The sequence below is a fragment of the Achromobacter sp. LC458 genome (assembly GCF_001005835.2).
Classification (GTDB): Bacteria; Pseudomonadota; Gammaproteobacteria; order Burkholderiales; family Burkholderiaceae_B; genus Achromobacter; species Achromobacter spanius_B.
On the sequence record NZ_LBHW02000032.1, the window covers coordinates 1 to 56809 of the forward strand.

Below are 56809 nucleotides of genomic sequence, written 5' to 3' on the forward strand. Positions count from 1 at the left end.
CCCCAGCCCCCGCGCCGGCAGCGCCAGATGTATAAAAGCGCCAGCCCCGGGGAAAGACCGCCCCCAGCAGGGGCAGCAGCACCGCCGAGCCACCAAACATCGCCGCAGCGCCAATCTCATCCACCACCGCCCCCGCCAACGCCACGCCCGCCGCCTGCCCCATGAACAGGCACGACGCAAACCACGCCACCGCCGTGCCACGCGCGGAAGGCACCATCTGCGTCGCGTTGGTTTGCAACGTGGCATGCAGCAGGTAATAGCCAAAGCCCGCCAGCACGCTGGCAAGCAGGCTCCACATCCAGACCGGACCCAGCAGGTACGACAGGAAGGCGACGCCCAGCACCAGACCGCCCGCAACCGCCAGGCCGCGTTCGCCCAGACGCTTGAGTATGCGGCCGGCCACGACCGTGTAGATCAGCCCGCCCACCGCGTACACCGCCACCAGCGCGCCGGCGGCCGTCAACGAAATGTTGAATCGTTCGTGCAGGTAAGACGGCGCGAATGCCAGCGCGCCAAAGACCAGCAGGCCCTCAACGAACACCGTGGCCAACACAATGCGCGCCCACGGCGTGCCCAGCACCAGCCGCGCCTGCCCGATAAAACCCTGACGAACGGCGTTGGGGTCCACCTGCGCAAAGCCCGCCGCGCGCTGGCGCCGCACCTCCAGGTGCAGCAGCACGCCCACGATCAGGTAGCCCACCACCAGGGCCGCGAAGGCCCAGCGCCAGCCCACGGTGTCCGCGAAAATGCCGCCGGCCAACTGGCCCGCGGACATGCCCAGGATGGTGCCGGTCAAAAAGCGGGCCAGCGTCGCCTGGCGACGCTCGTAGGGTACGTTGTCGCCAATCCAGGCCATCGACAACGGCACGATGCCCGCCCCCGCCGCGCCGGACAGCGCGCGGCAAAGCACCAGCACATCCAGGGATTCGGCCATGATGGCGCCCGCGCTGCCCAGCGCACAGGCCACGGTGGCCACGCTGACCACGCGGTACTTGCCGTAGCGGTCGCCCACGGGACCGAAGAACATCTGCAACACGCCGTAGGCCACCGCAAACGCCGTCACGGCGCGCGCGGCCTGGCCGGTAGTCGTGCCGAATTCCGCCGCCAGCTGCGGCAGCATGGGATCACAGATGCGAAAGGCGCTGGCGCTGACAAAGGCGGCCAGGGCAAGCAGTGCGATGGCGCGTGCTTCAGAGGACATGGCGGGCATGGGGAACCGGCGGCTAGGCAAAAGTCGAAGCCCGCACCTTACCGCAGCCCGGCCATCTTGGCGCGGTGGGCGAACGCAGTGTCCGCCCCGCGCAACGGTGCGTCAGGCGCGGCCTTGTTCTGGCGCAGCGCCCGCACGCGCCCTCCCCGCGCAACGCTCAATACGGCAGGCGATAGCCCTGCGGCATGCGGCGCGCGGTGACGACCTGGCCGCCGCTCTTGAGTTCGCGCAGCGTCAATTTGGCGTGCTCGACTTTTTCGACGCGATAGCGGTTCAGGTAAATGGGGTCGTTGGCATCCACGGGCTCGCCGGCGGACTTGGTCGTCTGCATCGTGTAGACGTTGTCGGCCACCGTCCAGCAACCGGTCTCGCGCAGGGCCGGGCGCGACTTGCGCCCGATCTTGAGCAAAGACTCATAGGCCATCGAGCCATCGGCGGACAACACGATCAGCGATTGCAATTCGCCGCTGACATCGCGCGGGCGCGTGTTCGACAGCCAGGTACCAATCATGGGGTCGCCGCTTTTGGCCGGCACACAGGCCACCGCCTTGGGCGGGTCCGCGGGCTGCGCCTCGGTGATGACGGCGGGCTTCCTGGCGACGCACCCGGCCAGGATAAGAACGGCGCAGGCGATGCCGGCCGAACGCAAATACACACTGCTCATGACTTCCTCAACACGTCTGTCGACGCGCCGCGCCGATCACACCGGCACGTCCCTCGCGCAGCAAACATCACGCACTCTAAAGAGCCGCTGGGGAAGAATCAACGACGATCCGCGCGGTGTGCAATTGCGCAACAGTCGGCGTCGCAAAGCCCCTGGTTTAGCCATGGAACGCGCACGAATGCGTTGGTTTCAAGCGACACCGCGCGCGTGTCCACGGCTTCTCTTTCCACGCTCTCTATATATAGAGGGCGCTGCGATCGGCCTGGGTCACAACGGCAGCCGCTGTTCGTGCTTGATCTCGCGCAGCGCCACGATGGTGCGCGTCTGGCGAATGCCCGGCATGTTGAACAGGAAGCGATGCAGGAAACGGTCGTAGGCCTCGGGGCTTTCCACCAGGATTTTCAACAGGAAGTCCGAATCGCCGGTGACCGCGTAGCACTCCAGGATTTCGGGCGCGTCGCGCACCGAGCGTTCGAAGTGTTCAACCGTGTTCGACGAATGCCGCTCCAGGCTGATCTGCGCAAACATGCAGCCCAAGCCCACCTTGCTGCGGTCCACCTGCGCGCTATAGCCCTGGATCACCCCGCTGGCTTCCATCGCCTTGACCCGCCGCCACACCGGCGCGGCCGATAGCCCTACCTTGTCGGACAGCTGCTGCGCCGAAGCCCGGCCGTCCTCCTGCAAGGCCTTGAGGATGCCGATATCGGTCTTGTCCATCGCTTTGTCTCCTGGTTTTTGTCGAACACGAAATGTTCATTGCGAATTATAGGGATAGCACGATCCAAAAACGCAATAAATCGGATGCCTCGCGAACCTATCATGGTGCGAAATACCAGGAGCATTCACTATGGACGGCACTCCCGCCCCCGAACCCCAGCTGGACCTTGATTACCAGCTTGCCGACAACCTTACGCGGGAGTCCGGCCGCATCTTCCTGACGGGAACGCAGGCGCTGGTGCGAATCATGCTGACGCAGGCACGGGTCGACCGTGAACGCGGGCTGAACACGGCGGGCTTTGTGTCGGGCTACCGCGGATCGCCATTGGGCGGTGTGGACATGGCCATGTGGAAGGCGAAGAAGGCGCTGGACGCCAGCAAGATCTCGTTCCTGCCCGGCATCAACGAAGACATGGCCGCCACCGCCGTCATGGGGACGCAGCAGGCCGGCGTACGCGCCGACCGCAACGTCGATGGCGTATTCGCCATGTGGTACGGCAAAGGCCCGGGCGTGGACCGCGCGGGCGATGCGCTGCATCACGGCAATGCGGCCGGCGCATCGCGCAACGGCGGCGTGCTGGTGGTGGTGGGCGATGACCACACCGCCGTGTCGTCCTCGATTCCGCACGCCAGCGAAGCGTCGTTGATCGGCTGGCAAATGCCGATCGTGCATCCGACCTCGATCGACGAGTACGAGACCTTTGCGCTATGGGGCTGGGCGCTGTCGCGCTATTCCGGCACGTGGGTCGCATTCAAGGCGGTGTCCGAAACCATCGAAAGCGGGCACTCGTTCACCCCCGCCGCCGTGCAGCACTACGACATGCCGTCCAACCCCGACATGCCGCCCGAGTCGCTGGAGTATTCCGCGCGCGACTTCCTGTCGCTGGCCGTGGAAGCGCGCATGAATCTGCGCATGAAAGCGGTGGCCGCCTTCGCGCGCCGCCACAGCATTGACCGCCTGACCTGTCCGGCGCCGCGCGCCACCGTGGGCATCGTCACCGTCGGCAAGGCGCATCTGGACACCATGGAAGCGCTGGCGCGCCTGGGCGTGGACACCGTCACCGCCAACGCGCCCGTGCGCATCTACAAGCCGGGCCTGACCTGGCCGATGGACGGTGAACGGCTGCTGGAGTTTGCACGCGGGCTGTCGCACATCCTGGTGATCGAAGAGAAAGGCGCCGTGGTCGAAAGCCAGATCAAGGATCTGCTGTTCAACCTGCCGGACCGCCCGACCGTCATCGGCAAGAAAGGCCTGGACGGCGAAACGGTGGTGCCGTCGGCGGGCCAATTGCGCCCGTCGCTGCTGGCGCGGCCGCTGGCGGCGTGGCTGTCGCGCAGCGCCGGCCTGCCGCTGGGCACGGACCTGGCCGCGTTCGATTGCCAGTCGGCGCTGTCGAACGACGCCGACGGCATGCGCCGCCGGCCGTATTTTTGTTCGGGCTGTCCGCACAGCACGTCGACCAAGGTGCCCGAGGGCAGCCAGGCCTTGTCCGGCGTGGGCTGTCACTACATGGCTGCGTGGATGGACCGCGACACGGGCGGGCTGACGCAGATGGGCGGCGAAGGCGTGGACTGGATCGGGCTGTCGCGCTACACCAAGATGCCACACATCTTCCAGAACATGGGCGAAGGCACCTACTACCACTCGGGCTATCTGGCGATTCGCCAGGCGGTGGCCGCGCGCGCCAACATCACCTACAAGATCCTGTTCAACGACGCGGTTGCGATGACGGGCGGGCAACCCGTGGACGGCCCGATCTCGGTGCCGCAGATCTGCCAGCAACTGCGCGGCGAGAACGTGGCGCGCATCGTCGTCACCAGCGACGAGCCTGAAAAATACCAAGGCGTGGACCTGGGACCCAACATCAAGGTGCACCACCGCCGCGAGCTGGATGCGTTGCAGCGCGAGCTGCGCGAGATTGCCGGCGTGACCGTGCTGATCCATGACCAGACGTGCGCCGCCGAAAAGCGCCGCCGCCGCAAGAAGAACCAGTTCCCCGACCCGGCGCGCCGCATGCTGATCAACAGCGCGGTGTGCGAAGGCTGCGGCGACTGCGGCGTGCAATCGAACTGCCTGTCGGTGGTGCCGCTGGAAACGCCGTACGGCCGCAAGCGCGCGATCGACCAGTCCAGCTGCAACAAGGACTATTCCTGCGCCGAAGGTTTCTGCCCCAGCTTCGTGTCGGTCATGGGTGGCAAGCCGCGCAAGAGCGCCGCGCCCAAGACCGATCAGGAACGCCTGCAACGCCTGATCGAGCAATTGCCGCAACCCGCCACGCCGTCGCTGGACCGGCCCTACCGGCTGCTGGTCGCCGGCATGGGCGGCACGGGCGTCATCACCATCGGCGCCATCGTGTCGATGGCCGCGCACCTGGAAGGCCTGTCGGCGGCGGTGCTGGACCTGACCGGCCTGGCGCAAAAGGGCGGCACCGTTGTCAGCCATATTCGCCTGGCGCCTGCCGGCGCGCCGGCGGGTCCGGTCCGACTGGACTGGCAGCAGGCCGATGCCGCCATCCTGTGCGACCCGGTCGCCTCGGTCGCGCCGGATTCGCTGGGCGCGCTGCGCCGCGGGCACACGCAGGTCACCGTCAACACCTATGTGGCGCCCGTGTCCGAGTTCACGCGGGACCCTGACGCCGCCATGCGCCCCGAGGCGTTGCTGGCCAAGATTCGCCACGCCGCCGGCGATGCCAACACGGCCGCCATCGACGCGCACGAAGCCGCGCTGGCATTGTTCGGCGACAGCATCCTGTCGAACATGTTCATGCTGGGCTATGCCTGGCAGCGCGGCGGCGTGCCGTTGTCGCAGGCGTCGATCAACCGCGCCATCGAACTGAACGGCGTGGCCGTAGCCGCGAACCGCGCGGCATTCGACAGCGGCCGGCTGGCTGCGCATCAGCCCGACGCGCTGGAAAGCGCGCTGCGTCCGCGTGCCCAGGTGGTACAGCTGCACGTGCCGGAAACCTTCGAACGCGCCCTGGCCCGCCGCATTGCGGACCTGACCGCGTATCAAGACGCCCGCTACGCACGCGTCTACCAGGACGTGGTCGAAGCAGTTGCCGCGCGCGAACGCGAATTGGCGCCGGATGCCAAGTCGCCCCGACTGGCGATGGCAGTGGCGCGCGGCCTGTTCAAGCTGATGGCCTACAAGGACGAATACGAAGTGGCGCGGCTCTACACCGGCGAGGCATTCCAGGCGCAGCTGAAGGGTCAGTTCGAAGGCGACTACAGCCTGCGCTTTCACATGGCCCCGCCGATCTTCGCCCGCAAGGATCCGCGCACCGGTGTGCCGCGCAAGATGACGCTGGGGCCGCGCACCATGTCGGCACTGAAATTGCTGACACGGTTGAAAGGACTGCGCGGCACCTGGTTCGACCCGTTCGGCCACACCGCCGAACGCAAGATGGAGCGGGCGCTTGTCACCGAGTACCGCCAGACCATAGACCAGCTTCTTGTAGGGTTGACCCGCGACAACATCGCGCAAGCAGCTACAATCGCCGGCCTTGCAGAAACCATCCGCGGCTACGGCCACGTGAAGTCTGCGAACGTCGAGAAGTACCGGACGCAATTGGGTCGATTGATGCAGAGCTATATGGCACCGGCCCCGCGCGACATACCCCTGCGGAGAACCGCATAAACAGTCGCTCTGAGCGGTGCAGTCCTGGGCGCGCCTTACTGGGCGCGCCCAGTGCATTTAGTAACAATCTTTTGTGAGCTTCGTCATATCTTCTTCTTGTTCCAGTAGGTCTCGATCACTAGAATTAGTGTCCAACGAGGGGTGCTACACTACATGTTGTGGTCGCCTAAGCGCTGATTCTCGTCGGCCACGCCTTTTGGACTAAGCCGTCCAAGCCGTTCCGACCCCCTCAAAAGATCCACATTCGTACCCGACATGACCGCCGTCATGTCGCTATCTACGCGTTTTCGCACAGGAGCTTCCATGCAGACTTCGATCGCCTCTGTGACCCGGCCTTCGGCCGTGCCGCCCTCGCAAACCGATTCCCCTGCCGACGCCAATGGCGGGCAATGGGCCAGCTACAACATCATTCGCCGCAATGGCTCGGTGGTCGGGTTTGAACCCAGCAAGATCGCCATCGCCATGACCAAGGCCTTTCTGGCCGTCAACGGCGGCCAGGGCGCCGCGTCCGCGCGTGTGCGCGAACTGGTCGAAAACCTGACCAGCCAGGCCGTGAACGCCCTGGTGCGCAACCGCCCCAACGGCGGCACCTTCCATATTGAAGACATCCAGGACCAGGTCGAACTGGCGCTGATGCGCTCGGGCCAACATGACGTTGCCCGCGCCTACGTCCTGTATCGCGAGAAGCGCACGCAAGAGCGCGCCGCCGCCGCTGCCGCCGAAGGCCAGGAAAAGGCCGCCGCCGCTCCTGAAGAACACGTGCTGAACGTCACCGACGCCGGTGTGCGCCGTCCGCTGGACCTGGCTGAGTTGCGCGCGACCATCGTCGCCGCCGGCGAAGGCCTGGACGAATTCATCGATAGCGAAGCCATCCTGAAGGAAACGGTCAAGAACCTGTACGACGGCATCCCCGTCGACGAAGTGTTCAAGTCCGCCATCCTGTCCGCGCGCGCGCTGGTCGAAAAAGACCCGGCCTACAGCCAAGTCACCGCTCGCCTCTTGCTGCACACGATCCGCAAGGAAGTGCTGGGCGAAGAAGTCTCGCAAGACGGCATGATCGCGCGTTACGCCGAATACTTCCCCACGTTCATCGCACGCGGCATCGAAGGCGGCCTGCTGTCGCCCGAACTGGCCAACTATGACCTGACCCGCCTGGGCAAGGCCTTGAACGCCAAGCGCGATCTGCAATTCGGCTACCTGGGCCTGCAGACGCTGTACGACCGCTACTTCCTGCACATCCGTGGCACCCGCATCGAACTGCCGCAGGTGTTCTTCATGCGCGTGGCCATGGGCCTGGCGCTGCGCGAAGCCGACCGCGAAACGCGCGCCATCGAGTTCTACGAGATCCTGTCCTCGTTCGACTTCATGAGCTCGACGCCGACGCTGTTCAACTCGGGCACGCTGCACTCGCAGCTGTCGTCGTGCTATCTCACGACCGTCTCCGATGACCTGGAAGGCATCTACGACGCCATCAAGGAAAACGCGCTGCTGGCCAAGTACGCCGGCGGCCTGGGCAACGACTGGACCCCGGTGCGCGCGCTGCGCAGCCACATCAAGGGCACCAACGGCGAAAGCCAGGGCGTGGTTCCGTTCCTGAAGGTCGTCAACGACACCGCCGTCGCGGTGAACCAGGGCGGCAAGCGCAAGGGCGCGGTGTGCACGTACCTGGAATCGTGGCACCTGGACATCGAAGAATTCCTGGAACTGCGCAAGAACACCGGCGACGAACGCCGCCGCACGCACGACATGAACACGGCGAACTGGATTCCCGATCTGTTCATGAAGCGCGTCATGGAAGGCGGTGAATGGACGCTGTTCTCGCCGTCCGACTGCCCCGACCTGCACGACAAGGTCGGCCGCGCGTTTGAAGAAGCGTATGTCGGCTACGAAAAGCGCGTCGCCAGCGGCGAGCTCAAGCTGTACAAGAAGATGCCGGCGCTGACGTTGTGGCGCAAGATGCTGTCGATGCTGTTCGAAACCGGCCACCCGTGGATCACGTTCAAGGATCCGTGCAACATCCGTTCGCCGCAGCAACACGTGGGCGTCGTCCACAGCTCGAACCTGTGCACCGAGATCACGCTGAACACCAACGAATCCGAAATCGCGGTGTGCAACCTGGGTTCGGTGAACCTGGTCGCGCACATGAAGCCGGCTGCCGGCGGCGGATTCGAACTGGATCACGACAAGATCAAGCGCACGGTCAGCATCGCGATGCGCATGCTCGACAACGTTATCGACATCAACTACTACGCCGTCGAGAAGGCCCGCAATTCCAACGCGCGCCATCGTCCGGTGGGCATGGGCATCATGGGTTTCCAAGACTGCCTGCAAATGATGCGCGTGCCTTACGCATCGCAAGCCGCCGTTGAATTCGCTGATCGTTCGATGGAAGCCGTTTGCTATCACGCGTACTTCGCGTCGAGCCTGCTCGCCGAAGAACGTGGTCGCTATCAATCGTATGAAGGTTCGTTGTGGTCGCGTGGCATCTTGCCGCAAGACACGTTGAAGATGCTGCGTGATGAACGCGGTGGTCATGTTGAAGTTGATGAATCGAGCACGCTCGATTGGGATACGTTGCGCGCGCGCATCAAACAACACGGCATGCGCAACTCCAATTGCGTGGCAATTGCCCCAACCGCGACTATTTCCAATATCATTGGTGTATCTGCGTGCATCGAACCTACTTTCCAGAACTTGTACGTCAAATCGAATCTCTCCGGCGAGTTCACGGTCGTTAACGATTACCTCGTGCGTGACCTGAAGAAACTCGGTCTCTGGGACGAAGTCATGGTCGCCGACCTCAAGTACTTCGACGGCAGCCTGTCCCGCATCGATCGCGTACCTTCCGAACTCCGCGAACTCTACGCCACCGCGTTCGAAGTCGAACCGAGCTGGCTGGTTGAATGCGCGTCGCGCCGTCAGAAGTGGATCGATCAAGCTCAGTCGCTGAACATCTACATGTCGGGCGCATCGGGCAAGAAGCTGGATGACACCTACAAGCTGGCATGGCTGCGTGGCCTGAAGACCACGTACTACCTGCGTACCCTGGGCGCCACCAGCGCCGAGAAGTCCACGGGCCGCGGCGGCGAACTGAACGCCGTCACCGCTGGTGGTCAATCCACGGCCGCGGCCGTGGGCGCCGCACCTGTTTTGCCGGAACCCGAAGTTCTCGGGGCGGTTTGCACCATGCGGCCGGGCGACCCCGGCTTCGAAGAGTGCGAAGCCTGCCAATAACCGCCTCCGGAGAATTGAAATGATTAATTGGGAAGACGACACCACCGCCACGCAACCTGCTTCCCCCGCCCCTGCGGGCGGCCAGCAGGCTGCGCCCGAAGTCCGGGCGGCGACGGGTGTATTCGGCGACACCGCCATGCCCACGCCTGCCGCGCCTGAACACGCGGCGGGTCTGGCTGCCAGCGGTGCCGCTACCGCGCAGCGCGTGAAGGTTGCCGACAAGCGCATCATCAACGGCGAAACCGACGTCAATCAACTTGTGCCGTTCAAGTACAAGTGGGCGTGGGAAAAGTATTTGGCCACGTGCGCCAACCACTGGATGCCGCAAGAGATCAACATGTCGCGCGACATCGCGCTTTGGAAGAACCCCAACGGGCTCACCGAAGACGAACGCCGCATCGTCAAGCGCAACCTGGGTTTCTTCGTCACGGCCGACTCGCTGGCCGCGAACAACATCGTGTTGGGCACCTACCGCCACATCACGGCTCCCGAATGCCGCCAGTTCCTGCTGCGCCAGGCATTCGAGGAAGCGATCCACACGCACGCTTATCAATACATCGTCGAAAGCCTGGACCTGGACGAAGCCGAGATCTTCAACGCTTATAACGAAGTTCCGTCCATCCGCGCCAAAGACCAGTTCCTGATCCCGTTCATCGACGCGATCGCGGACCCCAACTTCAAGACGGGCACGCCCGAAGCCGACCAGACGCTGCTGAAGTCGCTGATCGTTTTCGCTTGCTTGATGGAAGGCCTGTTCTTCTACGTTGGCTTCACGCAGATCCTGGCGCTTGGCCGCCAGAACAAGATGACCGGCGCCGCCGAACAGTACATGTACATCCTTCGCGATGAATCCATGCACTGCAACTTCGGCATCGACCTGATCAACACCGTCAAACTGGAAAATCCGCATCTGTGGACGCCGGCCTTCCGCGAAGAAATTCGAGAACTCTTCCGCAAAGCGGTCGAACTCGAATACGCTTACGCCGAAGACACGATGCCGCGCGGCGTGTTGGGCTTGAACGCACCTATGTTCAAATCCTACCTGCGCTTCATCGCCAACCGTCGTTGCCAGCAAATCGGTATCGAACCGCTGTACCCGCAGGAAGAAAATCCCTTCCCCTGGATGGCGGAAATGATCGATCTTAAAAAGGAACGCAACTTTTTTGAAACTCGCGTGATCGAATACCAAACCGGTGGCACGCTGAGCTGGGAGTAAAGCAGTACGTCATCAGGCCCGGCGCGGGCACGCTCTGCGAATGCAGAGCGTCGCGTTCGCGACAGGCTTGATGACGCGCTTCCTGGTCAGGGTGTTTTCGAACACGTAGAACAAGCGGTCGGCGGCCTGTGATCAGGCTGCGACCGGCGCCATTTGAAATGGCTCGCGCCAAAGGAGCGGGGGCCATATCAAATGGCTGTGCCGAATTCATTAGCGCAAACCGTAGTAGCTGTTGCTCGCACAGAACAGCGGCATGCGCCGATGAATAGCCCGGGCACGGTTCGCCTTGTTGGCGAGTCGGGGCACGGGTTTAAGTTCTGGGACCCCTGAACCTAAGGAGCATGACCATGGCAACAGCCAAGAAAGCCGTAAAGAAAGCAGCGGCGAAGAAGCCCGCCGCCAAGAAGGCAGTCGCTAAGAAGGCCGCACCGGCCAAGAAAGCCGCTGTCAAGAAGGTAGCAGTCAAGAAAGTCGCCGCCGCCAAGAAGCCGGCAGTGAAGAAGGTTGCCGCCAAGAAGCCGGCAGCCAAGAAGGTCGTCGCCAAGAAAGCGGTAGCCAAGAAGGCCGTCGCTAAAAAGGCCGTCGCCAAGAAGGCGCCTGCCGCCAAGAAAGCGGTAGCCAAGAAAGCCGTCGCCAAGAAGGCCGTTGCCAAGAAGGCAGTTGCCAAAAAGGCCGTAGCCAAGAAAGCGGTAGCCAAGAAGGCCGTCGCCAAAAAGGCCGTTGCCAAGAAGGCGCCTGCCGCCAAGAAAGCGGTAGCCAAGAAGGCCGTCGCCAAGAAGGCAGTTGCAAAGAAGGCCGTTGCCAAGAAGGCTCCCGCCGCCAAGAAGGCCGTTGCCAAGAAAGCAGTAGCCAAGAAGGCCCCCGCTGCCAAAAAGGCTCCTGCCGCAAAGAAGGCGCCTGCTGCAAAGAAGGCTCCTGCTGCCGCCAAGCCGGCTGCTGCTGCCAAGCCCGCCGCTGCCAAGAAGCCTGCTGCCAAGAAGGCCGCTCCCAAGAAGCCCGCAACGCCGCCCTCCACGGCTGCTGCCCCGGGCGCAAAGACCGCGCTGAATCCCGCCGCGTCGTGGCCCTTTCCCACGGGTGGCCGTCCTTAATTCGGACGGTTCGAAGCAATAGCTTCACTAGAGCCGCCTGGCCTTGGCCGGGCGGCTTTTTTGCGCCTGCGCCATCCGCCAAATGCGGCGGCAATATGTGCGCGCAGCGTGCGACAATTGACTCCTCTTTTTTTGGGTGATCGCGTCCATGCTCGGTGAAATCTTCCGCTTCCTCCTCGAAATCGTGTTCACGCTGTTTGGCGCGGCATTGATTGCCCGCGCCTGGATGCACGCGATCCGCCTCCACGCTTTCAACCCCCTGGCGCGCACGATCTACCAAGCCACGAACTGGCTGGTGCTGCCGCTGCGCAAGGTCATCCCGGCAGGCAACAAGATCGACTGGACCAGCCTGGTTGCCGCCTGGCTGGCCGCGCTGTTCTATATCGTGCTGATCTGGCTGGTGGCGCTGGGCGCACTGATTCCCGCCGCGCTGCTGCCGGCCGCCATGGGTTCGGCGCTGATCATGGCCATCAAGTGGGCCTTGAACCTGGTGGTGTGGCTGACGCTGATCCAGGCCGTGCTGTCCTGGGTCAACCCGACGGCGCCGATGATGCCGCTGTTGCAGGCGCTGACCGCGCCCATGCTGGACCCCATCCGCCGCATCCTGCCGCGCACCAGCATCGACTTTTCGCCGTTGGTGCTGCTGATCGTGGCGCAGATCCTGCTGATGGTGCTGGCCAACCTAAGCCAGCGCATGATGGGCCTGTAGTAAACCAGGACACGGGGCATTGCGCCCCGTTCCTGTTTTCCTGTCAGCGCGCTAGGCCGGAATGCCGGCGTAGATCTCGACCAGCTTCTTGCGGTCGATCTTGTGGTTGTTGGACATGGGCAGCGCCGGGCAGGCCACCAGTTCCGACGGCACCATGTACGGCGGCAGCCGCTGGGACAGCCGCTCTTTCCAGCCGGCCAGCGCGTCGGGCGCCAGAAAGCGCGCATCGGGCTCTTGGGCCACACCCGCCACGAAACCAATCAAGCGCACCGCCGTGCCATCGGGCCGGCGCAGCACCGCGCACGCCCCGCCCTCAACGCCCGGCAGGCCATGCAATGCCTCGTCGATCTCGGCCAGCTCGATGCGATAGCCGTTCAGCTTGATCTGGTCGTCCATGCGGCCACGGCAAAACAGCAGCCCACCTTCTTGCATCAGCCCCAGGTCGCCGGTGCGAAACGCGCGGCGGCCATCTTCATAGGTGTAGAGCTTGGCTTCGTTCAGATCGGGCCGATTCAGGTAGCCGCGCATCACGTGGTCGCCCACGATGCAGATCTCGCCTTCGTCCACGATCAATACGCTATCGGGTTTGGCATGGCCCACGGGCAGCGGATCGTGCGCGGCCAGCACCGCGTCGGTGACTTCGATCCAGGTGGTTGCCACCGTGGCTTCCGTGGGGCCGTACGTGTTCAGGATGACGGCATCGGGAAAGCGTAGGCGCAGCTTCTTGGCCAGCGCGGCGGGCAAGGGCTCGCCGCAAAACAGGAACGTGCGCAGCGCCGGCAAGGTCGCGGGGGAAAAGTCGCGGTTGGCCAACTGCTGGTGTGCGAACGACGGGGTCGACACCCACACCGTCACGCCATGCTCTGCCAGGCGCGGCATCCACGTGCCGGCCGCCGCGATCTGCTCGCGTGCGTTCAACACACAGGCGCCGCCCGAGGCCAGCGTGGCAAACACTTCATACATCGACAGGTCAAAGCTGAACGGCGCCTGGTTCATGAACACCGGCGCGTCACCCAGGCCAAAGCTGCCCAGCATCCAGTCGCCCAGCAGGCCGACGCTTTCGCGGCCGATCTGCACGCCCTTGGGGTCGCCCGTGCTGCCAGAGGTAAACATCACATAGGCCAGGCCGCGTTCAGCCAGCATCGCGCCTTCGCCACGCGTGAAGGTATCGGACGCCGCATCATAGACAGCCGCGGCGCGCACGATCTCGACGATGCGGCGCAGGCGGTCGGCCGGGTAGATGGTGTCAACAGGCACGAACGGCGCACCGATCAGCAGTGCGCCCACCATGGCGACGAAGAACGACGCTTCTTTGTGGCCGTAGATGGCCACCGGCACATCGGGGGCCACGCCCTGCTCGCGCGCCACGTCCGCCCAGGCCTGGGCTTCGTCGCGCAACTGCGACCAGCTTAGCGAGCGGTCGGCGGCGGCAATGGCCAGGGCGTCGGGCGAGAGGTCCGTATCCACGAACTGGAACGATTTCAGATCGAAACGCATGCCGAAACTCCCGGCGTCAGATGGGGCTGCGACCGCTGAACACGTACAGCGCCAGCGCAGCCAGGATCAAGGTAAGCACGCGGCCCAGGAAGCGCATCACCGGATGCGCCAGCGTGGCCTGCAACGCGGGGCGGGTGCGCGATGCGTTGATCAGCAGGTTGTGACCCACCGAATACGCGCCGAACATCAGCCCGCTGACGATGTAGTGCAGCGACAGGCCGTTCCACACGCCCATGGCCAGCAGCGTGGCGAAGATGCCGATGTTCTGCGCCGCCATGCGATGGCGTCCGAAGAACTTGGTCTTGCTCAGCGCCTTGTAGATCGGCATGAACACCACGTCGCGCAGCCACTCGGACAGGCTGATGTGCCAACGGCGCCAGAAATCCTGCGGGTTCAGCGTGGCCAGCGGATTGCGGAAGTTGATCGGCAAGGTGAAGCCGAACAGCATGCCGATGCCGATTGCCATCGTCGAATAGCCGGCGAAGTCGAAGAACAGATACGCGCTGTACAGCGACGCGTTCAACGCCACGCCCGTGAACGAATAATCGTGCGCGTCCAGCGTGGCCAGGCCATAGCGCCAGATCAGCTCGGCCAGGCCGAACTTCTGGATCACGCCCACCATGATCAGTTCCAGACCGATCAGCCACGTGTTCAGGTTCACGCCTTCATAGCCGCGCTTCAGGTCGGCCTGGAAATTGCGCCAGCGGTACATCGGGCCGGCCAGCAGCGTCAGCGGGAAGAACAGGTAGATGAAGTAGTCCAGCGGCGACACGCGTTCGTTGCGCTGTGCGAACAGCAGCACATCGATGGCGCGGAAAGTCGCGAACGACAGGCCCAGCATGGCGCCCAGATGCGACACGCCCGTCTTGACCAGCAGCAGCGGCGTCATGGTGATGATGACGGCCAGCCACGTCGGAATGTAGTTGCGGCGTACCGCCCACAAGGCGCTGCCCGAGATGGCAAGCAGCGCGATGGGCTGATACGGCCGCGCCCAGAAGACCGCCATCCATACGCCCAGGCAGATCACGCCGATGATGTGGCGATAACCGATGCGCAGCGGCATGCCGAACGACCGATACGCCAACAGGCCCAGGCCGCCGCACAGGGCGCCGCCAAAAAAGCTCAAGCTTGCGAACAATTCCATGGCGCGCTCAGAACTGTTGGTATTGGAATTCGACCTTGATCGGTCCGCCGCTGCCCGTGGTGGGCTGAGCCTGAAGCACGAATACGAGGATGACCCCGATGTACAGGCACAAATGCCAGAAGAAGCGGCGCCCGGCGCCGTCCTTGCGAAAAAATTTCATCGGGAAAAGTACTCCGCAATACCTTGGTCCGCCAAGGCCCAGCCTAGCTCGGCCAGATGCATGTCATCGCGCACCATGCCCGGTTCGAACGGGATGCTGTAAAGGTCCAGGCAGCCCATCTGATAGCGCTGGCACATGCCGGTGATGGCGGCCACCACCGGGTCGAACCGTTCGACGTCCAGGATCAGCTTGGGGTTGAACGGCTGAATGACGAAGTACGCCTTGACCTTGCGCTTTTGCAGCAGGGCCATCACGCGCGACAGATCTCCGAGCTCGGTGCGGGTGATCGGGTCGACGTCGGCGAACTCGTTGCGCGCTGGCGAATACAGCGGCGCCAGGTACTGCTTGTAGTAATCGTCGCGCACGTCGTAGGGGTTGTTGCCGCCCAGCTGCCGCTCGACTTCGCGCGCTTCATGCGTCAGCCGGCCCCACTGCCCTTCGTTCAGGCGCGCGGCGGATGGCCAGGACACGAAGCGGTGCGCGGGCACCGACAGCTTGGTGCGCGGACGGTCGGGCGCCGGCTCTTTGCGGGCATGCCACCACAGCGACAGCTTGTCTTTCAGTTCAGCTACCTGGCCATTGGCGATCAGCCAGAGCAGCCCCCAGTTGGCGTTGTCGCTGATCCAGTTCTGCATCTGCTCGCGCGTGCTGGGCTGATCCCACAGGCGGTCCCAGACGGGGCCCGTCACGTGTTCGGCAAAGGCGCTGCGCGGCAGTTGGCCACCCGAGGCAAACCAGGCCGGCGACACCATGATGACCAACCGCGTGTTGGGCGTCAGGGAATCGGCCACGGACTCCAGCACGCTGACGATGCCGTAGGACTGGAACATGGCGTGGCCGTACGCCAGCGTCGGCACCTTCAGTTCTTCAGGGAAGAAGCGGTAAGGCACGAAGCGCAGGTCGTGGCTGGACAATTCGGACGAACCCAGCACGACCAGCGTCCCGTCGCTCAGGGCGTTGCCCAGGCGATTCAGGTTGACGTGTTGAGTGCCCCAGTCCGGCCCGAGATTAGGCAGGTAGTTGCTCTTGTCGGTAGCGGCGGCCGAGGGCGAAGCCGCGGGTGTCACGATGCGGCTGAGCACATCGTCCGCGCCCCAGTACACCCCTATCGCCAGTGCTACTGCCGTCGCGGCGGCCGCGACATGGGACAAGAACCGGGTGTTATGCAGTATGGGCAGCGACATAGCCGGCAAGCGTACGGACCGACTGCAGGTGTTCCGCGATTTCAGGAGCCGGGATGCTGCAACCGTACTCGGATTCGACAGCCAGCGTGATGTCCACGGCGGCAAGGGAATCAACCAGACCCGTGGCGATCAGCTGCGTATCGGGGGTGACTTTCTTCATGACGATCGACTCGACGATCTCGCCGATCTTGGTGTGGAGTTCTTGCTCGGTATGCATAGATATTGCAGTTGCCTTGTCGGCAAAACATCCCCGCCCCTGGGATTCAGGTGACGAGAATACAGAAAAAAGCTGAAGCTCAACTGACGGGATTCAGCGATCCAGAACGATGTCGGGGAGCACGCAGGGACGCCCACAGGGACGCACTTGGTTACATCACCGCGAAAGGTTGACATCGATCGCAGGCGCAATCATTGCACTTTGGCCGTCGAATCGCCATGAAACTTTTGGGCTAAATCGCGAGAAAAGGCAGGGAAACGTAACGCCTGCGGGTAAATCCCGGGGTTCTCGTTGCGGCGGAGCGACACTTTCAGGCAAAAAAGGCCCCGATAATCGGGGCCTTCATACGCGTCGGCGCGCATCGAAAAAGCCCGCTTGCGCGGGCTTCGGGAATTACATCGGGGTGACGCGGGTGGGGCCTGCGCCGCTGATCACCTGGACGCGTTGGCCCACGCTGATCGGCACGTCGGCTTCTTGCGCCACGACACGGGTTTCGCCGTTGTCCAGGCGCACGGTGACTTCATAGCCGGAGTTGGTTCCAACGCGGTTTTCGACCGCGTTGCCCGCCAGCGCGCCAAGAATGGCCCCGCCAACCGTGGCGATGGTGCGGCCCGTGCCGCCGCCAACCGCGTTGCCGGCCACACCACCCAGCGCACCGCCGGCCAACATGCCGACACCGCTGGACTTGTCATTCTGGATCACGATCGGGCGCACGCCCGTGACCGTGCCCGTACGGACGATCTGCTCACGCTGGGCTTGGTCGTAGCTATATACCCCGCTGGACGCGCTGCGATTCGCGCAGCCGCCAAGCACAGCCATCGACGTCACGACGGCCGCGATGGCCAGCCACCGGCCAGTACGCGGGGTCACCAGGGAAAGAGATTTACTTTGATTCATTTGGACTCCTCGATCGGGCACTGCCGACGAAAACTGATCATACCCCGCGCACTACCCCGGGCAGGCGCGGTTGCAACACACTGAAACTCACGGCCAAAGCCAGCAATCACCTTGTGACAGCGCGATATTCGCGCCGTCGCATCGGTGATTTTCAACGTCCGTTCGACCGCGCAATCGCGCGGCGGTTCCCGTGTCTCGAAGTCCGGATAAAACGATCAAGCCGGCAAGTGGATGCCGTAGGTGGCGTGCAGCACCGCGTCGATATCGGCGCGCGACGGCGCGTGATTTTGCGGTCCGCGCGAGGCGATCTTGATGGCGCCCATGACGTTGCCCAGGCGGCAGCTGTCTTCCCAGTTCCAGCCGCTGGTCAGGCCGTAAAGCAGGCCGCCGCGCTGCGCGTCGCCGCAACCGGTCGGGTCGACCACTTGCGTGGCGCGCACCGGCGCGATCTGGATCGTCTTGCCGCCGGTCAAGAGCGTGGCGCCTTCGGCTCCGCGCGTCACGACCACGGCTTCCAACGTGGCGGCAATGTCCGCCATGCCGCGGCCCGTGCGCTGTTCGACAACGCCGGCTTCGTAGTCATTCACGGTCAGGGCGCGCGCCATCTTCAGCATGCGTTCCAGGTCGGCGCCGTCGAACAGCGGCATCGCCTGGCCCAGGTCAAAGATGAAGGGGATGCCACGCGCGTGCAGGCGTTCGGCGTGCGCGAACATGCCTTCCTTGGCGTCCGGGGCAACGATGGCCCAGGCCGCTTGCGCATCGCTCAGGTCGTTGTCGGCCGAGAACGACATGGCGCCCGGGTGGAAAGCGGTGATCTGGTTATCGTCCAGGTCGGTGGTGATGAAGCACTGCGCGGTGAACGTATCGGGAATCACCTTGACGCGGGCGATGTCGATGCCCAGGGCCGACAGGCGTTCCAGGTATTCACCGGCGTCTTCGCCCACGGTGGCCACGGGCAGCGGCTTGCCGCCCAGCAGATTCATGTTGTAGGCGATGTTGCCCGAGCAACCGCCATATTCCTTGCGCATGCTGGGCACCAGGAACGACACGCTCAACGACTGGATGCGGTCGGCAAGAATGTGCTCTTTGAAGCGGCCTTCGAACACGGCGATCGTGTCGAACGCCATCGAACCGCAAACCAGGACGGGGGTTGCCATGCGTGTCATCCTTTAAGGAAAGAACTTATCAAGTTGGTAGCCATTGACCTGAACACCAGTCACTTCAATGGGCACGGAAATCTTTAGCTCGCCCGCCGGCGCGAACGGCCCGCGCAGTTGCTCGGGCGTCAGGTAGTCTTCGGGCCGCAACACGCGGCGCACCACGACCGTGTCGGACAGATCCGTCAGGTCCAGCACCAGCGCCGGCCAATGCTGCGGCTTGTCGTAGCGGTTGCGCAGCACCAGGTTCAGCACCAGCCGGCTGCGACCGTCGTCGATGGCGGCCGCGCCCGTGGGCGGTTGCAATGACGACGAGGAAATCGCGATGCGCTCCAAGCGCCGCGCGTAGCCCACCGTGCAGCCCAGCGGCTTGCACGCGGCTTCTAGCACCGGGCGCACGGCGGGCACGGAATTGGCGATGTCGGTGCGGTAAACGTATAGCAGTTGCAGGCCCAGCGCGATCAGGCCCACCAAGCACGCGTAGCCCCACAATTTGCGCAGCAGGCCACGGCGTTCGGTACGATCCTGGTCCAGGAACTCGGGCGGGGCGCGGCCCACATCGGTGGCGCTGGAATATCGCGTGCGCGCATCGCCCAGCACGGGCTCGATGTCGTCGTCAAAGCCGGGGCCGTCGTCGTCGGCGCGGTAGGCGTCGTGACGGCTCAGGGCGTGGTCGGCGACGTAAGGCTGGCGAACGTCGTGGTGGCGCGGGGTGCGATCGCGGGAGACGTTGCGGTGATCGACGCGCGGGTCATCGTGGTGGCCTATGCGGTGATCGTCGTGGTCGTGATCGCGGTCTTGGTCGCGGTCGCGGTCGTGATCGTGGTCGCGGTCGTGATCCCGATCGTCGATTCGATGATCGTCTCGGTCGTCTTCGTCGGCCCGGTCCTGCCAGTTGAACACCGGTTCGTTGCCACGCGGCGTGGCGATGATGGGTTCGGGGCGATACGTCTGGACGCGGCCATGCCGGTCGTCGCGCATTTCATCGTCCAGGTCCCGGGCCAACGGGCCTTCGTCGTCAAACTCGTCTTCCGGCAGCTTATCGTCGGGCTCGACGTGGCGGCGTATCGCGTCACGCCCGCGCAGCACGGCGGGCGCAGCGGCAGGCGCCACGGCGACCGGAATTATCGGCTCAGCTCGGCCCGGCGGCGGCGTCATCGGGGCGTACGCAGGCGTGGCGGGGGCTGGCGGCACTGCCGGAGCAGGCCTTGGTGCGGCAGGCCTTGGTGCGGCAGGCGCCGGCGCGGCGGTCGGGGCATGCGGATGCGAGGCCGGTTCGTCTTCCCAGGGCGGAACCTGGCGGGGCTCTACCGAGGGCCGCGAGAGGACCGGCGCGGCGGCGGCTGCGGCGGGGGCCGGCGTCGCGGGACGCGCGGCTGGCGGCACGGGCGGCAGCGCCTTCGCGTCGGCGCCGGGCAAGAGGCAGGCGCGGCCGTCGAAAACCGTCGAGCAGGCGCCGCAGCGCACCAGGCCGTTACGGACGCGCAGCTGGTCCGGCACCACCTTGAACGTGGTGCCGCATTGCGGGCAGCGGGTGGTCAAAGCCATGTGATGCGATCCTGCCTAAGCGGTGCTCAGGCCTTCTGGCCGTGCAGGCAAACCCAGCCGTCGCGGGCGCGCCAGACCGACATCGCCATCCAGGGCGCGTAGGCGGCAGCCACTTCCTCGGCCTGGCGTTCCAGCACGCCGGACAGCACCAGATGCCCGCCCTCTGCCACGCGGCCGGCCAGCATCGGCGCCAGCACTTTCAGCGGATTGGACAGGATGTTGGCCACGACCACCTCGAAGGTGCCGTCGGCCAGCGCGTCGGGCAGCATGGCTTGCAGTGCTACGTGGTTGACCTCGGCGTTGTAGGCCGTGCTTTGCACGGCCTGCGCGTCGATGTCCACGGCCAAGGTCGGGCCTGCGCCAAGCTTGCGCGCGGCAATGGCCAGAATCCCCGAGCCGCAGCCGTAGTCCAGCACGGTCGCGCCGGCGGGCAATTCGGCTTCCAGCCAGGCCAGGCACAGGTGCGTGGTGGGATGGCTGCCCGTGCCGAACGCCAAGCCCGGGTCCAGCTCGATATGGATGGCGCCCTCTTCGGCAGTGGCCGGGTCCAGCCCGGGCACATCGGGATTGTCGCGGTGCCAGCTGGGCACGATCCACAGGCGTTCGGCAATGTGGATGGGGCCAAACTGCGATTGCGTCAGGCGCACCCAGTCGGCGTCCGGCACGTCGCGCAGCGTCCAGCCGGCAAACAGCGTCGGGTCCAGCTCACCGGCCGACGCGGCTTCTTCCATGATCTGCGTGGGATCGGCGCCATCGGGCAGCAAGGCCACGACGCGGTTGCGGTCCCAGGCTTGCACGTCGGGCTCGGTGCCCGGTTCGCCAAACAAGGGGCGTTCGTCATCGGTGCCGAAATCGGCGTCTTCCACGGACACCGACAGCACGCCCGCTTCGAGCAACGCGTCCGACAGGGCTTCGGCCTGAGCCTCCAGGCAATGGAGCACGAGTTCACGCATGATTATTCTTCCATCTGGCCATCGGGCCGCGGCTCGCGCCGCGGCCCGATAGACCATAAAACGTAAAAAGGGGCCGTGAGGCCCCGGGTCGTCGGTCAGGGACGCTGAGCCAACTTGTTTTCCAGATAGTGGATGCTGGTGCCGCCTTCGATGAAGCGGGCATCTTGCAGCAATTCACGATGCAGCGGGATGTTGGTCGAAATGCCTTCCACCACCATTTCCGACAGCGCGATGCGCATGCGCGCCAATGCCTGGTCACGCGTATCGCCATACGTGATGACCTTGGCGATCATCGAATCGTAGTTAGGCGGCACGAAGTAGCTGTTGTAGGCGTGCGAATCAATCCGAACGCCAGGGCCGCCCGGCGTGTGCCAGTTGGTGATGCGGCCGGGGCTGGGCACGAAACGGAACGGATCTTCGGCGTTGATGCGGCATTCGATGGCATGGCCCTTGAAGGCGATGTCGCGTTGGCGCAGCGTGAACTTCTCGCCAGCGGCGATCAGGATCTGCTGCTGCACCAGGTCGATGCCGGTGATCAGTTCAGTGACCGGGTGTTCGACCTGGATGCGGGTGTTCATTTCGATGAAATAGAACTCGCCGTTTTCAAACAGGAACTCGAACGTGCCCGCGCCGCGATAGCCCATCTTGCGGCAAGCGTCGGCGCAGCGGTCGCCGATGCGCTCGATGGCGCGACGGGCGATGCCGGGAGCCGGCGCTTCTTCGATGACCTTCTGGTGGCGGCGCTGCATGGAGCAGTCGCGCTCACCCAGCCAGACGGCGTTGCGGCCACCATCGGCCAGCACCTGGATTTCCACATGGCGAGGGTTCTCAAGGAACTTCTCCATATAGACTTCCGGGTTGTTGAACGCGGCGCCCGCTTCCGAACGCGTCATGGTGACGGCGTTCAACAGCGCGGCCTCGGTGTACACCACGCGCATGCCACGGCCACCGCCGCCGCCTGCTGCCTTGATGATGACCGGGTAGCCCACTTCGCGCGCAATGCGGATGATTTCCTGCGGATCTTCGGGCAACGCGCCTTCAGAACCGGGCACCACCGGCACACCCGCTTCGATCATGGCGCGCTTGGCGCTGACCTTGTCGCCCATCAGGCGAATGGTGTCGGGACGCGGGCCGATGAAGACGAAGCCGCTCTTTTCGACGCGATCGGCGAAGTCGGCATTTTCGGACAAGAACCCGTAACCCGGGTGGATTGCCTCGGAATCCGTCACTTCGGCGGCCGAAATGATGGCCGGCATGTTCAGGTAGCTGTCACGCGACGGCGCGGGCCCGATGCACACGGATTCATCGGCCAGGCGCACGTACTTGGCCTCGCGGTCAGCCTCGGAGTGCACGACCACGGTTTTGATGCCCAGCTCACGGCAAGCGCGCTGAATGCGCAGGGCGATTTCGCCCCGATTGGCGATCAGGATTTTTTCGAACATTTTCAGCTATCAGCCAATGACGAACAGGGGTTGACCGTACTCGACGGGCTCACCGTTTTCGACCAGGATTTCTTTGATGACGCCGGACTTGTCGGCTTCGATTTCATTGAGCAGCTTCATGGCTTCAATGATGCACAGCGGATCGCCTTCCTTGACGGTGGCGCCCACGTCGATGAACGGGGCGGCGCCCGGGTTCGGCGAACGGTAGAACGTGCCGACCATCGGCGCCTTGACGACGTGGCCCTGGATGACCGGGGCGGCTTCGGCGGCCGGCGCGGCGGGCGCGGCGGCTTGTGCGACGGGCGCGGCTTGCGCGCCGGCTTCGGGCTGGTGGTAAGCCACCGGCTGCAAGGTTTGCGAGAACTTGACGATGCGTACCTTGCCTTCGCCTTCGGTGATTTCCAGCTCGGCGATACCCGATTCAGCCACCAGGTCGATCAGGGTTTTGAGTTTTCGAAGGTCCATAGAAGCTGCTTCCCGAGATAGTGTCGGCGGCGTCCCAGCGTGGGGTCCGCGCCGTATAAGATGTAAAAGCCGTGAGTTTGGTGCGAGATCAGTGCCGCACTGCGTAACGCAGAGCCGCCTCGTAGCCGTCCGCGCCCAGGCCGGAGATAAGGCCTACCGCCAAGTCGGACAGATAAGAGTGATGCCTGAAGGGCTCTCGCTTATACAGATTGGACAAATGTACTTCAATAAATGGGATCGCGACCCCAGCCAGCGCATCGCGGATAGCGACGCTGGTGTGCGTATAAGCCGCCGCGTTGATGATGATGAAGTCTGTGCCGTCTTGCCGGGCCGCTTGAATGCGGTCAACCAGCGCGCCTTCGTGATTGCCTTGCCAAGCAGCCAGCTTGGCGCCCAATTCCCCTGCAAGCAGCTCCAGGTGCTCATTGATCTGAGGCAGCGTCAAACTGCCGTAGATATGAGGTTCCCGGGTGCCAAGCAGGTTTAGATTCGGACCATGCAATACCAGTATGTTTTGCGCCATGCGCTTGCCAATGAGTGGATTGCCAACGGTGGAATTGTTGGCAAAACAGCCGATAAACCAGCTTTTTACGCCAATTCCTACTATTTGTCCAACAGACTTATGCCTTCAAACCGGATAAGGTTTGGTTCAGGTCGTCGGGTTGGATTTCGCCCAGTATCTTCCGGTTAATTGCGCCATCAGCGTTGAACACGATGGTAAAAGGCAAGCCGCCGCTGGGGTTGCCCAGCTTGCGCAAGGTATCGATCGCACCTGCCCCGATGACCCACAAGGGGTACGAAACTTGCACTTTCTCGACAAATTTTTGCATGTTCGCTGCGGAATCAACGCCGATGCCGACAAAGCGGACATTCGGGTATTTTTTCTGCAAGGCATCCAATTCCGGCATCTCGCGCACACACGGCGCGCACCACGTTGCCCAGAAATTAACCACCATCGGCTGGCCCTTCCAGTTGGCCAGCGACTGCGTCGCGCCATGCAAATCGGGCATCTGCAACTGCATCAAGGCGGCAACCGGGTCGCCGGCCTCAGTGGGCGGTGCAGACGTGCGGGACTTCTGCCCCAACAGGGTATAGCCCCCGGCGACCGTGGCGGCCACGGCCACGCCGGCGGATAGAAGTAGGCGTCGATTCATGGCGCGATCATAACCGCTGCCGGTATTTTGCGCGCTGCCGCGCCGGCATGGCCGGTGGCCGCTATATATACAATGCCGGACAGGAGAGTTTTCAATGCACCTGCACATTCTTGGCATCTGCGGTACGTTCATGGGCGGCTTGGCGCTGATCGCGCGGGCCGCCGGCCACAAGGTCACTGGTTGCGATGCGGGCGTATACCCGCCGATGAGCACGCAGCTGTCCGAGCAAGGCATCGACCTGATCGAAGGCTTTGGCGCGGACCAGATGGCGCTGGCCCCCGACCTGTACGTGATCGGCAACGTCGTCAGCCGCGGCAACCCCCTGATGGAAGCCATTCTGGAATCCGGCGCGCGCTACGTGTCCGGCCCGCAATGGCTGGGCGACAACATCCTGCCGGGCGCGCACGTGCTGGCGGTGGCGGGCACGCATGGCAAAACCACGACCAGCTCGATGCTGGCCTGGATACTGGAAGCCGCCGGCCTTGCCCCCAACTTCCTGATCGGCGGCGTGGCGGCGGACCTGCATGTATCCGCCCGCTATGACCCCACGCGCCGCCCCTTCGTGATCGAAGCGGACGAATACGACACGGCGTTCTTCGACAAACGGTCCAAGTTTGTCCATTACCGCCCGCGCACCGCCATCCTGAACAACCTGGAATACGACCACGCCGACATCTTCCCGGATCTGGCGGCCATCGAAACGCAATTCCACCATCTGGTGCGCACCATTCCCGCGTCCGGCCGCATCGTACGGCCCGCCCATTGCGACGCACTGGACCGCGTGATTGCGCGCGGTTGCTGGTCCGAAACGGTCACGTTCGGCGCGGATGGCGCCTGGCAGGCATCCCCACCCGATGATGACGGCGCCTTCACGGTGATACGCAGCGGGGTCGACATCGGCACCGTGCGCTGGAACCTGACCGGCGAGCACAACCGCATGAACGCGCTGGCCGCGCTGGCCGCCGCCGAGCACGCGGGCGTGTCGGCCCCGGAAGGCATCGCCGCGCTGACGCGTTTTGCGGGCGTGAAGCGCCGCATGGAACTGCGCGGCACCGTGGACGGCGTCAAGGTCTATGACGATTTTGCGCACCACCCCACCGCCATCGCCACCACCGTCCAAGGGCTGCGCCGCCAAGTCGGGTCGGCCCGTATCCTGGCGGTGCTGGAGCCGCGCTCCAACACGATGAAGCTGGGCACCATGGCCGCCCGCCTGCCCGACGCGCTGGCCGACGCCGACCTGGTGTTCTGCTTTGGCGCCCACAGCGGCAAACATGCGCTGGGCTGGAATCCGGCCGAGGTCCTGGCGCCGCTGGGCGACCGAGCTTCCAGTTACGATGACATCGACGCGCTGGTCGCGGCCGTGACCGCCGCCGCCCGCCCCGGCGACCAGGTGCTGGTCATGAGCAACGGCGGATTTGGCGGCGTCCATGGCAAGCTGCTGGACGCGCTGCGGGCACGCCGCTGACCCCTCTTTATTGGACGAGCACGAAATGATTCTCTACCTGCACGGTTTTCGTTCCTCGCCCAGTTCCACCAAAGCCCGGCAGATGGCCGATGCCATGGCCGGGCTTGGCCTGGCCGCACAGTGGGCCTGCCCCCAACTGCCCGCCAGCCCCCGGCAAGCCATTGCGCTGGCGATGGACATTGCGCAGCGCCAAGTGCAAGGCGCGGACAGCCCCCGGGCGCTGACCGTGGTGGGCTCGTCGCTGGGCGGTTTCTACGCCACCTGGCTGGCAGAACAACTGGATTGCAAGGCGGTGCTGCTGAACCCGGCCGTCGAGGCCGCGCGCGACCTGGCCACCCAGGTCGGCGAGCACCACATGTATCATTCCGACGCGCCGTTCGTCTTTTTGCCTGAATATGTAGACGAACTGGCCGCCATCCACGTCCCCCGCATTACCCATCCCGACCGGTACTTCCTGCTGGCGGCCACGGGCGACGAGGTCCTGGATTGGCGTGAAATGCGCGATCGCTACGCGGGTTGCCGGCAGCGTATCGTCGAAGGCAGCGACCACGGTTTGTCCGACTTCGAACGTTGGATGCCCGAGGTGCTTGAATTCGCCCTTGGCGGCAAGCAGGTTAGCCCTCAATAATCAGTACCAGACATCAACACTCTATTTCGCTGCGCAAGGCGGTGCGTACGCGCCGCCCAGGAAGATCCCCACCATGTATGTGTTTTACGAAGATGACGGCAGCTTCAAGGCCGGCAACATCCTGTCCGAAACCGACGCCAGCTTGCAGGTGGAGTCAGAGTCGGGCAAGCGCAGCAAGATCAAGCGCGCCAATACCCTGTTCAATTTCGCGTCGCCCGAACCGGCGGCGCTGATGAGCCAGGCGGCCGCGGCCGCCGACGAACTGGATCTGCAATTCCTGTGGGAATGCGCGCCGCAAGAAGAGTTCGACACGCCCACGCTGGCCGCCGACTACTTCGGCCACGCCCCCACGCCGGTGGAACATGCCGCGCTGCTGATGCGCCTGCACAGTGCGCCCGCGTACTTTCACCGCCGTGGCAAGGGCCGTTACCGCCCTGCCCCGCCGGACATCCTGGCCGCTGCGCTGGCGGCGCTGGAAAAGAAGCAGCGCCAGGCCGAGCAGCAACAGGAATGGGTCGACGAGATGGCCGCCGGCCGCCTGCCCGAACCCATTGCCCAGGTTGCCGAAACGCTGCTGATCCGCCCGGACAAGAATTCGCAGCAATGGAAGGCGCTGGACGCCGCCTGCGCCAAGCTAGGCAAAAGCCCCGACCGCCTGCTGCTGGAACTGGGCGCATGGCCGCACGCGCTGGCGTTGCACAAGCGCCGCTTCCTGGCCGTCAACTTCCCGCGCGGCCTGGAATTTCCGGAACTGGAACTGCCGCCCATCGACCGCGAACTGCCGTTGTCCGATGCCGAGATCTATTCGGTGGACGACGTCACCACGACCGAGATCGACGACGCGCTGTCCGTCACGACGTTGCCCGACGGCCGCCTGCGCGTGGGCGTGCACGTGGCCGCCCCCGGCCTGACCGTGACCCGCGACAGCGAATTCGACAAGCTGGCGCGCGCCCGCCTGTCCACGGTGTACATGCCGGGCGACAAGATCCCGATGCAGCCGGACAACGTCATCAAGGCGTTCTCGCTGGATGCCGGGCGCGAAGTGCCGGTGCTGTCGCTGTATGTGGTGGCCGACCCGGAAACGGGCGAGATCATCGAATCCGACACGCGCCTGGAACGGGTGGTGGTGCGTGAAAACCTGCGCCACAACATGCTGGACGCGCAAGTCACCGAGGCCAGCCTGGCCGACCCGTCGGCCGACATTCCCTACGGCCATTGGCTGCGTCCGCTGTGGAAGCTGGCGCAGGCGCTGTCGGCGCAACGCGAAAACGTGCGCGGCAAGCCCGAAAACAATTCCCGCGTGGAATACAGCTTCTACCTGGACGGCAACCCCGACGACCCGGACACGCCGGTGCGCCTGGTGCCGCGTCAGCGCAACGCGCCGCTGGACCGCATGGTGGCCGAATACATGATCCTGGCCAACAACCTGTGGGGCGGCTTGCTGCACCAACACGGCGTGCCGGGCATTTATCGGTCGCAACAGGCAGGCCGCGTGCGCATGAGCACGCAGGCCTTGCCGCACGAAGCTATCGGCGTGCCGCAGTATGCGTGGAGCACGTCGCCGCTGCGCCGCTATGTCGACCTGGTCAATCAGTGGCAACTGATCGCCGCGGTGGAACACGGCGTGTCGGCGCGTCTGGTGGCGCCGTTCAAGCCGCGCGACGCCGACCTGTTCGCCATCATCGGCGCGTTCGATGCGCAGTACGCGGCCTGGGCCGAATTCCAAAGCGCCATGGAACGCTACTGGTGCCTGCGCTGGTTGAAGCAGAACGGCATCACCCGCACGGTGGCGCACGTGCTGCGCGATGATCTGGTGCGATTTGCCAACGCGCCGCTGGTGACGCGCGTGGGCGGCATGCCCGAACTGGAACGCGGCACGCCGGTTGAAATCGACATCCTGGGCATGGATGAACTGGCGCTGGAACTGGACTGCCGGTATGTCGGCCAGCTGGCTCCCGAGCCCGCAAGCACGTAGGATGCATCCAGCGCGACAGCGCAACGTAACAAAAGCATAAAAAACGTCCCTGCCGCGGGCAGCCCCTCCCGCCATTGCGCAAGAGGGGTTGCCCGCGGCAGAGGACCATAACAAGACGGAGACGCAACATGCGCATTTTGCTGGTCGAGGACAACCTTGATCTGGGCGATGCGGTGGAGAGCAAGCTGCGGTCGGCCGGCCACAGCGTGCAATGGGTGCGCGACGGCGTCGCGGCCTTGCGCTGGGGCCTGGACGAAACCTGGGACGCCCTGGTGCTGGACATCAACCTGCCCGGCAAGGATGGCTTCTCGGTCATCCGTGAATTGCGCGCCGCCGGGCTGGAAGCGCCGGTGCTGGTCATGACCGCGCGCGCTGAAATCGAAGACAAGATCGACATGCTGGACCTGGGCGCGGACGACTATCTGGTCAAGCCCTTCGACCTGCGTGAACTTGAAGCGCGGCTGCGCGCGCTGATGCGCAGGCCAGCCGGGCAAACCAGCAGCACCACCTCCTACGGCAATCTAAGCCTGGACCTGGCCGGGCGCAGCGTGACGCTGGCGGGCACCCCGCTGGAACTGGGCCGGCGCGAATTCCGCCTGCTTGAGATCCTGGTGGGCCGCATTGGCCAGACCGTGGCGAAAGAGCGGCTGATGAACCAGCTGTTCGATCTGGACGACGGCTCGCTGAACGCGCTGGAACTGTTGATCTCGCGGCTGCGCAAGAAGCTGGCGGGCGCGTCGATCGACATCATCACCGTGCGCGGCGTCGGCTATCAGGCCCGCAGCCATGAACATCCCTGAAAGCGCCTCGATCCGGCGCCGCGTCTTCACCTTGGGCGCGGCGCTGCTGGCCTGCGCGCTGATCGGGCTGGTTTTTTTCCTGCGGGGTTATGCCCAGCGCGCCGCCGAGCAGGCGTTCGACCGCCTGCTTGCCGCGTCGGCGCTGACCATTGCCGGGTCCGTGCAGATCGATGACGAAGGCGTCACCGTCGAGCCGCCAGTGTCGTCGCTGGCCATGCTGTCGGGCGGCGAACGGGTCTTTTACGAAGCGCGCACCTCCAATGGGCACCTCATCACCGGCTATGGCGACCTGGCGCCCAAGCTGCCGCTGGCGCAAGCCGCCACGCCGGTGTTCGCCTACGTCACCTACCACGACGAGCCGGTGCGCGTGGCGACCGTGGGGCGGCTGGTGTCGGCCAGCCAGCATGCCGGCTGGGTCACGGTGCGGGTGGCCGAGACCCTGGGGTCGCGGGATGAACTGGCCGACGAAATACTGGGGCGTGGCGTCCTGCCGCTGGTGGTGGTGTCGTTGGTGGCGCTGGGCCTGTTGTGGTTTGGCGTGCAGCGCGCGTTTGCGCCGCTGGCCGTGCTGGAACGCGACCTGCGCACCCGCGCCCCCGAGGACCTGACGCCCGTGACCACGCCCGTACCGCGCGAAGTGCGCCGCCTGGTCGTAGCGCTGAACGCCTTCATGCAACGCCTGTCCATCATCATGGACACGCTGAACACGCTGGTGGCCGACGCCACGCATCAGGTCCGCACGCCACTGGCCTCGCTGCGCGCGCAAGCCGAAGTGGCGCTGGACGAGACCGACCCCAAGCGGCTGCGCGAACGCATCGTACGCATTCACCAGAACGCCACGCATGCCAGCCAGCTGATCAACCAGCTGCTGATGGACGCCACCATCACGCACCGGCTGGGCAAGGGGCCACCGGAATCCGTGGGCGTGGCCGAGACCATCAACGAAACGCGCCGACGCATCGGCCCGGTGGAAGCCGAGCGCCTGCGCATCGAAATCGCGCCGGAAGTGCGCCGCGCGCGACTGGCCGGTGACCGGGTGGCCTTGCGCGAGATGCTGCGCAACCTGGTGGACAACGCCTTGCGCTATGCGCCCGACGGCACGGTGGACATCCAGGCCACGCCGGTAGCCGGTTTCCGCGTGGCGTTGACGGTGTCCGATCGCGGGCCGGGCATTTCGGACGACGAAAAAGAAGCCGTGCAGCAGCGCTTTACGCGCGGACGGGCTGGCGAGTCGCAGCCGGGATCTGGCCTGGGGCTGGCCATCGTGCGTTCGGTGGCGACGGCGCACGGGGGGTCGCTATGGCTGCATGATCGGCCGGGCGGCGGCCTGTCCGCGCGCGTCATCCTGCCGCTGCAACAACAGCCGGCCGGACGCCACGTGGCGGCGTGGCTGGGCGCGGTGTGCACGGCGGCGATGCTGCTGGTGTCCGCCCCGCAGGATGCGCGCGCGGCCGATCTGGACGAAATCGTCACGCGCTACCCCGCGCCGCAGCCCACGTCGCGCACGCTGGTCATCGCCGGGCCCACGGACACGCCCGTCGTCGCGCCGCTGATCCAGGGCTTTCAATCGTTGCGGCCCGACGTGTCGGTGGTGTATCGCGAAATCAGCAGCCGCGACCTGTACGAAGCGACCGTGGACGGGCGCCTGAAAAACGTAGACGTGCTGATGAGTTCGGCGTCGGACTTGCAGATCCGGCTGGCCAACGACGGCTATGCGCAGGCGTACTCGTCGCCCTACGCGTCCAAGCTGCCATCGTGGGCGGTCTGGCGCAACGAGGTCTACGGCTTCACGTTCGAACCGGCCGTCATCGTCTACAACCCCAAGCGCTTTACCGAGGCCACCGTGCCGCGCTCGCGGCAGGACATCTTGCGCCTGCTGGAACGCGAGCAAGCCAGCCTGCAAGGCCGTGTCGGCACCTACGACATCGCCGCCAGCAGCCTGGGCTATCTGCTGGCAGAGCAAGACGAACTGGTGTCGTCCAACTTCTGGGGGCTGGCCAACGCGATGGGGCAAGTGGGCGTGCGGCTGTCGCCCACCAGCGCGCAGATTCTGGACGCCATCGAGAACGACGAACTGGACCTGGCCTACAACATCCTGGGTTCATACGCCCTGTCGCGCCAGGCCGCCGGCAGCAAGATCGGCGTGGTGTTTCCGCAGGACTATGTGCTGGTGCTGGCGCGGTCGGTGCTGATCTCGCGGCGCGCGCCCAGCCCCGATCTGGCGCGCGCACTGGTGGACTGGCTGCTGTCTCCGGCCGGCCAGCAGGTGGCGTCCAGCCACGCGGCGCTGGGTTCCATCATGGAAGACACGCCGGGCCGCTGGACCTCCGAGGCCGTGCTGGCGCGCTCGCAAGGCATCGTTCAGCCGGTGGTGTTAAGCCCGGCATTGCTGGTGGGGCTGGACCAGCGACGGCATTCGCGCTTCGTGCAGAACTGGGTGCGGCTGGTGACGGACACGCCCAAGCGGCCGTAGGCGGGGCGCGGCAAGACCAGGGATTACCCCTAGCCGCTTATCGCCCCCATGACAGGACGACGACAGACGCCGCCTCCTAAGATGGCCGCAGGCTGGACCCAGATCCCGCTATAGACCAATTCCAATCGGAGACGAACACATGCTTGCCAAGTCCCAACTGGCGGCCGCCTGCGCCGCAGCTTTCGCCATCGCCACCGGCAGCGCCTTCGCGCAGGCCGTGCCGGCGGGTTACCCGGCCGACTATCAAAAGATCCTGGACGGCGCCAAGAAGGAAGGCAAGGTCGTCATCTATTCGACCACCGACACCAAGGCCGCCGGCCCCATCATCAAGGGCTTCGAAGCGCTGTATCCGGACGTCAAGGTCGAATACAACGACATGAACAGCACCGAGCTCTACAACCGCTACATCAGCGAGCAGGCGGCGGGCGGCGGTAGCGGCGACATCGTCTGGAGCTCGTCAATGGATTCGGCCCTGAAGCTGGCCACCGACTACGCGCTGCAATACAAGTCGCCCGAAGCCGGCAAGCTGCCGGCCTGGGCCGTCTGGAAGGATTCGGCCTACGGCACGACCTACGAGCCGGCCGTGTTCATCTACAACAAGCGCCTGATCCCCGCCGCCGAAGTGCCCACCACGCACGGCGCGCTGGCCAAGCTGATTGCCAGCCAGCCCGACAAGTTCAAGAACAAGGTCACCACCTACGACATCGAAAAGTCGGCCGTGGGCTTCATGCTGGCCGTGCAGGACAAGGCCAACGACCCCAAGTATTTCGACACGCTGAAAGACATCGCCAAGGGCGGCCTGGTCGTGCAATCGTCCACCGGCACCATGATGGAACGCGTGTCCTCGGGTGAAAACCTGATCGGCTACAACATCCTGGGTTCGTACGCCGAAACCCGCGCCAAGTCCGACCCGTCGCTGGGCGTGGCCTACCCGACCGACTACGCGCTGGTGCTGTCGCGCGTGGCGTTCATCAGCAAGAAAGCCAAGAACCGCAACGCCGCCAAGCTGTGGATGGATTACCTGCTGTCCAGGAAGGGCCAGGAAATCATGGCCAACCAGGCCGACCTGGCCTCGGTGCGCGATGACATCGACGGCGACAACGATGTGGACGGCATGACCAAGAAGCTGGGCGCCTCGCTCAAGCCGATTCCGGTCAACGAAACGCTGCTGGACTACCTTGAGCAGACCAAGCGCCTTCAGTTCATCAAGGACTGGCGCGCCGCGGCCGGCAAGTAAGGCCGCGCGGGTCCGGGGCGCGGCGCGCCCGCCCCGGCGCCCCATACGCGTAGCGGACGGCAGCTTGCCGCCCGCCTGACCGCCCCCCGGGCGGGCCTGCCCCTACCCGGGCGGCGCGACCGTCGCGTCACTTTGAATACAGGATTTCCCCATGCAGTCATTGCGCAGAAAATGGCAGTCCCTGCCGCGCGGCGTGGTGGTGTTGATTACGGCCCTGGCCATCTATGTGCCGTTGTCGTTCATCATCGTCCAAAGCTTTCTATCCGCGCCCTTCTTTGCCCCGTCCAAGGTTTTCAGCCTGGACGCGTTCCGCTTCATCTTCGCGGACCCGGATTTCTACAAGGCGCTGAAAAGCGGCTTCATCCTGGCCTTCGGGCTGGCCATCATCGCCATTCCGCTAGGCGGCATGCTGGCCTTCCTGATGATCCGCACCGACCTGCCCGGCCGCCGCTGGATCGAACCGCTGATCCTGGTGCCGGTGTTCGTCTCGCCCATGGTGCTGGGCTTTGGCTACGTCGTGGCCGCCGGCCCGGTGGGCTTTTTCTCGATCTGGGCGCAGAATATCCTGGGCTTCGTGCCCTGGAACGTCTATTCGCTGACCAGCATCGTCATCATCGCCGGCCTGACGCACGTGCCCCACGCGTACCTGTATATCTCGTCGGCGCTGCGCAGCATGGGCTCCGACGTGGAAGAAGCGGCTCGCGTGGCCGGCGCGTCGCCGCTGCGCGTGATGGTGTCGGTCAGCCTGCCGATGGTGCGCCCGGCCATGCTGTACGCCACCGTGCTGCTGTTCTTCCTGGGTCTGGAAGTGTTCGGCCTGGTGCTGGTGCTGGGTGACCCCGAAGGCAACCTGGTGCTGGCCACGTACCTGTACAAGCTGACCAACAAGCTGGGCATTCCGTCGTATCACCTGATGGCCGCCGTGGCCGTGATCCTGATCTGCATGACGATTCCGCTGGTGATGCTGCAACGCCGTTTGATGCGTACCGCGAATCGCTTCGTCACCGTCAAGGGCAAAGCCTCGCGCGCTCGTCCGCTGCCGTTGGGCAAGTGGCGCTGGGCGGCGGGCGCGGTCGTGGCGTTCTGGCTGGTGGTCACCATCATCGTGCCGCTGCTGGGCGTGCTGCTGCGCGCGTTCGTGTCCAACTGGGGCATGGGCGTGTCGCTGTTCGACGTGCTGTCGCTGGACGCCTTCCGTACGGTCTTCGCACAGCCCAACCTGATCCGCGCCATTGTGAACTCGGTCGCCATCGGGGTGTTCGGCGGCGCGCTGGCGGTGATGTGCTACATGTTCGTGGGCCTGGCCATGCACCGCAAGCCCGACAACGTGACGCGCTTCATGGACTACAGCGTGTTGGTGCCGCGCGCCGTGCCCGGCCTGCTGGCCGGCCTGGCCTTCCTGTGGGTGTTCCTGTTTGTGCCGATGTGGCTGGACAACGCCCTGGACGTGGACGAAAACGGCTGGCTGTCGGCGCTGCCGTTCGCCGAATGGCTGCGCGAGAACTTCATCGAATGGCTGCGCGCCATGCGCAGCACCATCTTCAGCGTGTGGCTGGCCTACACGGTGGTCTGGATGGCTTACGGGCTGCGCTTGATTTCGTCGACCCTGCTGCAAGTGGGCCCCGAACTGGAAGAGGCCGCCCGCAGCGCCGGCGCGCGCCGCGGCCAGGTCACACGCCACGTCACGGTGCCGCTGGCCAAGTACGGCCTGATCGGTTCGTGGCTGCTGATGTTCCTGATCTTCGAGCGCGAATACTCCACCGGCGTCTACCTGCTGTCGCCCGGCACGGAAACCATCGGCTCCATGCTGGTGTCGCTATGGGCCTCCGGCGCCATCGACATCGTGGCCGCGCTTTCCTTCATCAATATCGTTCTGGTCGTGATCGGCCTGGGCATCGCCCTGCGATTCGGAGTCAAACTTCATGATTGAGCTTTCTGTAGAAGACCTGCACCTGGACTACGGCGACAACCCCGTGCTGAAGGGCGTGTCGATGCAATTGCGCCAAGGCGAAGTGGTGTCGCTGCTGGGCCCCTCGGGTAGCGGCAAGACCACGCTGCTGCGCGCCGTGGCCGGGCTGGAAGGCCCCAAGCGCGGCCGCATCACCATTGGCGATCGCATCGTCTATGACGGCGGCGCGCGCAAGGAGATTCCGGCCGAAGAGCGCAACCTGGGCCTGGTGTTCCAGTCTTACGCGCTGTGGCCGCACAAGACCGTGTTTGAAAACGTGGCCTACCCGCTGAAGTTGCGCAAGGTGCCGTCGGCCGAAGTGCGCGAACGCGTGCAGGCCGTGCTGGACCAGCTGGGCCTGGGCAAGCTGGGCCAGCGCCATCCGCATGCGCTGTCGGGTGGCCAGCAACAGCGCGTGGCCATTGGCCGAGCGCTGGTGTACAGCCCGCCCGTCATCCTGCTGGACGAGCCGCTGTCCAACCTGGACGCCAAGCTGCGCGAAGAAGCCCGCGCCTTCCTGCGTGAACTGATCATCCGCCTGGGGCTGTCGGCCCTGATGGTGACGCATGACCAGAGCGAAGCCATGGCCATTTCTGACCGCATCCTGCTGCTGAACAACGGCAAGATCGAACAGCAGGGTACGCCGCAGGAAATGTACGGCTCGCCGTCCACGCTGTTCACGGCGGAGTTCATGGGCAGCAACAACCGGCTGGAAGGCAAGGTCACCGAAGTGCGCGATGGCCGTGCCCGCATCGAGGGCCGTGGCTGGGCGCTGTGGGGCAAGGCGGGCGAAGGCGTGTCGGCCGGCCAGGACGGCACCGCCGTGATCCGGGTTGAACAAGTGCGCCTGGCGGACGACCCCGACGGCAACCACATCGACATGCCGCTGTTGACCAGCATGTACCTGGGCGACCGCTGGGAATACCTGTTTCGCACGCCCGACGCGGACCCGGCCAATACCCTGGCGCTGCGCGCCTATGGTCCCGAAGGCCGCGAACCCGGCCCCAGCCGCCTGGCCCTTCCGGCCAGCAAGGTGTGGGTGTTCCCGCGCAAGCAGGCCTGATCGGGCCGGGCGGCGCCGGCCGCTCGCCCGCCATCCCGGCATGCCGTCCAATAGCTGTTACAAGCGGTTGGCCGGCCTGTCCGGGCGGCGCGGACTCGCCTTACAATGCGTCCGTGCAACGCCCTGATTCCTCCTCCCCGCTAGGCCGTTATATGCGGTGGCTGGGCGCTCCCGCCCAGCACTACCTGCGCATCGGCATTGCAATATCGCTGTTGGTGCACGCCGGCGCCCTGGCGTGGCGCTTCGGCGTGCCCGCGCTTACCCGGCCGCCCGTAACCAGCCTGGAAGTGGTGCTGCTGAACGCCCGCAGCGAAACCCCGCCCGAGGCGCCGCGCGCCCAGGCGCAAAACCAGATGACCGGTGGCGGCAATGCCGAACAAGGCATGACCACCACGCCACTACCCCAGACCGGCGCAGCCGCCGAGACCATCGTGCTGGAAGCCATGCGCCGCCGCCAGGTGCAGCTGGAAGCCGAACAAACCCGCCTGATGACCCAATTGCGCTCGGCGCAACAGGCCGGCGCCGAACGCCAGGCCGTCAACCCCTGGCCCGACGGCGCCGACCTGGGCAAGGACGCCGAGGACCAGGCCAGCGTGATCCAGAATGCCCAGGTTGCCGCGCTGGCCGCGCGCGTCCAGCAATACAGCAACGAACCCCGCAAGCAGTTCGTCGCGCCGTCCGCCGAAGCCTCGCGCTACGCCGCCTACCTGGACGCGTGGCGCGCCCGCATTGAAACCGTCGGCACCCAGCACTACCCGGACGAGGCGCGCGGACGCATCTACGGGTCGTTGCGCATTACCGTATCGGTGCGCGCCGACGGCAGCATCGCCAACGTGGAAATCGACCAGCCGTCCCCGCATGCCGTGCTGAATCAAGCCGCGCGCCGCATCGTCCAGCTGGCCGCGCCCTTCCCGCCCTTCCCCCCCGATATCGCGCGCGATACCGACGTGCTGGTCATCACCCGTACGTGGCATTTCGTCAACGACACCCTGGAAACCCAAGCCCCATGACCGAGGCGCCCCCTCTTGCCCGCTACGCCGTCATCGGCAACCCCGTCGCGCACAGCCGCTCGCCCCAGATCCACGCCATGTTTTCCCAGCAGACCGGCAAGCCGCTGCGCTACGAGCGCCTGCTGGCGCCGGTCGACGGCTTTGGCGACGCGGTGGCCGCATTCGTGGCCGAGGGCGGGCTGGGGCTGAACGTCACGGTGCCCTTCAAGCTGGATGCCTACGCGCTGGCGGCGGGCCACCTGTCCGCCCGCGCGCGCCTGGCCGGCGCCGTCAACACCTTGTCCTGGCGCGATGGCGCCTGGCACGGCTGCAATACCGATGGCGTGGGCCTGGTGTCGGACCTGCAACGCCTGGGCCTGCGGCTGGCCGATGCCGCCGTGCTGATGGTGGGCGCGGGCGGCGCGGCGCGCGGCGTGCTGCAACCGCTGGCGCAAGCCGGCTGCGCGCGCATCCACATCGTGAACCGCACCGCGTCCAAGGCGCTGGAACTGGCCGATGCCTGGCGCGCCACCGGCGTGTCGCCCCAGACCCAGGTCACGGCGGGCGGCTTGACCGACGCCGCGCGGCCCGGCGGCTGGAACCTGGTCATCAATGCCACGGCCAGCGGCTTGCAGGATGCCGCGCCGGACCTGCCGCCCGGCTTGTACGCGCCGGGCGCCGCCGCCTACGACATGATGTACGGCGCCAAGCCCACCGCCTTCATGAAGCAGGCCGAGGCCGACGGGGCCAGCTTGACGGCCGACGGCCTGGGCATGCTGGTGGGCCAGGCCGCCGAGAGCTTTCTGATCTGGCATGGCGTGCGCCCCGACCCGGCGCCGGTGCTGGCCGCGCTGCGCGAGGCCCTGGCGGCCGGACACTAAGCGGCATGGCGACGCGCAAGCAGGGCCGATCCTGGTTCCGGATCATCACCGGCGTGCTGATGGCGCTGGTGTGCGCGGTGCTGTTGTACCAATTCTGGCTGTTCTCGCAGGTGGTCTGGTACAACTACCGCGATCCCGGCAGCAGCGCGATCATGCGCGAAGAACGCTCGCGCCTGCGCGAAGGCAACCCCGCCTTCCAGCTGAAATACGAATGGGTCCCCTACGACAAGATCAGCCGCAACCTCAAGCGCGCGGTGGTGGCGTCCGAGGATTCCAAGTTCACCGAACACGACGGCATCGAATGGGACGCCATCCGCAAGGCCTGGGAATACAACCAGCGCCAGGAAGAAGCCGGCCGCAGCAAGATGCGCGGCGGCTCCACCATTACGCAGCAGCTGGCCAAGAATATGTTCCTGTCCAGTTCGCGCAGTTACATCCGCAAAGGGCAGGAACTGGTCCTGGCCTACATGATCGAACACGTCATGAGCAAGGAACGCATTCTTGAGCTGTATCTGAACGTGGCCGAGTGGGGCGTGGGCGTCTTTGGCGCACAAGCCGCCGCGCAGCACTATTTCAATACGTCGGCCGCCAACCTCAGCGCCAGCCAGTCCGCGCGGCTGGCCGCCATGCTGCCCAACCCGCGCTTCTACGACACCCGCCGCAATTCCAATTACCTGAACTCCCGCGTGGGGGTACTGACCCGCCGGATGCAGATGGTGGACATCCCCTGATCCGCCTTGACGTCCCTGTGACGCATTCTTGCGTCTCCTGACCTCCCGAACCCGCCGCCCGCTACGCGCACTTCGCACCCTGGGCGGTGGGATTTGTTAAGCTTTCACGTTTAGCGCTTCCCCACATTTTCATGCGTACCGCCCGTCGCTACCTGGCCCGCGAAATCTATCGCTCTTGTGCAGTGGTCCTTATGGCCCTGCTCGGCCTTTTCACATTCTTCGCGCTGGTAGACGACCTGGACAACGTGGGCGACAAGTTCTCCATGATGGCCCTGCTCTACATGCAGGCGCTGGCCATACCCACCCGTCTGTACGATCTGCTGCCCATCGGCCTGTTGATCGGCGCGATCCTGGCGCTGGCCGGCCTGGCCCAGCGCAACGAACTGGTCATCCTGCGCGTCTCGGGCGTCAGCGGCATGCGGCTGTTGCGCATGCTGTGGGTGGTGACCATCCCGCTGATGATCGGCGCCGCCCTGTTGTCCGAATACGTCACGCCCTGGGCCGAAATCAAAAGCGGCGAAGCCAACCTGATGTTTCGCGGCAAGGCCGGCGGCGACCGCCTGAAAAGCGGCTACTGGTTCAAGGAACCCACCGCTAACGGCGGCATGCGCATCATCAACATCGCCGAACTCAAGGGCGACGGCCAGGTGGCCGGCATCACCCTTTACGAATTCAAGAAAGACCAGACGCTGACCGTGCTGTCCACGGCGCCCACCGGCCTGTTCGCGCATGGCGACCTGGTGCTGAAAGACGTGTCGGAAACCCGCCTGGACGACGACGCGGCCGAAGCACTGGCCAACGCGCGCCAACCCAAGAACCCGCCCGCCTCGGTCGCCAAGGTGCCCGAGCGCACGGTGGACACCACGCTTAGCGCCGAACGCCTGCTGGCCCGCGTGCTGACGCCCGAACGCATGTCCATCGTCACGCTGCTGGACTACGTGCAGTACTTGCGCGACAACCAGCTGCAATATGGTCGACAGGTGGTGGCCCTGTGGCGCAAACTGGCGTATCCGTTCACGCTGCTGGTGATGATCACCATTGCCGCGCCTATCGGCCTGATGCAAACCCGCCGTGGCGGCGTGGGCGCCAAAGTGTTCATCGGCATCTTGCTGGGCGTGGGCTTCTTCATGCTGAACCAGCTGGCGCTTAACGTCGGCATGCTGGGCAAATGGCCGTCATGGCTGACAGCGCTGGGTCCGAACATCGGTGCCATGGCCCTGGCCTTGGGCGCGATGAGCTACATGGAATACCGCCACACGATCACGCGCGTGGTCCAACAACGCTGGCCCTGGAGCAAGAGTCCCGCATGAACGGCAGTATCTGGATGATCGGCGACGTGCAGGGGTGCTGCTCGCCGCTGGACCGCTTGCTGGCCCATCCCGACTTGGTCGGAGACCCCCGTTCGCGCTTCTGGTTCGCGGGCGACCTGGTCAACCGGGGGCCGCAATCGCTGGAAACCCTGCGCCGCATCATCGATCTGGGCGACCGCGCCACCTCGGTGCTGGGCAACCATGACCTGCACCTGCTGGCCGCCGCGGCCGGCGTGCGCAAGCCGTCCAAGTCCGACACGCTGGACCCGATCCTGCGCGCGCCCGACGCCGCCGAACTCATCAACTGGTTGCGCTTTCGCCCGCTGGCCCATTTTGAACAAGGCCATCTGCTGGTGCACGCCGGTACGCTGGCCAAGTGGGACGTGGCCAAGACCCTGTCACTGGCCGGCGAAGTGCAGGACGCGCTGCGCGGCCCGAACTGGCACAAGGCGCTGCAAAAGATGTACGGCAACGAGCCGGCCACGTGGAAAGAAGACCACAAGGGCGGCAAGCGGATGCGGGTCATCATCAACGCGCTGACGCGTATCCGCCTGTGCACGCCCAACGGCCACATGGAATTTGCCACCAAGGTGGCCCCCGGCGCGTGGCCACCCAACCTGGTGCCCTGGTTTGACGTGCCCAATCGCGCCACGCGCGACATCACAACCGTGTTCGGCCACTGGTCCACGCTGGGCCTGCTACAGCGCCCCGACGTGATCTGCCTGGACACGGGCTGCGTCTGGGGCGGCGCGCTGACGGCCTTGCGCCTGCAAGACCGCAAGCTGGTCCAGGTCAAGTGCTCGCAATTCCAGAACCCGCTGTCGGACTGACCCCGTCACGCGCTCAGTGACGGATTTCGGCCAGGAACTTCTGCGCCCGCACCGTTGCGGGCCGGCTGAAGAACGCGTCGGGCGTGCCCGTTTCCACGATGCGCCCGGCATCCATGAACCACACGCGGTCCGCCACTTCACGCGCGAAACCCATTTCGTGCGTCACGCACACCATCGTCATCCCGTCCTTGGCCAGGCCCTTCATCACCTGTAGCACCTCGCCCACCATCTCGGGGTCCAGCGCGCTGGTCGGCTCGTCAAACAGCATCACGGGCGGGTTCATCGCCAACGCACGCGCAATCGCCACGCGTTGCTGCTGACCGCCCGACAACTGGGCGGGATACGCCTCTGCCTTGTGCGACAGGCCCACGCGTTCCAGCAATTGCAGCGCCCGCTCGCGCGCTTCGGGACGCCGCGCGCGTTTCAATTGCAGCGGCGCCAGCATCAGGTTTTCCAGCACGGACAGATGCGGGAACAGGTTGAACTGCTGGAACACGAAGCCGATGTGGCTGCGCAGCTGGTCCAGGTGCACCTTCGGCCCGTAGATGTCCTGCCCGTTCACTTCAATGAGGCCCTTCTGGATGGGTTCCAGCCGGTTGATGGTGCGGATCAAGGTGGATTTACCCGACCCCGACGGCCCGCACACGACGACGACTTCGCCCTGCCTGACCTCTTCGGTCACGTCGGCCAGCGCCTGGTAATCGCCATACCACTTCTGCACTTGTGAAAATCGGATCATGTCGGCACCACTTTAGGGGCGGCCCCCAGCCCGGCGCGCCGTCTGCCGATACGTCGTTCGGTCAGGTGCACCAAGGAACTCAGGCCAAAATTCAAAACAAAATAGGTCATCGCCAGCAAGCCGAACACTTCAAACGGCTTGGTCAGCAACACGCTGTTGATCTGGTTGGCGGCGTAGGTAAGCTCCTGCACGCTGATGACGTAGGCCAGCGACGTTTCCTTCACCGTCGAGACGAACTGGCTCAGCATGCTGGGCAGCATGTTGTAGAGCGCCTGCGGCAGGATCACGCGCCGCATCGTCTGCATATACGACAGGCCCAGCGCCCGGCTGGCCTCTTGCTGTCCGGGCGGCAACGCCTGGATGCCGGCGCGGATGATCTCGGCCAGGTACGCGCTTTCGTAGCACACCAGCGCAACCACCATCGTGGTCGTGCCCGCCACGGGCCGGCCGATGATGAGCGGCACAAAAAAGTATGCCCAGAAAATAAACATCAGCAGCGGCAGCCCGCGCACCAGATACACCACGGCCGACGACGGCCAGTAGAAGATCCGGTAGGGGCTGATCCGGCCCAGCGCCAGCAGCACGCCGCAAGGCAGCGCCAACGCCAGGCTGATCGCCGCCAGGCCCAGCGTGGCGACCAGGCCACCGACCGGGCCGTGCGGATACTGCCCGATCAGCAGCAGCAGCCAGTTGTCTTTCAGGATGTCCCACATATCAGCGCGCCCCCAGCGGACGATACCGTCGTTGCAAGATCGCGCCACCACCCATGATGAGGAACGACAGCACCAGATAAATCACCGTCACCACCGCATAGGCCTCGAACGTGCGGAACGTGTAGTTCTCGATTTCGCGCCCGGCCGCCGTCAGCTCCGTCACCCCGATCGCCATCGCCAGGCTGGTGTTCTTCAACAACAGCAGCGTCTGGTTCAGCAGCGGCGGAATGGCGATGCGAAACGCCTGTGGCAGCACCACGCAGCGCATGGTGCGCAGGAAGCCCAGGCCCAGCGCCCGCGCGGCCTCGACCTGCCCCGGCGCAATGCCGCGCACGGCGCTGCGCAGGTCTTCGCAGATGTAGGCCGACATCACCAGCGCGATGGCGATGCACGACATGATGAATTCACTGCCGTGGCTGTTGAGCCAGTCGCTGGCCCCTTGCGGCAGCAGCGCCGGCACGCCGAAGTACCAGAACAGGATGTGCACCAGCATGGGCACGTTGCGATGAAACGCCACATAGGTGGCGATCACCGCGTTGGCCACGGGCGAGCCCGTCAGGCGGATCACCGCCAGCAGGCTGCCCACGCCGAACGCCAGCACCCAGGACAGCCCCGCCAGCGCCAGGGTGGTGACGAATCCCCTCCACAGCCACGTTGGATACTCGCCCTGGAAAATGGCGTTGAAGTCGAAAACGTAATGCATCGAGACAGGCTCCGGCGCGCGTCGCGCATCAACCCTTGATGGCTTCGATGCGGAAGTCGCGCTTCATGTTGAACTGCGTGCCGGCGCCGAACCACTTGTCGAACACCTTACCGGCCTGGCCAGATGCCTCCATGCCGTCCAGCACCTTGTTCACCTGGTTCAACATCGCCGTGTCGCCCTTGCGCACGCCCATGCCCCAGGGCTCCACGAACAGCGCCGGCTCCAGAATCTTGACGGGCACGGCGCTGGTGGCGGCCTGATGCTGAAGCTTGACCAGCATTAGCTCAGACCCGACAAAGCCGCTGACCTTGCCTTGCTGCAAGGCCAGGAACGCGCCGCTGGGGTCCTTGAACGTCACGGGGTCCACGTTGGGGATGTTCTTGCGAGCGCCTTGCTCGGACGACGAGCCGCGCACGGCGCTGACGCGCTTGCCGGCCAGGTCGGCGGGCGCCTTCAGGTCTTTCTCGGAATCGCGGGCCAGGATCTTTTGCAGGCTGACGAAATGCTGGTGCGAATAATCGATCTGCTGCGCGCGTTCGGGGCTCCAGCCCAGGTTGGCCGCCACCACGTCGACGCGACCCGCGATCAGTTCGGGGATGCGGGCCTCAACGGCGATCAGCTTGAGCTCCAGCGGCACGCCCAGGCTGTCGGCCACGGCCTGGCACATATCGACTTCATAGCCGACCACGGCACGGGTCTTGGGGTCCTGAAAGCTGAAGGGCTCGGCGGTGCCCATGGTGCCGCAAATGAATTTGCCGCGCGCCTTGATGTCCTGCAACGTGTCCGCGTGCGCGGCGGGCGCCAGCGTGGCGGCAACGCCCACGGCGGCAAGAAGGCTGGCGATGGTGGTCTTCATGAATATTCCCCTTGAGTATCGGTATGTAGTTCAATCCAGCGCCGCGCAAGCCTGGGCGATGCGGCGGCATCCTTCTTCGATGTTTTCCATCGATGTGGCAAAGCTCAGGCGCAGGTACGGCGACAAGCCATAGGCCGCGCCGTCCAGCACGGCGACACCCGCGTCATCCAGCAGGTACATCACCACGTCCAAATCGGTTTGCAGCACGCGGCCGCCGGGCGTGCGCCTGCCCAGCAAGCCTTCCACCGACGGATAGACGTAGAACGCGCCCTGCGGTTGCGGGCAGCGAATACCGGGCACGGCGTTCAGCAAAGACACGATGCGGTCACGCCGCGCATGGAAGATGGCGGCGGCGTCGGTGACGCAGCGCTGGTCTGCGGTCAAGGCCACGCGGGCGGCCGCCTGGCTGATGGCGCTGACGCAGCTGGTGCTTTGCGAGATCAGCGTGGCCATGGCGCGGATCAGCGGCTTGGGACCGCCCGCGTAACCCAGGCGCCAACCCGTCATCGCATAGGCCTTGGACACGCCGTTGATGGTCAGCGTGCGGCCCGCCAGCGCCGGCACCACGGCCGCCGGCGAGGCATGGCGCGCATCGCCATACGCCAGGTGTTCGTAGATTTCGTCGGTCAGCAACCACACGTGGGGATGGCGCGCCAGCACCTCGCCCAGCGCTTGCAGCTCCGCTTCGCTGTACATCGCGCCGGTGGGGTTGCTGGGGGTGTTCAGCAGCAGCCACTTCGTACGTGGCGTGATGGCTTGTTCCAGCGCTTGCGGCGTCAGCTTGAAGCCGTCGGCTTCGGGGCAGGCGACCACCACCGGCTTGCCGTCGTTGACCAGCACCATGTCCGGGTACGACACCCAGTACGGCGCGGGGATGATGACTTCGTCGCCGGCCTGCACGGAGGCGGCCAGCGCCGTGAAGATGAGCTGCTTGGCGCCCACGCCCACGATCAGTTCGTCCAGGCCGTAGTCCAGGCCGTTCTCGCGCTGGAACTTGGCGCGCACCGCTTCCAGCAGCGGCTTGGCGCCGACCGATGCGGTGTAGCGGATGTCGCCGCTGTTCAGCGCGTCGATGCCAGCCTGCACGATGTGCGCGGGCGTGGGCAGGTCCGGCTCACCGACCGTGAAGTCGACGATGTCGCGGCCCTGCGCGCGCAGTTGATCCACGCGCGTCTTGGCGGCCATGCTGGGCGATGGCTTGATGGCCAGGGCGCGGTCAGCCAGGAAGGCGGTGTCGGCGGCGTTCATGCCAGCCCCTTGGCGGCAAACGCGGCCTGCATCCAGCTTTGCGTCTTATCGCCCTTGGCGATCTCGGCCATGATGCGTTCTTCCTTGGCGGCGTGCGCGTGCGCGGCCTCGATCAGGCTTTGCGCGTCGGACGCGGGAAAGCTGACCAGGCCGTCTTCGTCGCCCACCAGGATGTCGCCGGGTTGGATGACCTGGCCGCCGATCGACACGGGCACGTTGACTTCGCCCGGGCCGTCTTTGTACGGGCCACGATGGATGTGGCCGCGCGCATAGCAGGGAAAGCTGTCGGCCTCGAACGCGGCCACGTCGCGGATCGCGCCGTCGACCACCACGCCGGCGCAGCCGTGCAGTTGCAAATAGCGCTTCATGATTTCGCCCAGCACGGCGTTGGACAAGTCGCCGCCCGCATCCACCACCAGCACGTGGCCGGGCTGGATCTGCATCATGGCCTTGTAGATCATCAGGTTGTCGCCCGGGCGGGTCTTGACGGTCAAGGCAGTGCCAACAAGCTTGCCGCTGCGGTTGTAGCGGTGCAGGCCCGAGATGCCTTCGCGGCGCGCCAGGTTGTCGCTAAGGTGCGGCGTGACGATGCCGGCCAGGGCTTGGAGTACGGCGGCGGGAGCAACGGGGGAAGCCGGCAATTGGCGTGCGCCGGTAAGAATCTGAGCCATGACGATCTGCAACGTCCTCTATCGAAAGCCGCCGGTGGCAAGGGGGGTAAGGCTTCGGGATGCCGGCGGTCGGGGTGGGTTCAGATCGCATGTTGCGAGCTTTTCGTTTTCAGAAAAAGGGATTAAATTTCCACGATCTATATCGCTTTTAAGAATATACGGGTTAGCCCTAGGCGGAAATTTCGGAATGAACATCACCCTTGCTCAGGGCTCGGCATGCTGACCTTCAAGCAGATCGAGGCGCTGTACTGGACCGTGCGGCTGGGCACGTTTTCGGCATCGGCGCAAAAGCTGCACACCACGCAATCGGCCATCACCAAGCGCATCCAGGAACTGGAGGCGGACTTCGACGTGGCGCTGTTCGACCGCTCGGGCCACCGCGCGGAATTGACGGCGCGCGGGCACGAGGTCTATGCGCTAGCCGAAGAAATGCTGGGGCATCGCGACCGCTTGCTGGTGCGCTTGAAGGGCCAGCACACGCTGACCGGAACGTTTCGCTTCGGCATCACCGAGATCACGGCGATGACGTGGCTGCCCGCGCTGATCCGCCTGCTGCGCGCGCACTATCCGCGCATCACGCTTGAGCCGCACATCGACCTGGGCGCCGACCTGCTCAAGCGCTTGCAGGCCGGGCAGCTGGACATGGCGTTCCTGCATGGGGAATTCGCGGAACCCAACTTGCAGGTGGTGGCGCTACAGCGGCTGGAATTCGCGTGGATGGGCAGCCCCGACCTGATCGACGCCAGCCGCGTCTACACGCCCGCCGACATCGCGCGCCTGCCGCTGCTGCGGCAAAGCCGCGAATCGGGCTTGAACATGATTTACGACGGGTGGCTGCGGCCGCACACGCCCGACAGCAATATCTTCACGATCAACAGCCTGATCGCAATGGCGGGGCTGACCGCCGCCGGCTTTGGCGTCAGCTGCCTGCCGCGCGATTACTTTGCGGACATGGTCAGCAAGAAGCAGCTGGTGATTGCGCGCACCAGCACCGCGCCGCCGCAATCGGTCTACAGCGCGATGTTTCGCCGTGACGCGGACGTGGCGTTTTGTGAAAGCGTGGCCGAGCTGGCCGAGAGTTGCTGCGAGTTTTCCGGCGGCATCTGAAGCCCGCCGGTGGGTCTGGCGCGGGCGTTACAACACGCCCAGGATTGCGTCGCGAGCCTGATGCGACAGCTCCAGCCGCGTAGGCAGGCTGCCATCCGGATGCCGCGCCGCCAGCGGCGGCAGGAACACCACTTCAACGGCCAGCCCCGTCGCGCCCAACACGCGCCAAAGATTGGCCACCAGGCTTTCTTCGCCAACAAAGGCGGCAAAGCCGTCGCGCTTGCCGTGGCGCAAGAAGCGCAGCGCCACCGGCTGGATCTCAACGGCCGCCGAACGCGCCGGTTCGAACAGGCTGGCATGAAATGGAAGCAGGTCGAAGCCTTCGGTCGTGGTGCCTTCGGGAAACAGCCCCACCGCATCGCCCAGCTTGAACCGGGCCTGCATGGCCTCGCCCATCGCGTGCACCGCGTGCCGTTGGCCGCGTTCGATGAACAAGGTGCCGGCGCCCGCCACCAGCCAGCCGATCACCGGCCATTTGCGGATCTCGCTTTTGGCGACGAACGAGGTGGGGCGCGCGGAATTCAGGACGAAGATATCGATCCACGACACATGGTTAGCCACCAGCAGCACGGGCCCGGTCATGCGGGGTTCGCCCTTGAAAGCGACCTTCAGGCCACAGACGGCCATCAACGCGCGAGACCATGAACGGTTCAGCCAGGCGCGCGTCGCGGGGCGGATGAAGGGGTAGACAAGGCCCACGCACACCAGGCCATAGACAATCAGCGGCAGCACCAGGGCCAGCCGTAAGACAAAGCGCAGCAGCTTCAAACTGAAGTCTCCCAGGCCAGTTGGCCACCGACCACGGTGGCGCGTACCCGACCGGGCAGCATCATACCCGCGAACGGCGTGTGCGGGCTGCGGCTTTGCAGCGCCGACGGCGTCACCAGCCATTCGGCGTCCAGGTCCACCACGCAAGCATCGGCGGGCGCACCCACGCCCAGTTGCCCGGCCTGCGCCGCGCTGCTTGCTGAGCCGACTGCCGGGGCAAACGCCAAGCCGACCGTCCGGCGATTCTCCAGGCTGTTCAACACGGCGCCGGGGCCGGATGTGACGCGCGCCAGCGCGTCGGCCAGCGGCACACGATGGTCGCGCGCCCATTTCAAGGTCAAGGACAGCAACAGCTCCAACGCCGTTGCCCCTGGCGTGGACGACGCGAACGGCGCCGCCTTGCCCAGCGTGTCCACGGGCGTGTGGTCGGAACACAGCGCCGCAACCAGGCCGTCGGCCAACGCCGCCTGGATGGCGTCGCGGTCACGCTGGCCGCGCAGCGGCGGTTGCAGGTGGTAGTGCGTGTCGAAGAATCCGATGTCCACGTCGGTCAGGTGCAGGTTGTGGACCGACACGTCCGCCGTCACCGCCAGCCCCTCGCGCTTGGCCGCGCGCAGCAGCGCCAAGCCCGCCGCCGTGGACAACCGCGTCAGGTGCACGCGCGCGCCCGTTGCCCGCTGCAATTCAAAAATCGTATTCAGCGCAATCGTTTCCGCTTGCGGCGGCAGGCCTTCCAGCCCCAGCCGTTCGGCATAGGCGCCCCCGGCAACCACGGCGCACGGCGCCAACCACGGGTCTTGCGGGCGCAGCCACAGCGTGTGGCCCAGCCCGCTGGCATAACGCATCGCGCCCCACAGCACACGGGTATCCGCGATGCCATGTTCGCCCTGTGCGAACGCCACGCAACCGGTTTGGGCCAGCAAGCCCATTTCCGTCAGCGTCTGGCCCGCCAGCCCAACCGTCATCGCGCCCAGCGGGTAGATGCGCGGGTGGCCGGCTTCCTGTTGGCGCATCAGCGCGTCGACCTTGCCCGGTTCGTCCGGCGCGGCGTCGGCATCCGGCGGCATCACCAGGCGCGTCACGCCGCCTGCCAATGCCGCGCGCAATTCGGCGGGCGCGAAGGCCAGACCGGTCGCGTGGCCAGGCTGCGCGACCCGGGCCGACAAGTCGACCAGGCCGGGCAACACGGCCAAGCCCTGCGCATCGAATACACGGTCGGCCTGGAAGCCGTCGGGCGCGGTGCCCACCGCGACGACATGGCCGTCGGCAAGGTAAAGATCGTGCCGCCCGTCCACCGCATTGGCGGGATCGATCAGGCGGCCGTTGGCGATATGCAGCCTCATGGCGCGTCTCCGGCCAGCAGGCTCAACGCGGCCAGGCGCAGATGCTGTTCCAGGTCCGCCAACTGCGCCTGCACGGGCGGCAGGCTGGCGGCCACGTCGCCGTCCACTTCCACGCCCGGCGTCAATGCGCCCACGGGCAACAGCAGCGCATCGGGTTTGGCGGCGGCAAGCGCGGCGGGCGTCAGGCCGTAGCCATGTGCGTATTCGCGCGCGGACGGCAGCAGCGCGCCGCTGATCTGCTCGACCTTCAACGGCAAGACGATGATGACGTCGGCGTCCAGCAAGCCTTCGTACAGGCTGCCGCATTCGCGCACGCCCAGCTGCGGCAAGCCTTCCGGCAGCAAGGTGCGCGGCGCGACCACGCGCACTTCGGGCACGCCCAGCGTGGTCATGGCGTGGATGACGGAACGCGCCACGCCGCAATGGCGCACGTCGCCCACCAGCGTCACGGCCAGGTTGGTCAGGTCCTGCCTTGCGTTCAGCATCGCCTGCACCAGCGCCAGGGCAGGCAAGGGGTCGGCATGCGAGCCATCGCCGGCATTAAGAATGCGCAGTCCCGGCGCGGCATGCGCGGCGGCGCAATGCGCCGCGCCACTGGCCACGTGGCGCAATACCAGCACGCCCGGCTGCAAACCGGCCACGGTCTGCGCTAGGGGATCGCCGGCGTGCGGGTCCACGGCTTGCGCGTCCAGGACCACGGGCAGCAGGGACAGGCGCGTCGCGCAGGCGGCATACGCCTCGCGGTCGTCAGCCAGGGACAGGAACACGGGACATGGCGCGACGATGGCGTCGGACGTGGGGGAGAAGGGCGTCGGGGAGAACGATGTGGGGGAGAACGACGTGGCGGAGAACGACGTGGGGGAGACGGGCACGGAAAGCGTCGGCGCCGTCTCTGCCGAGCGGGCATAGCCGCGCGCATCGTCAAGCAAGCGCTGGACGTGGCGCTTGGGCAGCCCTTCCGTTGTCAGCAGATGGATGAGTTCGCCGCGGCGATCAAGTTGCGGATTGAGCATAGAAGAAGCCGGGCCGCGCGTATCACGGCGCTGGCAGGGTATCCAGATATCGTTGCAGGATAACAGCCGCTGCCATCGCGTCGTCGGCGGCGTGCGTGCCCAGCAGCCGCTGCGCTTCCATGCTGGAACCGCGTTCGTCGACCAGTTCAACGGCGATGCCGAAGCGGCCGTGCAGTTGGTTGGCGAAGCGGCGGCAGCGCGCGGTGGCGGGTTGTTCGCCGCCATCGGCGTCAAGCGCCAGCCCTACCACCACACGGTGCGGCTGCCATTCCTGCAACAGCGCCGCGATGCGGCCAAAGCGCGCATCGCGGATTTCACTGAAGATGATTTCCAGCGGGCGCGCCTGGCGCGTCAGCGTGTTGCCGATGGCGATGCCGATCTTTTTTTCGCCGAAGTCAAAACCAAGCAGTGTTTCTTCAGGCATGGCCCGCATCGCCCGCCAGCATGACCGGATCGATGCCCAGCAGCTTGAGCGCGGCCGGATATCGGTCTTCGGCGGGTACGTCGAAGATGATGTGATCGTCGGCGCCGACATTGAGCCACGCGTTCTGGCCCATCTCGCTTTCCAGCTGCCCCGCGCCCCAGCCGGCATAACCCAGCGTGACCAGCATGCGTTCGGGGCCGTTGCCGTCGGCCACGGCTTGCAGCACGTCGCGCGAGGTGGTCAGCGCCATGGCGCCCATCTTGATGCTGGAGCTGTAGTCGCCGGCTGGCGCGTGCAGCACGAAGCCGCGGTCGGTCTGGACCGGGCCGCCGAAATAAACCAGCGTGTCTTTGACGGGGCCGATTTCAAGCGTCAGTTCGATGCGCTCGAACAAGGTGCCCAGCGTCAGGTCGGTAGGCCGGTTGATGACCAGCCCCAGCGCGCCGCGCTCGGTGTGTTCGCACACGTAGATGACCGAGCCGGCCAGGCTGCCCTCGACCATGCCGGGCATGGCGATCAGGAACTGGTTGGCAAAGTTGGCCGCCTGCGTGGTGGCGGATTCATGGTGTTTTTCCGTCATGGCAACCCCTTTGGGTAGTCTGAAAGAACCGTCGACGTGGCACACGGCGGCGTGGCCATCTTGCCTGTCGGCAAACCGTCGTCGGTTGCGGTGGATGGGGCGATGCCCCATCTTACGAGCCCTGGCGGAATGGGTCAGCGGGTCGGGTTCAGATTTCCATCAATTCGAAATCCTCTTTGCGGGCGCCGCATTCGGGACAGACCCAGTTCGGCGGCACGTCTTCCCAGCGGGTGCCGGGCGCGATACCTTCGTCGGGGAGGCCGGCCTCTTCGTCATAGACCCAGCCGCAAATCAGACACATCCAAGTACGCATAGTTCTCTCTTACATCAATTCCCGACCCGGTTCCCCGTGGCGGGGCAAAGGTGGGGGGCTTCCATTAGAATGGGGACAATCTTACCGAAACCCAATAGGGGTTCCCCTGATTCACCTCAAAATGAGTCCGGGTACTCCGCTCAAAGCTCAAGCGCTGTCCACGTGGCCCCCGTTACCCCCCCTCTCGTTTTGGTCTTCGGCCCGTTTGATCCCTCGGGATCGGACGGCCTGCCCGCGGACGCCGTTACCTGCGCCCGCCTGGGCTGTCATGGCCTGGCGGCCGTGACCGCACTGACTGTGCAGGACACTGCCGGCATCGAAGAAATCCATCCCGTTTCGCCCGACCTGCTGGACGACCAGGCACGCTGCCTGCTGGAAGATATGTCCGTGCAGGCCATCAAGGTGGGCGGACTATACACCGCGGAAACGGCAAGCGTGGCCGCGCAGGTGGCCGCTGACTACAGCCAGGTGCCGCTGGTGTTGCACCTGGGCCAGCGCGCCCCGCTGCCCGCCGACGCCGCCGATGAAGACGACGCCGACGACCTCCTGGCCGCGACGCTGGAGCTGGTGCTGCCGCAGACGAATCTGCTTGTCATCGAACACCTGCGGCTGGCCCAGTGGCACGCCGACGGCGACATCGATATCGGGGACGCCCCGTCCCCCATGCACGCCCTGGTGGCGGCGGGCGCGCAGTGGGTGTTGGTGCTGGGCAGCCCGCAGCGGCCCGGCCACTTCGCCAACGTGCTGCTCGGCCCCAGCGGCCAGACCCACACCTGGCCCTGGCAGACCCCGCCCGACCGCAACGGCGACGCCGGCGGCCTGGCCGCCACAGCCATCACCGCCATGCTGGCGCGCGGGCTGGACATGCCGGAAGCCGTGCGCCAGGGCCTGGCGCATGCCGATGCCTCGGTGGCCGCCAGCTTCCTGCCAGGCATGGGCCGGCGCATTCCCAACCGGATCCAACCGCAATGAAACCCCTGCGCTTTCCTTCCGGCCTGTACGGCGTAACGCCCGAATGGGACGACACCGACCGCCTGCTGCAAGCCGTGCGCAAGGCCGCTGAGGGCGGCATGCGCTCCCTGCAATTGCGCCGCAAGAACGTGCCCGACGCCGTGCGTGCGGCGCAAGCGCGCGCCCTGGCGCCGCTGTGCCGCGAGCTTGGCGTGGTGTTCCTGATCAACGACGACTGGCGCCTGGCGCTTGACGTGGGCGCCGACGGCGCGCACGTCGGCCGCGACGACGAAAGCCTGGCGCACATCCGCGCCGAAGCCGGCCCCGACCTGATTCTGGGCGGCTCCAGCTACGACGACCTGACCCGCGCCCGCGAACTGCTGGACGCCGGCGCCGACTACATCGCCTTTGGCGCCATGTTCGCGTCCACCGTCAAGCCGGACACCGTGCGCGCGCCGCTGTCGGTGCTGACCGAAGCGCGCCGCCTCGTCGACGAGCGCGACGCGCCCCGGCCCGCCGTGGTCGCCATCGGCGGCATCACGCCCGACAACGCGCCGCTGGTGGCCCAGGCCGGCGCCGACGCCATCGCCGTCATCACCGCCCTTTTCGAAGCGCCCAGCATCCGTGCCGCCGCGGTGGCCTGCTCCGCGCCCTATTCCGCCAACCCTCTTCGCAAGCCTTGAACGCCATGTCCCGTAACGAACAGCTTTTCGATCGCGCCTGCCGCAGCATCCCCGGCGGCGTCAACTCGCCCGTGCGCGCCTTCCGCTCCGTGGGCGGCACGCCGCGCTTCATCAAGCGCGCGCAAGGGCCGTACGTGTGGGACGCGGACGACAAGCAGTACATCGATTACGTGGGTTCTTGGGGCCCCGCCATCCTGGGCCATTCGCACCCCGAAGTGGTGCGCGCGGTGCAGGAGGCGGCCGTCAACGGCTTGTCGTTCGGCGCCCCCACCGAAGCCGAAATCGATCTGGCCGAAGTGCTGATCTCGCGCCTGCCCTCGCTGGAACAGGTGCGCCTGGTCAGCTCGGGCACCGAAGCCACCATGACGGCCATCCGGCTGGCGCGCGGCGCCACCGGCCGCGCCAAGATCGTGAAGTTCGAAGGCTGCTATCACGGGCACTCCGACAGCCTGTTGGTCAAGGCCGGTTCGGGCCTGCTGACCTTCGGCAACCCCAGCTCGGCCGGGGTGCCGCCGGAATTCGTGTCGCACACGCTTACCCTGGAATACAACAACCTGGATGCCGTGCGCGAAGCCTTCGCCCAGCACGGCGCCGACATCGCCTGCATCATCGTCGAGCCGGTTGCCGGCAACATGAACCTGATCAAGCCCGCGCCCGGTTTCCTGGAAGGGCTGCGCGAAGTTTGCACCCAGCACGGCGCGCTGCTGATCTTTGACGAAGTGATGACGGGTTTCCGCGTGGGTCCGCAAGGCGTGCAGGGGCTGACCGGCGTCAAGCCGGACATCACCACGCTGGCCAAGGTGATCGGCGGTGGCATGCCGGTGGGCGCCTTCGGCGGCAGCGCCGACGTGATGAAGCACATCGCCCCGCTGGGCGGCGTCTACCAGGCGGGCACGCTGTCGGGCAACCCGGTGGCCGTGGCCGCCGGCCTGGCCACGCTGCGTTTGATTGCCGCGCCCGGCTTCTATGACAAGCTGGCCGCGCAAACCGCCAAGCTGGCCCAGGGCCTGCAAGAACGCGCTCGCGCCGCCGGCCTGGCGTTTTCGGCCGACTCGGTGGGCGGCATGTTCGGCATTTACTTCAGCAACACGATCCCGACGTCGTTCGCCGAAGTCTCGCAATGCGATACCGCCGCGTTCAACCGCTTCTTTCACGCCATGCTGGACCACGGCGTGCACTTCGCGCCGTCGGCATTCGAAGCGGGCTTTGTGTCGGCCACGCACGACGACGCGGTGATCCAGTCCACGCTGGATATCGCTGAAAAGGTCTTCGCCGCCATCTAGGCATCCGGGCGACACGGGCGCCGGGCGGCAAGCCTGGCGCCGGTTTTTGTTCAGGGCGTTTTGTAGTGCTCGTACAGGGCAGTCACGTCCCGCACATACGCCTGCGTTTCGGCATACGGCGGCACCGCATCGTATTTGCGCACCGCCCCTTCCCCCGCGTTGTACGCCGCCAGCGCCAGATCCAGCCGGCCGGGATACTGGTCGATCAGCCGACGCAGATGGCGCGAGCCCGCCCGCACATTCGTTGCCGGGTCCACCAGGGCGCGCTCGATATCGTCCACCGCCAGCACCGACGCCGCCGTCGCGGGCATCAGCTGCATCAAGCCCAGCGCGCCCTTGGGCGAACGCGCATCGCTACGAAAACCCGATTCAATCGCAATGACCGCCGTCAGCAAGGCGCGGTCCACGCCCGAGTCCTGGGCGGCCCGTTCGATCAGGCCATCGTGCGCGGTAGGCATGGCCTCGCCCCAGCGCAGCGCGCGTGATGTCGGCGCCAGCGCGGCCAGGCGGGCGCCGTCGCCGGCTTGCGGCGCGCAGTCCAGACAGGCCTTCATGCCGTTGCCCCGCCACGCCGTCCGCGTCTGCGCCCGCTTGTAATGCTTGGCATAGCCGGTCGGCACCTTCATGGCGCGCCAGACGCCGTAGGGGTCCTTGTAGCGGTAGATCTCGGCAGCCTGCGCGGGGCGCGAGGGCGCCAGCGCCAGAGCGCCCAACGCAATCGCCATCAGCACCGCCATGCCGCCCGCACGTGCCACAAAGGCGTTGAAGGCCAGCGGAATGGGTCGGTGTCGAGGGTCCATGGTTGGGGCTCCGGCGGCGTCCAAAGACGCGTTGGCGAGCCCCTATGCTGCGGCGGTCGACCCGGTTTGTCGCTAGGCCCTACGCCCTAGTCCCTTGCCCGAGGATGCGCCCGCTGGGAACCTGGGGGACATACCTAGGACATACGGCGGACGCGAAGCTCAATATGTCGTAATATTTCGATTATTTTCCAAATGAATGAACCTGGCCGATCGTGCCAGGCACGGAGAGGCAAAGATGGACGCAGAAAACACGCTCCAGCTGGTGCTGGAAGCCAGCACCAACGTCCTGACGGCAATCTACACGCCGCCCCCACGCCCGGACCCCTCTGCCCAAGACCCCGCACAATCCTCTGCCGGCGCCGGTCCAGACGCCGCGTCCGACTCGCGCTCCGCCTGCGCCGACGGCGACGCCGATGCGCAGCAGGCCGACGCCGACCTGGCCGTCGAAGCCGAACCCGCCCCGCCCTTCAATACCGACATCCCCAGCTGGGACACGCTGACCGCCGCCGCCGTCGCCAACGGCTGGGGCGCCGAAGCGCTGGACAACCACGCCGTGCTGGCCTTTATCGACCGCTGCCGCACCGCCACCGAACCGGTCCAATTCCCGGTGGGCATGGTGGTGGACGGCGCGTTCGAGCTGGAACTGGACCCCAACCGCATGACCGCGCTGCTGACGCTGCACCCGCCCAAGGGCGGCAAGCCGGTCACGCTGGACACGCTGCGCCAGGCCGTGGCCGACCGCGGCATCGTGCACGGCGTGCTCGACCAGGCGCTGGCCGAGGCCGTTGAAAAGGGCACGCGTGAAACCGTGGTCATCGCCCGGGGCACGCCGCCCACGCGCGGCACCCCCACCCGCTTCGAAAGCCTGCTGGACCGCCTGAAACCGCGCGCGCAGGAAATCGACGAGTTGGCGCAGGTGGACTACCGCGACCTGGGCAGCCTGCTGCTGGTATCGCCCGGCACGCCCTTGATGCGCCGCATACCACCGCTGCCCGGCGTGGACGGCGTCACCGTGCTGGGCGAACCGGCCTTGCCGGATGAACTGCCCGACACCCCGTTCTCCCGGGACCTGTCCGGCGTCGAGGTGGACCCAGAAGATCCGCTGCTGCTGCGCGCCACCATTGCGGGCACGCCCACCTTGATCAGCCACGGCGTGCAGGTGAACCCGATGGTCGAGGTAGACGCCGTCAACCTGTCCACCGGCAACATCACCTTTGAAGGCTCGCTGCAAGTGCGCGGCGACATCGCCGCCACGATGGAAGTGCGCGTGACGGGCGACGTCGTGGTCAACGGCACCATCGAAGCGGCCCTGGTGGAAGCCGGCGGCAGCGTCACGGTCAAGGGCGGCATCATCGGCATGGCGGAAGCCTTGCAGGACCCGACCGCCACCGCGCGCACCGCGCACATCGTCTGTGGCGGCATGCTGCGCGCCAAGTTCATCGAAAACGCGATCATCAGCGCCGGGCAGGACGTGGAAGTGGAACGCGAGATCCGCCAGAGCAGCATCGCGGCAGGCGGCAGCGTCCACGTCGGGCCGCCCAACACGCAGCAAAGCGCCATCACCGGCGGCCAGATCCGCGCGCTGAACGCCGTGCGCGCCGGCACCATCGGTTCACCGTCGGGCATCCCCACCCTGGTCCAAGCCGGGCTGGACCCGCACGCCGACATCAAGCGTTCCGCGTTGACGCGCAAGCGCCTGAAGATGAACGAGGAAAAGGCCAAGCTGGAACAGCTGCTGATGTTCTTGCAGGCTAATCCGCAACGCGCCCCGGGCGACGTGGTCGAGCGCGCGCGCAACACCCACGTCAAGCTCAGCGGCGACTTGATCGCCCTGGACGAGGAAGAGGGGCAACTGGTGCGCGACCTGCAACCGCTGCACACCGCCACCGTCACCGCCACCCGCCGCTTTTGCAGCGGCGCGAAGATTCAGCTGGGCAACAAGGTACAGGAATTCCTGGAAGACCAGGTGGGCGGCAAGGCCGGTCTGG

The 56809-nt window shown here is 65.6% G+C and carries 52 protein-coding genes and 1 pseudogene (1 of these 53 cut by a window edge); 23 read left to right on the forward strand and 30 right to left on the reverse strand.

All coding sequences use genetic code 11. The features are described from left to right. From YH64_RS22165 to YH64_RS22175, 3 genes are all read right to left on the reverse strand, one after another. Positions 1-1210: MFS transporter (locus YH64_RS22165; protein ID WP_143215491.1), on the reverse strand; the 1210-nt coding region annotated here is incomplete at its 3' end. Between the two features lie 157 nt (positions 1211-1367). Further along, complete coding sequence (locus tag YH64_RS22170; protein WP_046806514.1) at positions 1368-1874, reverse strand: hypothetical protein; 507 nt, start codon at positions 1872-1874, stop codon at positions 1368-1370. A gap of 267 nt (positions 1875-2141) precedes the next feature. Continuing rightward, entirely contained in the window at positions 2142-2591 is a 450-nt protein-coding gene (locus tag YH64_RS22175; protein ID WP_046806515.1) for an Lrp/AsnC family transcriptional regulator, read from the reverse strand. Positions 2592-2721: 130 nt separating this feature from the next. Here YH64_RS22175 and YH64_RS22180 point away from each other — a divergent pair, with 130 nt between their 5' ends. The 5 genes from YH64_RS22180 to YH64_RS22200 all read left to right on the forward strand — a co-directional run bounded on the left by YH64_RS22180 (position 2722) and on the right by YH64_RS22200 (position 12478). Beyond that, on the forward strand, positions 2722-6228 hold the full coding sequence (locus YH64_RS22180) for an indolepyruvate ferredoxin oxidoreductase family protein (protein ID WP_046806516.1): 3507 nt from the start codon (positions 2722-2724) through the stop codon (positions 6226-6228). Between the two features lie 303 nt (positions 6229-6531). After that, a complete protein-coding gene (locus tag YH64_RS22185; RefSeq protein WP_046806517.1) occupies positions 6532-9462 on the forward strand; it encodes a ribonucleoside-diphosphate reductase subunit alpha in 2931 nt (976 codons plus the stop codon). Between the two features lie 19 nt (positions 9463-9481). Continuing rightward, positions 9482-10678, forward strand: a complete 1197-nt coding sequence (locus YH64_RS22190; protein ID WP_104145178.1) for a ribonucleotide-diphosphate reductase subunit beta — start codon at positions 9482-9484, stop codon at positions 10676-10678. A 347-nt stretch (positions 10679-11025) separates the two neighbouring features. Next, positions 11026-11769: a histone H1-like DNA-binding protein gene (locus YH64_RS22195; RefSeq protein ID WP_046806519.1), complete on the forward strand. Its 744-nt coding sequence runs from the start codon at positions 11026-11028 to the stop codon at positions 11767-11769. A gap of 148 nt (positions 11770-11917) precedes the next feature. After that, a complete protein-coding gene (locus YH64_RS22200; protein WP_046806520.1) occupies positions 11918-12478 on the forward strand; it encodes a YggT family protein in 561 nt (186 codons plus the stop codon). A gap of 51 nt (positions 12479-12529) precedes the next feature. Here the strand turns inward: YH64_RS22200 and YH64_RS22205 are convergent, their stop codons facing one another. The 14 genes and pseudogenes from YH64_RS22205 to YH64_RS22265 all read right to left on the reverse strand — a co-directional run bounded on the left by YH64_RS22205 (position 12530) and on the right by YH64_RS22265 (position 24296). Then, complete coding sequence (locus YH64_RS22205; RefSeq protein WP_046806521.1) at positions 12530-13975, reverse strand: D-alanine--poly(phosphoribitol) ligase; 1446 nt, start codon at positions 13973-13975, stop codon at positions 12530-12532. Positions 13976-13991: 16 nt separating this feature from the next. Further along, positions 13992-15119: an MBOAT family O-acyltransferase gene (locus tag YH64_RS22210; protein ID WP_046806522.1), complete on the reverse strand. Its 1128-nt coding sequence runs from the start codon at positions 15117-15119 to the stop codon at positions 13992-13994. A 7-nt stretch (positions 15120-15126) separates the two neighbouring features. After that, entirely contained in the window at positions 15127-15279 is a 153-nt protein-coding gene (locus YH64_RS22215; RefSeq protein WP_104145181.1) for a hypothetical protein, read from the reverse strand. Beyond that, positions 15276-16463: a D-alanyl-lipoteichoic acid biosynthesis protein DltD gene (locus tag YH64_RS22220; protein WP_046806523.1), complete on the reverse strand. Its 1188-nt coding sequence runs from the start codon at positions 16461-16463 to the stop codon at positions 15276-15278. Before YH64_RS22220 ends, YH64_RS22215 begins: the two co-directional genes overlap by 4 nt. After that, positions 16441-16680 carry an acyl carrier protein gene (locus YH64_RS22225; protein ID WP_046806524.1) on the reverse strand — a complete coding sequence of 80 codons (240 nt, stop codon included), beginning with the start codon at positions 16678-16680 and terminating at the stop codon, positions 16441-16443. Before YH64_RS22225 ends, YH64_RS22220 begins: the two co-directional genes overlap by 23 nt. Positions 16681-17073: 393 nt before the next feature. After that, complete coding sequence (locus YH64_RS22230) at positions 17074-17577, reverse strand: glycine zipper 2TM domain-containing protein (RefSeq protein ID WP_046806525.1); 504 nt, start codon at positions 17575-17577, stop codon at positions 17074-17076. Positions 17578-17792: 215 nt separating this feature from the next. Next, positions 17793-18734 (reverse strand): carbohydrate kinase family protein, encoded by a 942-nt coding sequence (locus tag YH64_RS22235; RefSeq protein WP_046806526.1) that lies wholly within the window; start codon positions 18732-18734, stop codon positions 17793-17795. A 12-nt stretch (positions 18735-18746) separates the two neighbouring features. Further along, positions 18747-19823, reverse strand: a complete 1077-nt coding sequence (locus tag YH64_RS22240; RefSeq protein ID WP_255444668.1) for a DUF3426 domain-containing protein — start codon at positions 19821-19823, stop codon at positions 18747-18749. Between the two features lie 354 nt (positions 19824-20177). Continuing rightward, positions 20178-20282, reverse strand: a pseudogene (locus YH64_RS30630) (zinc-ribbon domain-containing protein); the annotation flags it as partial. Positions 20283-20308: 26 nt separating this feature from the next. Continuing rightward, a complete protein-coding gene (prmA, locus tag YH64_RS22245) occupies positions 20309-21235 on the reverse strand; it encodes a 50S ribosomal protein L11 methyltransferase (RefSeq protein WP_046806528.1) in 927 nt (308 codons plus the stop codon). A 95-nt stretch (positions 21236-21330) separates the two neighbouring features. Further along, positions 21331-22677: an acetyl-CoA carboxylase biotin carboxylase subunit gene (accC, locus tag YH64_RS22250; RefSeq protein WP_046806529.1), complete on the reverse strand. Its 1347-nt coding sequence runs from the start codon at positions 22675-22677 to the stop codon at positions 21331-21333. A gap of 9 nt (positions 22678-22686) precedes the next feature. Continuing rightward, positions 22687-23142, reverse strand: coding sequence for an acetyl-CoA carboxylase biotin carboxyl carrier protein (accB, locus tag YH64_RS22255; protein WP_046806530.1), 456 nt, complete (start codon positions 23140-23142; stop codon positions 22687-22689). A gap of 88 nt (positions 23143-23230) precedes the next feature. After that, the gene (aroQ, locus tag YH64_RS22260) at positions 23231-23665 is read right to left on the reverse strand and encodes a type II 3-dehydroquinate dehydratase (protein ID WP_046806531.1); all 435 of its coding nucleotides are present in this window, start codon (positions 23663-23665) and stop codon (positions 23231-23233) included. A 97-nt stretch (positions 23666-23762) separates the two neighbouring features. Beyond that, positions 23763-24296: a TlpA disulfide reductase family protein gene (locus tag YH64_RS22265; protein ID WP_046806532.1), complete on the reverse strand. Its 534-nt coding sequence runs from the start codon at positions 24294-24296 to the stop codon at positions 23763-23765. Between the two features lie 94 nt (positions 24297-24390). On the opposite strand from YH64_RS22265, the gene mpl reads away from it, so the two are divergent. The 13 genes from mpl (at position 24391) to YH64_RS22330 (ending at position 40626) form a co-directional block, all read left to right on the forward strand. Beyond that, entirely contained in the window at positions 24391-25761 is a 1371-nt protein-coding gene (gene mpl, locus YH64_RS22270) for a UDP-N-acetylmuramate:L-alanyl-gamma-D-glutamyl-meso-diaminopimelate ligase (protein WP_046806533.1), read from the forward strand. A gap of 25 nt (positions 25762-25786) precedes the next feature. Next, positions 25787-26389, forward strand: a complete 603-nt coding sequence (locus tag YH64_RS22275) for a YqiA/YcfP family alpha/beta fold hydrolase (RefSeq protein WP_046806573.1) — start codon at positions 25787-25789, stop codon at positions 26387-26389. Between the two features lie 73 nt (positions 26390-26462). Continuing rightward, positions 26463-28364 (forward strand): ribonuclease catalytic domain-containing protein, encoded by a 1902-nt coding sequence (locus YH64_RS22280; protein ID WP_046806534.1) that lies wholly within the window; start codon positions 26463-26465, stop codon positions 28362-28364. Positions 28365-28492: 128 nt separating this feature from the next. Next, on the forward strand, positions 28493-29164 hold the full coding sequence (locus YH64_RS22285) for a response regulator transcription factor (protein ID WP_046806535.1): 672 nt from the start codon (positions 28493-28495) through the stop codon (positions 29162-29164). Beyond that, the gene (locus YH64_RS22290; protein WP_046806536.1) at positions 29151-31637 is read left to right on the forward strand and encodes an extracellular solute-binding protein; all 2487 of its coding nucleotides are present in this window, start codon (positions 29151-29153) and stop codon (positions 31635-31637) included. Before YH64_RS22285 ends, YH64_RS22290 begins: the two co-directional genes overlap by 14 nt. A gap of 139 nt (positions 31638-31776) precedes the next feature. Further along, positions 31777-32874, forward strand: coding sequence for an ABC transporter substrate-binding protein (locus YH64_RS22295; RefSeq protein WP_046806537.1), 1098 nt, complete (start codon positions 31777-31779; stop codon positions 32872-32874). 151 nt (positions 32875-33025) lie between these two features. Next, entirely contained in the window at positions 33026-34804 is a 1779-nt protein-coding gene (locus tag YH64_RS22300; protein WP_046806538.1) for an iron ABC transporter permease, read from the forward strand. After that, positions 34797-35885: an ABC transporter ATP-binding protein gene (locus YH64_RS22305; RefSeq protein ID WP_046806539.1), complete on the forward strand. Its 1089-nt coding sequence runs from the start codon at positions 34797-34799 to the stop codon at positions 35883-35885. The genes YH64_RS22300 and YH64_RS22305 overlap by 8 nt, the downstream gene beginning before the upstream one ends. 152 nt (positions 35886-36037) lie before the next feature. Then, a complete protein-coding gene (locus YH64_RS22310; RefSeq protein WP_046806540.1) occupies positions 36038-36895 on the forward strand; it encodes a TonB family protein in 858 nt (285 codons plus the stop codon). Beyond that, positions 36892-37755, forward strand: coding sequence for a shikimate dehydrogenase (gene aroE / locus YH64_RS22315; protein WP_046806541.1), 864 nt, complete (start codon positions 36892-36894; stop codon positions 37753-37755). The genes YH64_RS22310 and aroE overlap by 4 nt, the downstream gene beginning before the upstream one ends. A gap of 5 nt (positions 37756-37760) precedes the next feature. Next, entirely contained in the window at positions 37761-38486 is a 726-nt protein-coding gene (gene mtgA / locus YH64_RS22320) for a monofunctional biosynthetic peptidoglycan transglycosylase (RefSeq protein WP_046806542.1), read from the forward strand. A gap of 131 nt (positions 38487-38617) precedes the next feature. Then, entirely contained in the window at positions 38618-39796 is a 1179-nt protein-coding gene (gene lptG, locus YH64_RS22325) for an LPS export ABC transporter permease LptG (protein ID WP_104145191.1), read from the forward strand. Beyond that, positions 39793-40626: a symmetrical bis(5'-nucleosyl)-tetraphosphatase gene (locus tag YH64_RS22330; RefSeq protein WP_046806544.1), complete on the forward strand. Its 834-nt coding sequence runs from the start codon at positions 39793-39795 to the stop codon at positions 40624-40626. Before lptG ends, YH64_RS22330 begins: the two co-directional genes overlap by 4 nt. Positions 40627-40639: 13 nt before the next feature. Here the strand turns inward: YH64_RS22330 and YH64_RS22335 are convergent, their stop codons facing one another. From YH64_RS22335 to YH64_RS22360, 6 genes are read right to left on the reverse strand one after another with little or no spacing between them, the layout of a single operon-like run. Continuing rightward, positions 40640-41365: an amino acid ABC transporter ATP-binding protein gene (locus YH64_RS22335; protein WP_046806545.1), complete on the reverse strand. Its 726-nt coding sequence runs from the start codon at positions 41363-41365 to the stop codon at positions 40640-40642. Beyond that, a complete protein-coding gene (locus tag YH64_RS22340; RefSeq protein WP_046806546.1) occupies positions 41362-42078 on the reverse strand; it encodes an amino acid ABC transporter permease in 717 nt (238 codons plus the stop codon). The genes YH64_RS22335 and YH64_RS22340 overlap by 4 nt, the downstream gene beginning before the upstream one ends. 1 nt (position 42079) lies before the next feature. Further along, complete coding sequence (locus YH64_RS22345) at positions 42080-42781, reverse strand: amino acid ABC transporter permease (RefSeq protein ID WP_046806547.1); 702 nt, start codon at positions 42779-42781, stop codon at positions 42080-42082. Positions 42782-42809: 28 nt separating this feature from the next. Then, positions 42810-43637 carry an ABC transporter substrate-binding protein gene (locus YH64_RS22350; RefSeq protein ID WP_046806548.1) on the reverse strand — a complete coding sequence of 276 codons (828 nt, stop codon included), beginning with the start codon at positions 43635-43637 and terminating at the stop codon, positions 42810-42812. A 30-nt stretch (positions 43638-43667) separates the two neighbouring features. Then, a complete protein-coding gene (locus YH64_RS22355; RefSeq protein ID WP_046806549.1) occupies positions 43668-44885 on the reverse strand; it encodes an aminotransferase class I/II-fold pyridoxal phosphate-dependent enzyme in 1218 nt (405 codons plus the stop codon). Beyond that, entirely contained in the window at positions 44882-45556 is a 675-nt protein-coding gene (locus YH64_RS22360) for an RraA family protein (RefSeq protein ID WP_046806550.1), read from the reverse strand. Before YH64_RS22360 ends, YH64_RS22355 begins: the two co-directional genes overlap by 4 nt. Before the next feature lie 216 nt (positions 45557-45772). Here YH64_RS22360 and YH64_RS22365 point away from each other — a divergent pair, with 216 nt between their 5' ends. Beyond that, complete coding sequence (locus tag YH64_RS22365; protein ID WP_046806551.1) at positions 45773-46663, forward strand: LysR family transcriptional regulator; 891 nt, start codon at positions 45773-45775, stop codon at positions 46661-46663. 27 nt (positions 46664-46690) lie between these two features. On the opposite strand, the gene YH64_RS22370 is transcribed toward YH64_RS22365, so the two are convergent. The 6 genes from YH64_RS22370 to YH64_RS22395 form a co-directional block, all read right to left on the reverse strand. Continuing rightward, positions 46691-47431 (reverse strand): 1-acyl-sn-glycerol-3-phosphate acyltransferase, encoded by a 741-nt coding sequence (locus tag YH64_RS22370; RefSeq protein ID WP_046806552.1) that lies wholly within the window; start codon positions 47429-47431, stop codon positions 46691-46693. Further along, positions 47428-48774, reverse strand: coding sequence for a dihydroorotase (locus YH64_RS22375; RefSeq protein ID WP_143215492.1), 1347 nt, complete (start codon positions 48772-48774; stop codon positions 47428-47430). The genes YH64_RS22370 and YH64_RS22375 overlap by 4 nt, the downstream gene beginning before the upstream one ends. Continuing rightward, positions 48771-49787: an aspartate carbamoyltransferase gene (locus tag YH64_RS22380; RefSeq protein ID WP_046806554.1), complete on the reverse strand. Its 1017-nt coding sequence runs from the start codon at positions 49785-49787 to the stop codon at positions 48771-48773. Before YH64_RS22380 ends, YH64_RS22375 begins: the two co-directional genes overlap by 4 nt. A gap of 22 nt (positions 49788-49809) precedes the next feature. Next, positions 49810-50211 carry a Holliday junction resolvase RuvX gene (gene ruvX, locus YH64_RS22385; RefSeq protein WP_046806574.1) on the reverse strand — a complete coding sequence of 134 codons (402 nt, stop codon included), beginning with the start codon at positions 50209-50211 and terminating at the stop codon, positions 49810-49812. Further along, complete coding sequence (locus tag YH64_RS22390; RefSeq protein WP_046806555.1) at positions 50204-50791, reverse strand: YqgE/AlgH family protein; 588 nt, start codon at positions 50789-50791, stop codon at positions 50204-50206. The genes ruvX and YH64_RS22390 overlap by 8 nt, the downstream gene beginning before the upstream one ends. A gap of 148 nt (positions 50792-50939) precedes the next feature. Continuing rightward, complete coding sequence (locus YH64_RS22395) at positions 50940-51104, reverse strand: rubredoxin (protein ID WP_003814980.1); 165 nt, start codon at positions 51102-51104, stop codon at positions 50940-50942. A 162-nt stretch (positions 51105-51266) separates the two neighbouring features. Here YH64_RS22395 and YH64_RS22400 point away from each other — a divergent pair, with 162 nt between their 5' ends. Genes YH64_RS22400 through hemL form a run of 3 tightly spaced genes read left to right on the forward strand, consistent with a single transcriptional unit; the run spans position 51267 to position 54021 of the window. Further along, positions 51267-52076 (forward strand): hydroxymethylpyrimidine/phosphomethylpyrimidine kinase, encoded by an 810-nt coding sequence (locus tag YH64_RS22400; RefSeq protein WP_104145197.1) that lies wholly within the window; start codon positions 51267-51269, stop codon positions 52074-52076. Beyond that, entirely contained in the window at positions 52073-52738 is a 666-nt protein-coding gene (thiE, locus tag YH64_RS22405) for a thiamine phosphate synthase (protein ID WP_046806557.1), read from the forward strand. Before YH64_RS22400 ends, thiE begins: the two co-directional genes overlap by 4 nt. 5 nt (positions 52739-52743) lie before the next feature. Next, positions 52744-54021: a glutamate-1-semialdehyde 2,1-aminomutase gene (hemL, locus tag YH64_RS22410; protein WP_046806558.1), complete on the forward strand. Its 1278-nt coding sequence runs from the start codon at positions 52744-52746 to the stop codon at positions 54019-54021. A gap of 50 nt (positions 54022-54071) precedes the next feature. Here the strand turns inward: hemL and YH64_RS22415 are convergent, their stop codons facing one another. Next, positions 54072-54821: a lytic transglycosylase domain-containing protein gene (locus YH64_RS22415; protein WP_046806559.1), complete on the reverse strand. Its 750-nt coding sequence runs from the start codon at positions 54819-54821 to the stop codon at positions 54072-54074. Between the two features lie 235 nt (positions 54822-55056). Here YH64_RS22415 and YH64_RS22420 point away from each other — a divergent pair, with 235 nt between their 5' ends. Continuing rightward, a protein-coding gene (locus YH64_RS22420) for a DUF342 domain-containing protein (RefSeq protein WP_082134594.1) crosses the window boundary here: on the forward strand, positions 55057-56809 show its 5' portion. The gene runs 26 nt beyond the window's last position; only the first 1753 of its 1779 coding nucleotides appear in the window; its start codon is at positions 55057-55059; its stop codon lies off the right edge, out of view.

Coding starts and splice junctions, on each gene's coding strand:
- YH64_RS22170 (WP_046806514.1), bottom strand. CDS start 1,874: ATGAGCAGTGTGTATTTGCGTTCGGCCGGCATCGCCTGCGCCGTTCTT.
- YH64_RS22175 (WP_046806515.1), bottom strand. CDS start 2,591: ATGGACAAGACCGATATCGGCATCCTCAAGGCCTTGCAGGAGGACGGC.
- YH64_RS22180 (WP_046806516.1), top strand. CDS start 2,722: ATGGACGGCACTCCCGCCCCCGAACCCCAGCTGGACCTTGATTACCAG.
- YH64_RS22185 (WP_046806517.1), top strand. CDS start 6,532: ATGCAGACTTCGATCGCCTCTGTGACCCGGCCTTCGGCCGTGCCGCCC.
- YH64_RS22190 (WP_104145178.1), top strand. CDS start 9,482: ATGATTAATTGGGAAGACGACACCACCGCCACGCAACCTGCTTCCCCC.
- YH64_RS22195 (WP_046806519.1), top strand. CDS start 11,026: ATGGCAACAGCCAAGAAAGCCGTAAAGAAAGCAGCGGCGAAGAAGCCC.
- YH64_RS22200 (WP_046806520.1), top strand. CDS start 11,918: ATGCTCGGTGAAATCTTCCGCTTCCTCCTCGAAATCGTGTTCACGCTG.
- YH64_RS22205 (WP_046806521.1), bottom strand. CDS start 13,975: ATGCGTTTCGATCTGAAATCGTTCCAGTTCGTGGATACGGACCTCTCG.
- YH64_RS22210 (WP_046806522.1), bottom strand. CDS start 15,119: ATGGAATTGTTCGCAAGCTTGAGCTTTTTTGGCGGCGCCCTGTGCGGC.
- YH64_RS22215 (WP_104145181.1), bottom strand. CDS start 15,279: ATGAAATTTTTTCGCAAGGACGGCGCCGGGCGCCGCTTCTTCTGGCAT.
- YH64_RS22220 (WP_046806523.1), bottom strand. CDS start 16,463: ATGTCGCTGCCCATACTGCATAACACCCGGTTCTTGTCCCATGTCGCG.
- YH64_RS22225 (WP_046806524.1), bottom strand. CDS start 16,680: ATGCATACCGAGCAAGAACTCCACACCAAGATCGGCGAGATCGTCGAG.
- YH64_RS22230 (WP_046806525.1), bottom strand. CDS start 17,577: ATGAATCAAAGTAAATCTCTTTCCCTGGTGACCCCGCGTACTGGCCGG.
- YH64_RS22235 (WP_046806526.1), bottom strand. CDS start 18,734: ATGGCAACCCCCGTCCTGGTTTGCGGTTCGATGGCGTTCGACACGATC.
- prmA (WP_046806528.1), bottom strand. CDS start 21,235: ATGCGTGAACTCGTGCTCCATTGCCTGGAGGCTCAGGCCGAAGCCCTG.
- accC (WP_046806529.1), bottom strand. CDS start 22,677: ATGTTCGAAAAAATCCTGATCGCCAATCGGGGCGAAATCGCCCTGCGC.
- accB (WP_046806530.1), bottom strand. CDS start 23,142: ATGGACCTTCGAAAACTCAAAACCCTGATCGACCTGGTGGCTGAATCG.
- aroQ (WP_046806531.1), bottom strand. CDS start 23,665: ATGGCGCAAAACATACTGGTATTGCATGGTCCGAATCTAAACCTGCTT.
- YH64_RS22265 (WP_046806532.1), bottom strand. CDS start 24,296: ATGAATCGACGCCTACTTCTATCCGCCGGCGTGGCCGTGGCCGCCACG.
- mpl (WP_046806533.1), top strand. CDS start 24,391: ATGCACCTGCACATTCTTGGCATCTGCGGTACGTTCATGGGCGGCTTG.
- YH64_RS22275 (WP_046806573.1), top strand. CDS start 25,787: ATGATTCTCTACCTGCACGGTTTTCGTTCCTCGCCCAGTTCCACCAAA.
- YH64_RS22280 (WP_046806534.1), top strand. CDS start 26,463: ATGTATGTGTTTTACGAAGATGACGGCAGCTTCAAGGCCGGCAACATC.
- YH64_RS22285 (WP_046806535.1), top strand. CDS start 28,493: ATGCGCATTTTGCTGGTCGAGGACAACCTTGATCTGGGCGATGCGGTG.
- YH64_RS22290 (WP_046806536.1), top strand. CDS start 29,151: ATGAACATCCCTGAAAGCGCCTCGATCCGGCGCCGCGTCTTCACCTTG.
- YH64_RS22295 (WP_046806537.1), top strand. CDS start 31,777: ATGCTTGCCAAGTCCCAACTGGCGGCCGCCTGCGCCGCAGCTTTCGCC.
- YH64_RS22300 (WP_046806538.1), top strand. CDS start 33,026: ATGCAGTCATTGCGCAGAAAATGGCAGTCCCTGCCGCGCGGCGTGGTG.
- YH64_RS22305 (WP_046806539.1), top strand. CDS start 34,797: ATGATTGAGCTTTCTGTAGAAGACCTGCACCTGGACTACGGCGACAAC.
- YH64_RS22310 (WP_046806540.1), top strand. CDS start 36,038: ATGCGGTGGCTGGGCGCTCCCGCCCAGCACTACCTGCGCATCGGCATT.
- aroE (WP_046806541.1), top strand. CDS start 36,892: ATGACCGAGGCGCCCCCTCTTGCCCGCTACGCCGTCATCGGCAACCCC.
- mtgA (WP_046806542.1), top strand. CDS start 37,761: ATGGCGACGCGCAAGCAGGGCCGATCCTGGTTCCGGATCATCACCGGC.
- lptG (WP_104145191.1), top strand. CDS start 38,618: ATGCGTACCGCCCGTCGCTACCTGGCCCGCGAAATCTATCGCTCTTGT.
- YH64_RS22330 (WP_046806544.1), top strand. CDS start 39,793: ATGAACGGCAGTATCTGGATGATCGGCGACGTGCAGGGGTGCTGCTCG.
- YH64_RS22335 (WP_046806545.1), bottom strand. CDS start 41,365: ATGATCCGATTTTCACAAGTGCAGAAGTGGTATGGCGATTACCAGGCG.
- YH64_RS22340 (WP_046806546.1), bottom strand. CDS start 42,078: ATGTGGGACATCCTGAAAGACAACTGGCTGCTGCTGCTGATCGGGCAG.
- YH64_RS22345 (WP_046806547.1), bottom strand. CDS start 42,781: ATGCATTACGTTTTCGACTTCAACGCCATTTTCCAGGGCGAGTATCCA.
- YH64_RS22350 (WP_046806548.1), bottom strand. CDS start 43,637: ATGAAGACCACCATCGCCAGCCTTCTTGCCGCCGTGGGCGTTGCCGCC.
- YH64_RS22355 (WP_046806549.1), bottom strand. CDS start 44,885: ATGAACGCCGCCGACACCGCCTTCCTGGCTGACCGCGCCCTGGCCATC.
- YH64_RS22360 (WP_046806550.1), bottom strand. CDS start 45,556: ATGGCTCAGATTCTTACCGGCGCACGCCAATTGCCGGCTTCCCCCGTT.
- YH64_RS22365 (WP_046806551.1), top strand. CDS start 45,773: ATGCTGACCTTCAAGCAGATCGAGGCGCTGTACTGGACCGTGCGGCTG.
- YH64_RS22375 (WP_143215492.1), bottom strand. CDS start 48,774: ATGAGGCTGCATATCGCCAACGGCCGCCTGATCGATCCCGCCAATGCG.
- YH64_RS22380 (WP_046806554.1), bottom strand. CDS start 49,787: ATGCTCAATCCGCAACTTGATCGCCGCGGCGAACTCATCCATCTGCTG.
- ruvX (WP_046806574.1), bottom strand. CDS start 50,211: ATGCCTGAAGAAACACTGCTTGGTTTTGACTTCGGCGAAAAAAAGATC.
- YH64_RS22390 (WP_046806555.1), bottom strand. CDS start 50,791: ATGACGGAAAAACACCATGAATCCGCCACCACGCAGGCGGCCAACTTT.
- YH64_RS22395 (WP_003814980.1), bottom strand. CDS start 51,104: ATGCGTACTTGGATGTGTCTGATTTGCGGCTGGGTCTATGACGAAGAG.
- thiE (WP_046806557.1), top strand. CDS start 52,073: ATGAAACCCCTGCGCTTTCCTTCCGGCCTGTACGGCGTAACGCCCGAA.
- hemL (WP_046806558.1), top strand. CDS start 52,744: ATGTCCCGTAACGAACAGCTTTTCGATCGCGCCTGCCGCAGCATCCCC.
- YH64_RS22415 (WP_046806559.1), bottom strand. CDS start 54,821: ATGGACCCTCGACACCGACCCATTCCGCTGGCCTTCAACGCCTTTGTG.